Raw genomic sequence first — 56,733 nt, 5'->3', positions numbered from 1 at the left:
TCGAGGGGGATGGTATCGCGTGGCGTGGCGAGGCGCTCTGTCGTGTAAGATTGACGCGTCGCGCGATCCCAATGCCATTTCTGGCGACGGACGCGGCGGACGAGCGTATCGAACGCCGCGAGAAAGGCGCCCATCAGCTCGGTATCCTTGTTTTCCTCGGCTTGCTTGAAGAGGCGCTTCACGATGGGCTGGTGCCCGGGGCAACTCAGCGGGAGATCGAGATAAGCGAAGATCTGCTGTCTCGCCCAGGGACGTGGGTCCTTCTTCCAGCGATCGGCAAAGCTGGCGAGCCACTTCGCGGAGGTGACGCCGCGCAAGGCTTCGAGGAATCTCGCGTCCTGCGACGCGAAACAATCCTCGACCAGAAGCATGGAGCTGCGGCTGTTCTCCGGGGTGGAAGGCATCGACTTCGGCAGGCTGCCGCTACCCGTACGGGAGTGTCAAGCGCATGGCTGTGAATTTGAGCGCCCGTGCGCCCTGAGGTGGCTCATTCTGTGGCAGCGGTCTCTCGCTGTCGACGGATAGGAGAAATAGGAAGAATAGGAGTTATAGGAGTCCCACCATTCCTATTCTTCCTATTTCTCCTATTCCTCCTATCCGCCGACGGTCATGCCCGTCCTATCCCGCGTAGGCGCGCTGCAGCTCTGCGATATCGATCTTGTCCATTTCCATGATGGCGGCGAAGACCCGCCGGCAGGCGGCGCTGTTGTGGTCGAGGAGCAAGGCCGGCACCAGCTTCGGCACCACCTGCCAGGAAAAACCAAATTTGTCTTCCACCCAGCCGCAGCGCTGCGCGGTGGGATCGCCATCGACGCCGAGCTTCTCCCAGTAGTAGTCGATCTCGGCCTGATCCTCGCACATGACCTGCAACGAAACAGCCGGGCTGAACTGGAATTGCGGCCCGCCATTGAGCGCGGTGAAGGGCTGGCCATTCAGCTCGAAGGCCACGGTCAACACTGTCCCCGCTTTCTTCCCGTGGATTTCGTTTCCTTCGTCCGGGTAATAGGTGATGGCGGTGATCTTCGAGTTCTTGAAGATGCCAACGTAGTAGCGGGCGGCTTCTTCGGCCTGGGTGTCAAACCAGAGGCAGGGAACGATGGTCGTAGTCATGATCGGGAATGGCTCGTTGAGGCGGTGGAGGTTAGTTATTCCAATCCGTGACGAACGGAAACCTCCTCTTGGGACATCCGCCCGGTGATTTGCGTTCGCGTTTCCAAAGATTTCGGGGAAAGATCGCTGTATGAAGGCCCTCCCCCGCCGACAATTTCTGCAAACCGCCGCATCTGCGGCGGTGGGCGTGACGCTGGCCAGCGCGGTGCGCGGTGAAGAAACACCGCCGCCAGCCCAGGAAACGTCCTCATCGTTTTCCTTTCCGCTCCTGGGCGATCTGCATTTCGACAAGCTGGAGCATCACGACATGGAGTGGTTGGATCGCAACAAGAAAGGAGACCTCGGTCAGATCAAAAACTACTCGCGGATTACCGCGGAGATCATGCCCAAGCTCTTCGGCGCGGTCCGGGAAACGGTCGCAGATTTGAACCGGGATGCCGCGACCCGGGTCCCCTTCGTTCTCCAGGTCGGCGACCTCGTGGAAGGATTGTGCGGGAGCGAAGAGCGCGCCGTACGGCAGAACCAGGAAGCCCTGGATTTCGTTCGCGGCGCACAGTTGGGAGTGCCCTTCGTCTTTGCCAAGGGCAACCACGATGTGACTGGCGACGGCGCGCCGGAGGCATTTGCGGAGGTATGCCACCGATTTCTCGGCGAGCAGGCCGTGAATTTCACCGGCGACGGGAAACCGAAAACGGCGGCGAACTATACGATCGAGCATGGGAGCGCCCTGTTTTGCTTTTTCGACGCCTACGACACGCAGAGTCTCGCCTCGCTGGAAGCGGCGCTGGCGAAGCGGACCGCACGCCATTGTTTCGTGATCATTCACCCGCCGGTCGTGCCGTACGGGGCGCGGGCGACGTGGAATATTTACGGGGCCGCGCGCGACAAGGCGAAGCGGGAGAAATTGCTCGAGATGCTGGGCCGGCAGAATGCGTTTGTCCTTGGCGGACACATCCACCGGTTCAACACGCTGACCCGCACCACGGCGGGGGGCGGAAGATTTGTGCAACTGGCGGTGAGCAGCGTCATCAACGCAGCCGGCACCAAGGCCAAGGATGCGCTCTCCGGCGTCGGGGATTACAATGGCGATCAGGTACGGGTGGAACCGGCATTTTCGCCGGATACGGAAGCCGCCCGCCGCGCGGTTTACGACGAAGAGCGCCCGCTTGTGACATCATTCGAGTACGCGGACCTGCCGGGGCATGCCGTGGTCGACGTGACGACCGCTCGCGTGACTGCGCGAATCTATGCGGGAGCGAGCCGGGAACTGTGGCGCGCAGTCGATCTCACGGCATTAATGGGATAGCGCACGGAACGCAGATTTTACGAGAATACCACTGGGCAGAAGCGGACCAGTGGAGTATGAGCGGTGCCCCGTTTTCAGTCCGTGCGTCACGTTCTGAGCGAATTTTATTTGTGAGATTCCGTCTGCATCCGAAACAACTCCTCCGGCAAGCATGGCTTCGTTTGCGCCAGTTGCGCGACGCGCCGCATGCGGTCGCCGGAGGGCTGGCCATTGGCGTCTTCTGGGGATTCACGCCGCTGACGGGGCTCAAGACATTGCTGTCCATTTTCACGGCGTGGATAACGCGCTGCAGCAAGATCCCGGCGGTCATCGCCGTGACGCTGCACGACATTTTGATCCCGGTGTGGCCGATCATCCTCCGCTGGGAATACGATCTCGGCTTTTGGATCCTGAATCGGCCGCACCGTTTTCCGCCCAAGCTGGGGATTGGCAAGATTCACATGTCCGAGTTGCTGCAGTGGAAGACGCTCGGCGTGCTGTGGCCGACGTTCGTCGGGTCGGTGGTGATCGGCGTGCCGATCGCACTGGTCACTTACTGGATCGTGAAGTGGGCGCTGGAGCGTTACGAGAGCAAGCATCACCGGCACCTCACGCCGCCGGCTTAGTCGGTTTCCGGGCGCCGCGAGCTTTCGAGGACTTTCCCCTGCACGAGGATGCCGAACAGTGCGAGGGCGAGAAAGGCCACGGACGCCACCTGATGGCTCAGCGCGAACGGGTGGATGATGAGATGCGCGCCGCTAATCGAGGAGAGAATGATCAGCGCCCAATTGAAAACGACATACATGAGGAGCGCGCCGATCACGCCGCCGATGAGAAACGAGACCCACGAACTTTCCGGCGACTGCAATTCCCACGATCGCAGGGCGGTCATCAGGAAATAGCCGCCGGAGAGGAAGCCGGCGATGCCGATGGCCATCTTCTGCACGAAGATGGCGATGATGGCGCCGATCAGACCCAGGATGAGCCCGGCGATGAGCGCCCAGTCCGGCTGATGCGGAAAGAGAACGGTCGCCGCCTCGAGGCCGACGACAAAGCCCACCGCGCCGACGAAGAGCCAGAAGAGTTTGCGGCCGAAGAAGAGCAGGACGAGCCCCACGCCGAGCGCGGCCACGGGTGGGAGTGAGGCCAACTGGTCGGGAAGATGGTGGTGGTGCGCGGACATGATCCTGGCCATGGAGAACGTGGGACCGCTAGAAGGGCAACGTTATTCAGACGCCCGGCCACGAACGGAATTCAAAACCACGGGCTGCCGACAGGTCACCAATCCTCGGGATGAAAACTCAACAAGCGGCGAAGAAGGTGGTGGAGCGGATGACGCTCGGCGTGGTGGTGTTCGCGAACGACTCGGGTCGGGCGCTCGACCGTGACGTGCGTCACCGGAGCCTCCGCGGGGCCGGATCCATCATCGGCAATTTCATCTGGTTGCGTCGCCTGTTCGTAGTCGTCGGCCAACACGATCGTGTTCGGCCGCTTCACAATGACTTTTGTTTGTGCGGTCGCAGGCTGGGAAGCCGGTTTGGCAGCTTCGATGACCACGGGCGCCGGAGTGGTAGCAGGCGCACGCGTTTTGGCGGCGTCTGCTTTTTCGAGATTCTGGAGAAATTGGCGGTCGGCTTCTTCCGTCGAACCGGGCGCGTTGGTCGGCGCGGCGGTCACATGGAGAGCCGGGGGCAGAACCGTCAGGAGGACGAGGGAAAGGATCTGCTTTTTCATGTGCGTTCAGGATTCGAGAGGGCCGGAAAAGACCTTCTCCAATCTGAATCGCACCCCGTTGCGCCGACGGTCGGAAAGGAGCGTCAAGAGAACGCGAAGGGTGTCACCTTACTGAAAACACTTCCACAACTCCTCGGCGAAGAGGCGGTGACCGCGGTCGTCGGGGTGGTTAATCGTGTTGTGCAAGAGTGTGAGATACGGAATCCCTTCCTTGGCGAGATGTTCCCAGCGCGCCGAGGCGTCGGCGAGGCCGACCTGGTGTTTGCTGGCAAATTCGCGCAGGCCGAGCACGTAGGGGCGGTGCTCCGTTTCACGCATCGATTTGAAGCCCATCATGCGCCACATGGTGAAGTGCGGCGTGATGAGGATGACTTCGGCACCGGTCGGTTCGAGACGCTTGAGAATTTCGCTGTAGCTCTCCTCCACTCCCGCGGGATTGAGCCCGGCATCGTTGACGAACTCGATGGTGACGAGGTCGGGCTTCGCGGCCACAACACGATCGAAGCGCGCGGGATTTTCCGCACCGTGCAGGTTCCGGTAGGGATGTTTTTCCGGATCGAGCCACTGGCGGCTGTTCGAACCGCCGGCGCTGATATTCTGCACGTCGATCTTCGCCTGGGGAAAGCGTTCGCGCAGGCCTGCGGCGAAGACGTCGACATAACGCGTCTCGGGTTTGGAAGCGTTGCCACCCGCGGTCACGGAATCACCGAGGCAGACGATGGTCACGGGTTGGCCGGCCTTGAGCTTGGCGAGCGTTTTCGGAATCCGTCCGGGCGTGCTGGCGGTGACGGCTTGCGCGGGCGATTCGAGAATGGGATAAACGTCGTCGTTGGTGATGGTCTTCACGCCGTGGTCGACGAAGACGTGCGCGATGGCGGTGCAACCCGGATCGGCCTCCGGCGGCACGGGCACGCTGATATGCGGCTCGCCTTGCTTCAGAGAGACCTTGCCGCTCGGGTCGACTTGCACGGTATCCAGGCGCCGCAGCGAAACCCGGTAGCTGGCGTAGACGGTATCATTGGCCGTAACCCGGCTCTTCGGACCGAGGCCCACGTGACCCCATTCGGAGTCGACGAGATAATCGTCCCCTTCCTTGAGCAAATCGCCGCCTTTGGTCGCGCGGATCTCGAGCGAACCAGGAACGAAAGACCCAGCGGCGTTGACGTCGCGGGCATTGCAGCCCCGAAGGCGCGTGCCCTTGGCCCAGCCGGCGGGTTTGTCGGTGGAAAGCTTCAGCGCCTCGTCGGTCACCGATTGAACCGGAGCCGGTGCGATGTTGAGCGTCGCGGCTTGCTTGACCGCGACCTTGTGACCGGCGACGTCCGCGTCCCCGGCGGCGACGGTCAGCGTGGTGCCCTGTGCCGCGAAATCCACGGCGTGAAGGGTGGCGATGGAAAGGGACAGGACAGCAGCCGCGAGCAGCAGGGGTTTCATGGAATAACGAATGAGGGAGGCGGGAGAGTAACCGCCGGAATCCGCGCGCCTTAGCCGCGGCTCAAGGCTTTTTGGCGACCGCCGCGTCGAGAGTGCGGATAAATTCCCGGGTCCCCTCGGGCTGCGGCGTGTCGGTGAGTTTCCAGCCATCGACGCCGCGCAGAACAATCACCGGATTGTCCCCCGCAGGACCCATCTGCACGTGATTGAGCTGCACGTTCGAGGCATCGTCGAAAACCATGACGGAGCGAAAATCTTTCGCCGTGGCGCGCAGGGTGACGTTTTCGAAAGTGATGCCTTCCGCGTGCCGCACATAAAAACCCCAGGCCGGCAGTTCGCCGAACATCGAGAACTCCGGGTAGCGGTCTTCCTGCTCGGGCACCGAGGCGAGATTTTCCAGCGGAAGATTCGCGATCTCACGACGACCGCCACCCGCGGTGGTGATCGTGATGTTCTTCAACGAAACATTCGCCACGCGATGACCGGGCAGGCCGGTGATGGACGAAGGAAAAAGATTGTGCGCTCCCCGGACCGCCGGACCGGCCAGTGGATAACCCGCGTCCGGCGCCGTCGCGGGAATCTCCACGGTGACGTTGCTGATGCGCACATCGCGGATGCTGCCGGGACCGGTGTCGCGCTGGCGATTGCCGAGGCGGATGAAAATGGCGCCGCCGGTGTTTTTCGCATCCACATCGGAAACCTCCACGTCCTGCATGGCCGCGCCGTCCACGCTCTCGAGCGCAATCGCGGAGCGAAACGTGTCGTGAATGTGCAACCGATGCGCCTGGATGTGCTTGAACCCGCCGCGCGAACTCGTCCCCAGCTTGAAGGCATTCGCGCTCGAACGTACGGTGCAGTCTTCCACCACGATGTCCGTGCAAGCATGGCGCTCGCCTGATTTCAAACAAATCCCATCGTCCGCACTGTCGATGTCGCAATTGGTGACATGCGCGCGGTGGCAATCAACCAGATCGAGCCCGTCGTTATTCCAATAAGCCGTACTCCGCACCGTCACGTGATCGAGGGTGACATCCTCGCAGGTGAGATAAGTCTGCACCCAACAGGAGGAATTTTTCAGCGTGATGCCTTTCAGCGTCACGCCGTGACACTCGAGCAGTTCGATGAGTTGCGGGCGGTTCTGTTCCGCCGGCCGATGACTGGCCAGCGGATCGACGATCTTCTTTTCCTGCACGAGCCGCATCACATCCGCGGCCAGTGCGGTGCCCTGGCCATCGATCACCCCGTCACCCACGATAGCGATGTTATGCTGCCGGCGAGCTTCGATCAGCGCCAACCAACGGTTCTTGGTGTAGTCCGCTTGCTGGGGACTGCCGAGCAGCGTGGCGCCCTTGTCGATCTGCAATGTCACCCCGCTTTTCAAAATCACCGTGCCGCTGAGGTAAGTGCCCGTGGCGAGACGCACCGTTCCACCAACCTTCGCCGCGGCATCGATCGCGCGTTGCAAGGCGGCGGTGTCCTTTGTTTTGCCATCGCCCACCGCGCCGTATTGCCGGGGATCCAAGGTGGCCGCGGCGAACGCCGAGCAGCCTGCGGCGAGCAGGATCAGCCCGGCGAGGAAGGAAAGAGAGCGCATGGGTGTGCCTATACCCCAACGCCATTCGCGAGGGAATAGCGAGCCTGACCAGCGCTGGCTCGCGCTTTCTGCCCCCACGGTTGACCTGCCGGAGGCAATCGGGCACCGTCCCCAGCATGATGAACCTCCGCCGCTGGCTTACCGTCGTTGTCTTCACCCTCTCCGCAGTGTTGGCGCAGGCGGCGAGCCCCGCCGACGAAGCGGCCGAGGCGATTACCAATGACCTTTTTGCGCAACTGGATCGCGTCATCGATGTGGTGCAGACCGTGAAGGACGAGGATTCCGCCAACAAGGCGGCGGACCAGTTGAAGGTGATCGAGGACAAGCTGCGCAAGATCAACGAACAGATCCGGACCGCGGAGCAGCCGAGCAAAGAGGAGAGCGTCCACATGATGGAGCAGTTGAAGAAGAAGCTGCCGGAATTCCGGACCCGCCTCAACGCGACGAAAGATCAGATTCACGCGGCCGGCCCGGCTGCGGCCGCGACCGTGGGCAAAGCCGTGAACTCGATCTTCCAGACCCTGCAAGCTTTTGGAGAAAACGTGGGGAACCGCCCGCCTCAGCCGGCCACCGGCAAGTAACCAATAGCGGCGGCGCTCAGGGGCGGTTTCCTGGAAAAATCCTGTCCCGCGAGGTGGTGGCCGACACCGCGGGCGCTTCGCACCGGGAGTTTTTGGGTCAGCGACTTGGAAGTCGCCGCTCCCAGTCGCCCGTGCACGACCGCCTCCGAATGCGCAACCGGGAAAGATGGTCCGAATATCGACCGCCGCTGCAACTTACGTCGTCACCACCAGCACCGGGCACGGTGCATTGGCGATGACCGTCGAGACGCTCTCGCCGAAATGCAGGGTCTCACCAGGGCGCGGCTTCGAGCCGAGGACGATGAGTTGATGCCCGCCCTCCACCGCTTCGTTGAGGATGGAGTTTTCCTTCATCGGGCCGGAGAGAATCTTCGTCACCACGTGCACGGATTCGCGATCCGCCAGCGAGACCATGTCCTCGATGATCGCGCGGCCGCTGCGCGGTAACTCTCCGGCGCGATACTGCAGTTCGCTGGTCATCTTGGGCAGCGACACATGCAGAGCAGTAACCGCCGCATTGCAACCTTTGGCAATGGCCACCGCGACCTCCGCACCGAAGCGCGAAAAATCGGCGCCAGTGGTGGGCACGAGAATCCGGCGCAACGGCTCACCGAGTTTCGCGCGATGACTTTCGTGACAGCAAAAAATGGCGATCGCGCCTTTGAAATCACGCACGATCTTTTCCACGCTGGCCGGGAATTTCGAGGAGCCGTCGAGCAGATATCCCCCCACCGCCAGGTAGATGAGTTCGTAGCTGTTCTTCGCTTCGGTCAAAATGCTGTCGGCCATCGGGTCTTCTCCTCCATGGGCGCGCTTTTTCGCCGGCATGAGGGTGATCAAATCCTGAATGCGGAGTTGCTGCGTGTGCGCCGCGTGGGCGGCGGCATCGAGCGGGTCGCGTTCGGGAGGATGCTCCTTCATCTCCTTTTCCTCGCGCACTTCGATTTTGTGCGCAGCGCCACTGGCCGATTCGAGCAGGCGTTTCGACGGCGAAAAGGCTTCTTCCGGGCGGCTATCGGCTTCCCCCGTTTCCATGATGGTCGCCGAGAGATGACGCGAGCCGATCAACCAACCCGCGAGCATTGCGGCAAACTCGCCCGCGGCGCTGCGATCGACCGCGACCAAGGCGCGCTGGAGCCGCGGGATGATGTCTTTTTTTTCCTTATCCTCCGCCTCCATGCGTTTCTTTTCTTCCTCGCGCAAGGGCACGTGCGCCAGCGCCCAGCGCAACAGGGGCGGCATGCAGAGCGTGGTCACGACGGCCATGACCACGATGAGCGTGAAGAGCTTCTGGTCGAGCACGCCCATGCTCAGGCCGACGGTGGCGAGGATCACTTCGGTCGAGCCGCGGGCATTCATCGCGAAGGCCACGGCCAGCGATTCCATGTTGTGCAAGCGGCCCACCAACCCGCCGACATAACAGCCACCGAGCTTGCCCAGGCTGGCGACGGCGATGAGTAAGAGCGCCAGCCCCAGCAAGTGCGGATCGTGCAGCACCTTGAGATCGATGGAGAGACCCGCGACGCCGAAGAAGACCGGCATGAAGAGCGCGACGATGAGGCCGCGCAATTCCTCCTGGATGTGCTTCGTGAGAATCGGGGATTGGCCGATCATGATGCCGGCGACAAACGCTCCCAGCACCGTGTGCACGCCGATCGCATTCGTGATCAGCGCCAGGACGATCATTACCGCGAGGATGAGGCTGATGACCGGCATCTCGATGGTGAAATGGTCGTTCGTCCAGCGAATGAGGCGCGCGATCCAGCGGCGTCCAATGGTGAGGCAGAAAGCGAGGAAGACGATCGTGCCCAGCACGCTGATCAACACCGGACCGAGGACGATCTTGCCCTTCGCCGCCAGACCACCGATCAGCGCGAGGATCGTCCACCCGGCGGTGTCATCGAGAATCGCCGTCGCCATGATGATCTGCCCGAGATTGCGCCGGAGGAAATCGACTTCCTGGAGCACCGCGGCGACGATCTTCACCGAGGAAATGGAAAGCGCCGTGGCAAGGAAGAGCGCGGTAATGAGGCGCCGGTTCGGATCGGGCAGCAGGTCCTGCGGCAGGAATTCACCGAGCAGGAAACCGCACGTAAAAGGGAAGGCAATGCCCGCGATGGAAGTCACGGCCGCGGTGCGCCGCACACGCTTCACGAGGGCGAGGTCCGTCTCCATGCCCGTGACGAGCAGGAGCATGAGCACGCCCAATTCGGAAACCGCGCTGAGCATCTGTCGCTGCGAGGATTGGGTCGGGAAAATGAGCGCGTGCGCCTCCGGCCAGATGGTGCCGAAAACGCTCGGCCCGAGGATGATGCCCGCCAGCAGTTGCCCCATCACAGCCGGCTGCTTGATCCGCTGCATCAGCTCTCCCAGCAACCGCCCGATGACGATGAGCAACGCCACCTGGGCAAAGAAGAAGAGCACGGCGTCGTTGCCGTGAGGAGCCGCCGCGGCCAGGGTTTGCAGTTGGAGGTTGAGCGCTGCCATCAAATGTCAGGGAGCGGGATGTCAGCAGTACTTTCGGCGAATTCCTACAACTTTAATCGTAGATTGTTCCGATGTCGACCGATTGAGGGCACCAAAGACTCGCTCCGGACAGGGCGCAGCACCGCATAAAACTTCCCATCAAGCGGTTGCGGCTCCGAAAAAATCGCCCCTCCCCGCTCTGGTGGACGCTAGAAATTTACGATATTTCTGCTCACCATACGGGCCAGGCGCCGCTTTCCTTTTCATCGCTCGGCTTTGGAGTGGAGACGCGTAACGAATAGCCCCCGGCGCGCCAACCTCAGCATTACCCACATCTTTTCTCGGATTTAGGACCAGGGGTAATACGGCCGTAGCTCACTGGGAGGGGCGACTTCCTAGAAAAAACCCTGCGTCGCGGAGCGACGCCCTCAAAGAGAGGCGCTGCGCGCATCGGTTTTCGGTCAGCGACTAGGAAGTCGCCGCTCCCAGTGGCCCCATCCCCTTCGACGTCTGAACACCGCGCAAAGATGTGGGTAACGCTTAGGCGCCAACGGCGCACTCCATGCCAGCCTGGGCACCACCCCGAAGTATCCGTTTAGCGCGTCGGTTTCAGCCCGGAGGGCTGAGATCAACGCACGAACAGCCCTATTGGATGTCCTGCCTTGCGCCTTATGGCTTCGCCGCGACTTCCGCCTTCGCCTTGTCGAGCACTTCCTTCAGTGACACCTCGGCGCCGCCGCGACGTTTGCTTTCATCGGCGGCCTCCATGAAGGTGTAGAGTTCCAGCGTCTCGTCGGCCGTCACCGGGACCTTGCCGGTGCGGAACATATCCACGATCGCGAAGAGGAGCACATCATAGCCGTCATACGTGCCGATCGCCGCTTCGCCCTTGTCGCCCACGGCCTTGCCGCCGTAGCTCTTGCGGTCCTTGCCATTCTCCTCGCGGAAAATCCCCGTGCGCCCGCCCGACCACGTGCCGGTGACCATGATCTTGCCGTCATCTGTCGTGCCGCGCTTCACCGACTGGCAACCCGTGCCCATCACCGTGTAGAGCGCTTCGCAGCCATGCACACCATACCAGTAGAGATCGGGATGCGTGGGCTCGAGATGCGCGGGGCTGAACGTCTCCGCGCTCTTCACCTGGCCGATGGAACCATTGCGCACCGCCTGCACCGCTTTGCCGAAGCGCAGCGACGACGAGCAGAACAGCGGCGTGTTCGACTTCTTCGCCAGGTCGAGGATGCGGATGGTATCGGCCAGCGAACCGGCGATCGGTTTGTCGATAAAACACGGCTTGTGGGCGGCGAGCACCGGCTTGACCTGCTCGAGATGCACCCGGCCATCGTTCGATTCGAGAAAGACGACGTCAACCTTCTTCACCAGGTCATCGACGGAATCGACGATCTCCACGCCGAGGTCTTTCACCTTGGCGGTGTATTCCGGCACGCGAGTGGTGCTGCTCGGGATATCCTTGCTCCCCTGCGGATACGCGGCGACCACCTTGATGCCCGCCACCTTGGCCGCGTCGTCCGGATTCTTCGGCCCTTTGTTCAGCGTCTGCGTAAAGGCGAGCACGTGCGAGGTATCGAGTCCGATGATGCCGGCACGGAGTGGTTTCGGTTCATCGGCACGCACCGTGGCGGCCAAAGCGAGGGCGAAAACGGGGAGGAGGAACGAAAACTTCATGGCAACGATAATGCAAAACTTCGCTCAAACTTAGCAATAATGATTACCCGCTCTTCTGGAAAGCGATCGCTCCCCAGAACACTCCGGCACCCTCGCTTCCTATCCAATCAACTCCGGAATCGCCCGGCCGTTGTTGACGATGGGCGTGGGGCGACCGTTGAAATCCTTGATCGTGACCTTGTCCGAGTCGATACCGAGGTGACGATAGATCGTGGAGAGGAAATCACCGGGCGAGCAGGCGCGCTCGACGACGTCTTCGCCGCGGGCGTCGCTGGCGCCGACCACGCCACCGGTCTGAATGCCGCCGCCGGCCCAGAGATTGGTGAAAGCGCGCGGCCAGTGATCGCGCCCCGGCTGGACGGTGCCGGTCGGGCCGCTGCATTGTCCGCCGCCAGAGCTCGGCTGGTGGCTGATCTTCGGGGTGCGGCCGAATTCTCCACTGACCACCACGAGCACGCGTTTGTCGAGACCACGCGCATAGACATCCTCGATGAGTGCCGAGACCGCCTGATCGAATGGCCCCATGCGGAAACGCAGCGCGTCGAAGATGTGATGATTCACCGCGTGATCGTCCCAATTCGCCACACGGCCGCACTGCGGGCCGTCGAGGCAACTGGTGATGATCTCGACGCCCGATTCGACGAGCCGGCGCGCCAGGAGCAATTGCTGACCCCAGCGATGGCGCCCGTAACGGTCGCGGGTGCGCGCGTCTTCCTTGTTGAGGTCGAAGGCGTTGCGCGTCTGCGGATTCGTGAGCAGCGTCATGGCCTGCTTTTCGAACTCATCCAGCGCGTGCATTTCGCCCGCGTCATCGAGACTGCGCTCGAGCGTGTCGAGGTTGCGCCGCAGGGCCACGCGATCGCTGAGCCGCGCCGCCTTCGAAGGATCGGACAGGCCGATGTTTGGCACTTCGAAATCCGGCCGGCTCGGGTCGCCGAGGACCGCGAAGGGCGAATACGCCGGGCTCACATAGGCCGGGCCCGCGATGGTGAAGCTGTCGTAATTGACGATCGGATTGACGCCAACGTAGTTCGGGATCGGATTTTTGCGGCCGCCCTTGGTGCGCAGGTAATTCGCCACGGTCATCCAATCGGGCAACACGGGCTTCGGCTTGTCGCGCGAATCGGGATCGCCCGAGAGCATCTGCAGCGAACCGGCCGGGTGTCCGCCGCCGGTGTGGGTCATCGAGCGGACGAGGGTGAATTTATCCGCGATCTTCGCCTGCAGCGGGATGAGCTCGGTGAGCTGCATGCCGGGCACCTTGGAGGAGATCGTCTTGAACGGGCCGCGATATTCGCTGCCGATATCCGGTTTCGGATCGTAGGTATCGAGATGGGAGCATCCCCCGCGCAGCCAGACGAGAATCACCGCGGTGCGTTCCTTGGGAGACTTGGTGGCATTCTCTGCGCGAAGCCGCAGCAAGCCTGGCCAGCTCAAAGTCGCAAATCCCGTGAGCCCGATGCGCATAAATCCGCGACGGCCGATCGGGCCGGAGCACGGAAGAATGGAAGGCGTTTCTGGAAGGGAAGACATGGACGTGCGGGAGCATAGGGATAACCCATTCAGGCCGAGGTCACTAGGGAGAATCCCAGAGATCTTTGCAACGAATCGCACCGCTGACGGTTTATTTTGGCGTCTCCGCCTCATGAAACCCTCCCAGTTCCCATGGCTCGTGGCGATCCTCTTCATCGCTGCGCTCGCGTCCCCTTCCTCGGCTGCGGATCACAAGCCGCCGAACATCCTTTTCATCCTCGCCGATGACCAGAGCTACAAAACCGTCGGGGGCTATCCGGAATCGTGGCCCTGGGTGAAGACGCCGAATATCGATGCGTTGGCGGCGAGTGGCGTGCGTTTCCAAGGGGCGTATCTCGGCTCGTGGTGCATGCCTTCGCGCGCGGCCTTGCTGACCGGGCACTGGCCACACGGCATCGAGTCGATGCGCATGGCGGGGAAATATCCGGACAGCACCTATGATCCGCAGCAGTGCCCGTTCTGGCCGAAGGTATTTCGGGAGCACGGCTACCAGACGGCGCAGATCGGCAAGTGGCACACCGGCGAGGACGCCGGCTGGGGACGCGATTGGGACTACCAGATGGTCTGGAATCGTCCGAAGCATCCGGAAAATGCGGGTGCGTACTATAAGGACGAGATCATCGCGGCGAACGGCGAGGAGCAAACGATCCCGGGCTATCCCGCGGATAACTATAACAAGTGGGCGTGCGATTACATCCGCGGCGCGCATCGTGATCCGCAGAAGCCCTGGTATCTCTGGCTCTGCTACGGGAACATTCACGGGCCTTCCATCCCACCCGCGCGGAACAAGGGAATGTACCAAGACGCCGCCGTGCCGGAGCCGGCGGACATCCTGCCACCGCGACCGGGCAAGCCCGAGTATCTCAACCTGACGCAAGCGTGGGCGCGGACGGAGGATGGACACATCGTCTTCTCCGCGGGCGGTGGCGAAGCCAGCGAAGACGGCAAGGCCGGCAGTGTACAAGGCGCGGGCAAGCCCGGCAAACAGAAGAAGGGATTCGAGGATTGGGTGCGGCAGGTGAACGAATGTGTGCCCGTGGTGGATGACGGCGTCGGCCAGCTGATCGCGGCGCTCCGCGAGACCGGCCAGCTCGAGAATACGCTCGTCGTTTATTCTGCGGACCAGGGTTTTGCCATGGGTGAGCACGGTTGCCGGATGAAGGTCGCCCCTTACGATGCAAATTACCGCTCACCGTTTATCGTTTCCATGCCGGGCACGGTGGCCACGGGCAAAGTGTGTCCGCAGGTGGTGAGCAGTGTGGACCTCATCACGACCTTCTTTGCTTTCGCGGGATTGGAGCAGCCGTGGAAAATGCACGGCCGCGATATCACGCCGCTGCTGCGCGATCCGGCCATGGCCTGGCCGTATCCCTGCCTCTACGAGCATACTGGTGAAACTTATGGCAAGGACGTGGGCAAGATCCTGCGCAACAAGCCGCAGAAAGCTGAGCACCAGCATGTACCGTGGTACGATGCCGTGGTGCAGGATGGCTGGAAATACATCCACTATCTGCGCGCCGGGGAGATTGAGGAACTGTATGATCTGCGAAAGGATCCGGAGGAATTGACCAACCTCGCCGCCACGCCGGAGCAAAAAGAACGGTTGGAAAAGCTCCGTGCGGTGTTGCTCGAGGAATTGCATCGGACGGACGCAAGTTACGCCGACACGCTCGGCCTTGCGCCGGGAAAATAGGAGCAGTTTTCAATGTGACAGCGGCATCCTGCCGTTGGCTTGGGACGATCAGCGGCAGGATGCCGCTGCCATCATGCCCTTCGGCCACGCGGAAAAAAAAGATGGCGGCCCCACTTGCGCGGGACCGCCATCTTGGAAATGCAGGAGTGACCGAGGCCGGGGACGGCGCCGCTGCCGCTTGATGCGCCTTACGGCTTGACCGACTTGAGCACCTTCAGCAATTCAGGGCGCTCTTTCGCGGCTTCGTCTTTCTCGCCATGCACGCAGGCGGCGAAGACATGCTTGCCATCGGTAAAGATGACCACGTCGGCACTGCCGGGATCGTTGTCGTCAGCCTCAGCGCCCTTGCCGATGAGATGCTTGGCGTCATGACCGGCGACCTTGATGTCTTTCGTCTCGCCAGGAACGAATTCCACGAACTCGCTCTTGATGATTTTCGCGGCATTCGGCACGGCCTCGGCCACCGTCTTGGCGCCGGTGACTTCCCACACATAGATCCACCACTTGTTCCCGTGGAGAATGGTGCGGCCGGCTTTCTTGGTAACTTCGGTCTCTTTCGGGACGGTGACTTTCAACGAAGCATCACCCGCGGTGACGGTGATGTCCTTGTCCTCGGCGAAAGCGGCGGAGCCGATAAGGATGAGAGCCAGGGCGGCGATATAGGTACGCATGAGTATGGAGTTGGGTTTGTTTAAGGAGGTATGGGCGAACGTGATGGTTCGCAGGCGGAATATGCTCTGGCTGGCAGAAATTTGACGAATGCTATTTCTGTCGCGCGCTGCCGACACCCCCAAGTTGGGTGTACGACCGAAGGCATTCCATTTGCGCCTCGTTGAGACGAACGGCCGGGCGCGTCTCCGCCAGCAGTTTCAAGCCAGCCTCGATGGAGGTAATACGGCCGGTGGAAAGCAGATAGGCCACAGCAAAGAGACCGCTCCGTCCGTGCCCTTGCGCGCAATGCACGAAGGTCTTTCCCGGTGCCAGGCTGGAGAGAGCTTCCTTCAATCGCTGGAGCGACGGAGCCGTCCCGTCGAGGATGGGAAAAGAGTAATAACCCTGGGCTTTGCGCAGAGCGCGCGGTTCGGCGAATTCCGCGGTCAGGTCTACATAATTCGCAAAACCGCGGGATAACTCGTGGCTCAACAACCGGCGGCCGATGCTCACCTCATGACAGATTTCGTTGATCACCGGCTCGGAATTAGCGAGCCGGTAAAGATGCCAGACCGCGAGGTTTGAGAGATGCATTGGCAGAAAAGCGACCCAGCTCCACCAAGGCAATGTGCCGTCGGATCGCTTTCCGAAGAGTCGGTGAGCCCGGCGCACATGAGCGATTCCGAGCAATAGAAAATTGGCGGCAAGCCAGATCAGCAAAACGCCGCCGACGCCTGCCCACGTGATGCCCAACGTGATTAGCGCTGCGGCCAACGCGAGGAGAACGACGGCGTATGCCATTTCCAAAAGCAGCCAATCAATCCTTCTGCGCCTTGATCCCCAGCGCCTTGATCCGCGAGGCGAGGGTGGTCGGCTTCATGCCGAGCAATTCCGCGGCGCCGCCGGGGCCAAAAATCTTGCCCGCGGTCTGCTGCAGGGCGGCGCTGATGTTTTGCGCTTCCCGCTGTTTGATTTCCGCGCGCGTGACGACACCGGAAGGCGATAAAAGAGGAACATTTTCTGCGGGAGCGGTCGCCGCGGATGGCCCGAAAGCAGCGCCGAGATTCTCGAACTGCAGCGGGCCGCCCTGGCTGAGGATCACCGCACGTTCCATCACGTTTTGCAGTTCGCGCACATTGCCCGGCCACGAATGCGATGAGAGCATTCGTAGCATGGGCGCGGAGATTTTTGGCGCGCGGGCATTGAGGCGGCGCGCGGCCGCTTTGACGAAATGCTCGGCGAGCAGTGGCAGATCTTCGCTGCGCTCACGGAGCGGCGGATTGTCGATCGGGAAAACGCTCAGCCGATAGAAAAGGTCCTGCCGGAAGCGGCCGGCGGCGACTTCCTGTTTCAGGTCGCGATTCGTCGCGGCGATGATGCGCACGTTGACCTTGCGGGTACGGGTGTCGCCCACGCGTTCGATCTCCTGCTCCTGCAACACGCGCAGGAGCTTGGCCTGCATGGTCAGCGGCACCTCGCCGATTTCATCGAGGAAAAGCGTGCCGCCATTGGCCAGTTCGAAACGGCCAGGCTTGTCGCGCATCGCGCCGGTGAAAGCGCCTTTCATGTGGCCGAAAAATTCGCTCTCGAACAACGGCTCGGGCACGGCGCCGCAATTCACTTTCACCATGGGGCGGTCGCGCCGCGGGCTGCGCTCGTGAATGGCGCGGGCGACGAGTTCCTTGCCGGTGCCGCTCTCGCCAGTGATGAGGACCGTGGCATCGGTCGGCGCCACGAGGTCGATCTGTTGCAGGATCTTGCGCACGACGGCGCTGCCGCCGACGATGTCGCCGGAGCCATTCACCGCGCTGACTTCCTCACGCAGGTAAATGTTTTCCTCTTCCAGCCGTTGCTTGAGAAATTCGATCTCTTCGAAGGCATTCGCGTTGGCGATGCTCACCGCGGCGTGGTCGGCGAAGATGCGCAGCCATTCGAAATCCGGCGGCCCGAGCACGGCGCGGTCGAAGATGGCCAGCACACCGAGCGTTTCGCCGCGGAAAACGAGCGGTTGCGCGGCAAAGGTGCGGATGCCTTCGTGGGCGAACCATTCGCGGTCCGCGATCCATTCTTCATCGCCGCGGACGCCGGGCAGGAGCATCGGCTGGCCGCTCGCCGCCACGCGCCCCACTTTGCGCTCGCCGAGCGGGAAGCGGCGGAAGGCGCCATCGATGCGGGTGAAATCTCGATTGAGATCGGAGGAATTGCCGGCGCTGGATACGAGGTGAAGGCAGCGCGATTGGTCAGGGCACTCTTCGCGGAAACGACACGTGGCGCAGAGATCGCCCATCTCGACCAGCCAGATGCGGGCGAGGACGACGTTCTTGCACGCCGCGATGCCGCTGACGACCGACCGGAGCACGTCAGGCAAGGTGCGACCTTCGGCCATGGAGACCATGACGCGTGGAAAATCGACGCAATTCACAAGGCCACGAGCATACGAAGACTCGTAGCGGGCGCAACGAAAAGTCGTTCATTACTAAATATCGTAGTGCACTTTGTCGGGCAAATTAGGGCCTGTTTTTCTCTGTAAATAGGCCCTCCGAGCCGATTGGCACGCCTCCTGTGTATATAAGGGGCAGTCCGAAACCAAACCATCCGCCCCTTTCCATGGAAAACGACCCCGGCCACATCATTCAGATCGTCTTCTTCGCCATCTTCATCGGCACCCTCCTTCTCGGGGGGTATCTGATTGCGAATTTCAACCGCTTCTTTGGGCCTGACCCGAATATCCCCAGCGAGACGGCCAGCGGTCGCGCCTATACCAAGGTGCAGATCATCACCGTCTGGTTGCATGCCGTGGCGATCACCGGGGCGCTGGCTTTTCTTTTGCACTGACATGAATCGTCTCCATCAAGTCGACCCTGCCCAGGCCACAGGCAAAACGCAGGAGCTCTTCGGCGCGGTCGAGGCCCGTCTCGGCAAAGTGCCGAACCTCATGCGGGTCTTCGCTAATTCTCCGGCAGCCCTTGAAGCTTACATGAATTTCAGCAGCGCGCTGATGCGTGGCTCGCTGCCCTTGAAATTGCGTGAATCGATCGCGCTGGCGGTCGGCGAAATCAACGGCTGCGGTTACTGTCTGAGCGCCCACACTTTGAGCGCGGGCAAAGCTGGCCTGAGTAAGGAAGACGTTCTCGCCGCGCGCCGGTCGACCTCGGCGGACGATAAATTCGACGCCGCGCTGAAACTGGCCCGCGCCGTCGCGCTGCAGCGCGGCCACATCGCCGACGCCGATTTGCAGAACGCCCGCAGCGCTGGACTGAACGACGCGGAGATCGTCGAGATCATCCAGCACGTCGCGCTGAACACCCTGACCAATTACACCAACGAAGTCGCCCGCACCGTGTTGGATTTTCCGGAAGTGAAACCCGGCGAACTCGAACCGACGCTCGCGACGGTCTAAGCATCCGCCTCCAACACCTCAACACCAACACCCGCACCCAACAGCCCATGACGCTCCGCTCCGGTGAAACCCAAACGCCGGGGCGGGCGCGTGGCGCATTATGACTGCCGCGGACCAGAAACCAGAAACCTTCGCCATGACTCCCCGCCTGCCGCTCCCACCTTTCACTCTCGAGACTGCCCGGCAAAAAGTGCAGATGGCCGAGGACGCCTGGAACTCTCGCGATCCCGAGCGCGTCGCCGGCGGTTATTCACCCGATACCGAATGGCGCAACCGCGGCGAGTTTCTCCACGGTCGGGAGGAAGTCGTCGCCTTTCTGCGGCGCAAATGGGTGAAGGAGCAGGACTATCGCCTGCGCAAAACGCTGTGGGCTTTCACCGAAAATCGCATCGCCGTGCGCTTCGAGTATGAGTGGCACGACGCCGCGGGCCAGTGGTGGCGCAGCCACGGCAACGAGAATTGGGAATTCGACGCGCAGGGTTACATGGCGCGCCGCTTCGCCAGCATCAACGACCAGCCGATTTCCGAAGCAGAACGAAAGTTCCACTGGGAACGCCGGTGATCTCCGCCCTCGTTTGCGCACCCATGCTGCAAACCCGCGACGGCTATCAACTATCCACTATCAACCATCCACTTCCTCCGCATGGCCGCCAAGTTCATGCAAATGGCCCTCACGCCCGCCGTACAGGCCGCACAGGATCGCTACTTCGGCCGGCACTTCGTCATGGCCGACGCGCCCGAGCGTGATGCCCTGACCGAGGAGGAACTCAGCTTCATCGCCACGCGCGACAGCTTTTATATGGCCACCAACAATGCCGACGGCTGGCCGTACATCCAGCATCGCGGCGGCCCGGCGGGTTTCCTGAAAGTTCTCGGGCCGAACTTGCTCGGCTTCGCCGATTTCAAGGGCAACCGCCAACTCCTCAGCACCGGCAATGTCGAAGGCGACGATCGCGTCGCGCTTTTCCTCATGGATTACCCGGGGCGCGAACGGCTCAAGATTCTCGGCCACGCCCGCGTCCTCGACGCCCGCGAGCATCCCGAACTCGCCGACCAACTCAGCCCCACGCCGGAGCTGCGCCACCGCATCGAACGCCTTTTTCTCGTCCACGCCGTGAGCTACGACTGGAATTGCCCGCAATACATCACCCCGCGCTACACCGAGGCGGAGATCGAACAACGGATCGCACCTCTCAAAGCCCGTCTCGCGGAGTTGGAGGCCCAGGTGGCCGCCAGGGCCGGCTGAAAAAAGTTCACCAAATTGAAACTGGCTGTCCTGGAGCGGCTGGGCCAAACGTCATTGGTTTGTCGGCGCGTGGATTGCCACGAACAAATCCGCGACGCCGACGAATCCAAATCACCAAACCAAACGAAAGGTTCACCACCATGTCCGACACCTCCCTTCAACCCTATCTGTTCTTCGGCGGACGCACCGAGGAAGCCATCGAATTCTATCGCGGCGCACTCCATGCCGAAGTCGTGATGATGATGCGCTATAGCGACAGCCCCGAGCCCAGCCAGATGCCGTTGCCGCCCAACTGGGACAAGAAGATCATGCACGCCAACATCAAATTCGGGAACAATCAGATCCTCATGTCCGACGGCTGTGGCGACGAAAAGAAGTTCGACGGCTTTTCGCTGGCCCTCACGCTTTCGAACGAAGCGGAAGCGAAGCGCATTTACGATGCGCTCAGCGCCGGTGGCGAGCCCAGCATGCCGCTGACCAAGACCTTCTTCTCTCCCGCGTTCGGTATGTTGCGCGACCGCTTCGGCGTGAATTGGATGGTCATGGTCCCCGGCCAGCACGCCTGATCCCACACGAAAGAAAAAATTCACGCGCCCTGTCCGGCACCGTCCGGGCAGGGCGATGCGTTTTCACGGGATGCGCTCCGTGTATCGCCCGCCACAACGCCGGAGGGACGACGAGGCCGCCAAGCGCGAGATTTTAAAACCGCGAATGGACGCCAATAGACGCGAATAGAAAAAAGCCTTCGCCTCCTTCATTCGCGTTCATTGGCGTCCATTCGCGGTTCTTCTTCGTGGCGGCTCTTCGGCGGCGGCTGCGCTGTCGTGGTAAAATTTCGGAACCGGAGGACAACGGAAGGCGCTAGGAAAAATGGAGGTCCACGGTATTCTTGGAGACTCTTCGCCGTTCATTCCCCACTCGCGTCTCCCATGAAACTTCTCCGTCTCACGCTCGCGTTTCTCTCTCTCGCCCTGGTCTCCCTTGCGCCCGCTCACGCGGAGGATGGCCTGCACGATTTGCAAATCGGCGACCCCGCGCCGGATTTTTCGCTGCCGGGCATCGACGGCAAAACGCACACGCTGGCGGAATACAAAGACGCGAAGCTGCTGATGATCGCGTTCATCTCGAATCATTGCCCCTCCTCGCACGCCGCGGAGGGCCGGATGAAGCAACTCATTGCCGAGATGAAGGGCAAGGGGTTCGTCTTCGTCGCCATCAATCCGAACAATCCGAAAGGCCTGAGCCTCGATGAACTCGGCTACTCGAAGTACAACGACAGCTTCGAGGACATGCAGAAATATGCGAAGGATCAGGGCTTCGATTTCCCGTATCTCTACGACGGCGAGACGCAGGCCGTGGCGCACGCCTACGGCTGCCTGGCCACGCCGCACGTCTTCCTCTTCGATGCCGAACACAAGCTGCGCTACAAAGGGCGCTTCGACGATTCGGAATACGCCGATCCCTCGACGGTGAAATCGCCCGACGCGCGCAATGCCGTGGAAGCGCTGCTCGCCGGCAAGGAAGTGCCGGTGGCCGAGACCAAGCCGCACGGTTGCTCGACGAAGTGGAACAGCAAGAGCACGGGCATCGCGCAGAAAATGGAGAAGTGGGACAAGACGCCGGTCGATGTGCAAATGATCGACACCGCGGGCGTCAGCGCCCTGCGCAAAAACGGCTCCGGCCGCGTACGGCTCTTCAATGTCTGGGCCACCTGGTGCGTTCCTTGTGTGCAGGAATTTCCGGAACTCGTCACGACCGCGCGGAAATTCGACCTGCGCAATTTCGAATTCATCACGATCAGCGCCGATGATCCGAAAGATCCGGCGCCGGTGAAAGCCTTCCTCGAGAAGCACGGCGCGGGTCTGTCGGCGCGCGGGAAGAACGCGGTGAAATCCGAAGGCCGGACCACGAACAGCTACGTCTATAATGGCGACAGCACGGACGACATGATGAAAGCGCTGGACCCCGAGTGGCCCGGCGCCATCCCGCACACCGTCCTGGTCGGTGCGAATGGTGAAATCCTCTGGCGTCACAACGGCCCGGTCGATGGCGATGAATTGCGCACCAAGGTGCTGGAGGCCATGGGGCCGTACTACGTGCCCGGCACGCGGTAATTTCGAATCCAAGAGCGGCGCTTCCGTGCGATCCGGGGAGCCGGTCCTCGAAAAGCGGCGCAGCAGCCTAAGCATTACCCACATCTTTGCTCGGTGTTTAGATATCGAAGGGGATGGCGCCACTGGGAGCGGCGACTTCCCAGTCGCTGACCGAAAACCCAATGCGCGCAGCGCCTCTCTTTGAGGGCGTCGCTCCGCGACGCAGGGCGACTGGAAAGTCGCCCCCTCCCAGTGAGCCGCAGCCGATTTTCCCCCTGTCCCTAAACCGAGCAAAGATGTGGGGAATGCTTAGGCGGCAGCCCCGCACCCCAAAACGCAGCCGCGACACATCGCCACACGCAATTCGTGCGGCAATACGCTCTGCGATTTGGCAGAGACTGCCTTACTTTGCCGCCGCCGTTTTGAAATCGGGCTTCGGGCCACCGGAGCCGGGTTGCTCGAGCTCCTCTTTGCACCACTCGAGCCCGCGCAAATAGTTGCCGAGCGTCACCTCCGCATCGCCGCCCTGCTCGGCGATCAAGCCGACCGGCCCATTCCAACCGCTATCGACGATCACCTTCAGCATCCCCAACTCGGAGTCCCCCTGCGACGGCGGCATCAGTTTCCCGCCGCCGTTCTTCACCATGCCAGTGACATTCACGGCCACGACATACGGCTGGATGCGTTTCCAGATCGCCGGGAAATCCGCGATGTCGTCGTGCCCGTGGCTAAAATTGTAGACGATGCCGACATCGTGCACGCCGAGTTTTTTCAGGTGCTCGATGATTGCCACTTCATTGTCCATCACGCCAAACCAGCGGTTGTGATTGTAGAGCTCGACCTTGCAGCCGTACGGCTTGGCCAGCGCTTCGATCTGGCGGATGCGTTCAGTCTCCTGCGCAACACGTGCCTCTTGTTCTTCGGGACTCTTCGTCGGCTCACCGCCCCCCATCACCCACAATTGCGGATGCACGTTGTGGCGCTTGAAGACATCGAGCATTGTCTGGAGCACCGGATCGTGCGGTGCGGTCGGCGACCACCAGGCGGTCAGTTCGATGCCATGCTTCTGCAGCGCCTCGATCTCGGCATCGAAGGTCGGAATATCTTTCGCCCGCCAGTCGTAGACGAAGTGCTGGAAGCTCAATTTTTGCAGCATCTCCGCGCGCTCCTCCGGACCACGATGTTTCGCATCGAACGGCACCACGCACCAAGCGTGCAGATTGCCCGGCGCGAAAAGTTCCGCAGGCGTCGCGGCTTGTGTATGCAGCGGCGCGAGAGCGAGGAGCGACAGGACGAACAGGGGAAACTTGCGCATAACTTCAGCGGATCACCATCGTTTCGAAGGAAGCAATCTACGGCTTCGTCGGCAGTAACTTGGGCAGCAACGCTTGCGCGATGGCTTCGTTGCCGGCGGGATCGGGGTGCACGCCATCCTTGGCCAGGCTCGCCGCGGGCACGACGCCGTAAAGGCTGGTGAAATCGCACTGTGTCTCCTTAGCGAGCGCCTCGAAGGCGGTGCCAAGTTCGCGCAACTTGGCATCACGCTGATCGGCGATCGGCTTGGTTGGACCGAGCGCGTCCTTCCGGATATTCGTCGGGCCGACGAGCAGCACGGCAAGGTCCTTCCCAAAATGGTCGCGCGCTTTGGTAATCATGGCCCGCTCATTCGCCACGGCCTTGGGCACACACTGGTCGGTGATGTCGCGGGAATCGTTGGTCCCGAGCAGGATCACGAGCAGGTCCGCCTTTGGCTGACGCTGCAGCATGGCATCGAATTCCTTCAGCGAATCCGTCGGGCGCCCGCCCTTGCCCTCATTCATCATCTTGAGCTTCCCCTCCGAACGCGCCTCCACGAGACGCAGCCAGAGCTGGGATTGCTGGTCCTTGGGCAATGCGCTGCCAGCGGTGATGGAATCGCCGAAGACGATGACCACCCGCGGATCCACGGCGCGCACCGGGAGCGCTGCCAGGGCGAGGAAGAGAAAAACGAAAAGCGATTTCATGGCGCGGGATGTTCCGGTGTTTTGGCGGGTTTGCCAATGTGCATGAAGTCGCTGGAGACGGTGACCGGCCGATCATCCGACGCGACGACAAACCAATCCGCGCCTTCCGCGGCCTCGGTCGGAAAGCTCACTTCAAAGCGATCATCGGAAAGCTTCGATATCGGCAAAGCCTGCCAGTTGCGCTTCATCCAATCGCCGGGCAGGCTCCAGTAAACCTCCACCTTCGCGATGGGCCGAGGCGAAGCGATGTCGAAGCGCGCGCTCAACGGGTTGTTCTCTTTCTCGACCGTGACGACGGGCAACGGCTGGCCCTTTCCATTGAGATAATAGTCGAAGTAAGGCACCTCCATCGCCAGCCAGTTCGCCTTGCTGCCGCTCGGCGTGGGGAAAGGCTGGAAAGGCGTGGGGACGAAGGGATCCGACGACGCCTTCGGGAAAACCGTGCCACCGGGCAGCGGCACCTTGTGATTGGCATTCGGCGCGAAGAGATGATTTTTCGTTCCCGGAATGGCATCGAGCGTGGCCTGCACGGCGGGCGGCCAGAAAAAGAAATCGTTCGCTGCGCCAGCGGTGAAGAAGACAGCCTTGATACCCGGCGCGCGGCGGCCGGCGTCGAGATCGCGCAGCCAGCGTTCGCGTTCCTCCAGCGGCATCTTCAGCAGCGTCGGCTGCTGCGAAGTGAGTTCGTAAAAGCCGCACCCGAAGATGGCGAAGCCCGCGCGGACCTGATCACCGGCGAGTCCGCACACCATCGTCGTCATATAGCCACCCCAGGAAATGCCGACGACGCCGATGCGTTTGGTATCCACGTCCGGCTGTACGCGGAGCAGGTAGAGCGATTGCATGGCCGAGAGCACGGCATCGAAAAGCAGGCTCGCGGTGGCATCGGGACTGGCGACATAGCGACCTTCCCCGTACTTCATCGTATTCCAACGGCCCTTGGTCTCGGTGAGCTTTTGCGGATTGGCGATGCCGGGCAGATCCGGCGCCACAGCGACATAGCCGCGTTGTCCCCAGGCGATCGCCTTGTCGATTTCTGCGCTGCCGCCACCGCCGTGCAACACGAGCATCCCGGGATGCGGACCAGCCGTCTTCGGCGTGACGATGACCGCGAAGATCTCGGCATTCTCGCGCGAGCGAAAGACGACGCGGCGCACACTCACGCCCTCGGGAGGCGGACTGTTATCGGGCACGTCGCGCAAAATCTCCGGCGGGCGACCGGTGAGATAGGGCGCAAAGGGATCGACGGACGATTCCGCGGCCCGCAAGGGCAACGATAGACAAAGAACGAGCGAGGCGAGGACAACGAAGGCGTGGAAGCGCATAGCGGGAGCGAAGTAACAGAGGCGACGGTCCCTAGGAAACCCACCGATGCGGGGATTCTTATACATGTCGGCGAATCCCTGCTTTCCCCTCGCCCATCCCTCCCCATGAACACTCCCCAGACCTATACCCGTCGTGACGTCCTGAAAACTTCCGGTCTCGCCTTGCTGGCCAGCGGCGGGCTGGTTTCCGCCGCGACGGCACCGCGCAAGCGAGTCATCATCGCAGGTGGGGGCATCGGTGGACTCAGTTGCGCGTACGAATTGATGGAGCGCGGGCACGACGTAACGCTACTCGAAGCCTCACGCCGCACCGGCGGACACGTGAAAACGATTCGCGACCCTCTGCCCGACGGGCTCTACGCCGACGTCGGCGCGGAGCATTTCACCAAGGAGGGTTACGAGCAGTACTGGCGGTACGTGAAGAAATTCAACCTGCCCTATCTTCCATGGAAGCGGCGGGAGAACATGTACCGGAAGATCGACGGGAAATGGTACACCGAGCAGCAACTCGCCGACCGCGCGACAGTGACCAGCTTCGGCTTTAATCAACGCGAGATCGATCACATCCTCGCGCACGGCTGGACGGATTTGAGCACGCTCTACTTCGCGCCGTACCTGGCAAAGTTCACCGACGAGTTTCAGCCTTTCGGCGTGGGACTCGATCATCTCGACCATGTGTTGCTCGGTGACCTGCTGGCCCAGGATGGTGCGTCGGGGGCCGCGATCCGCTTCATCGCCGGCGGCCGGCGCAGCACGCCGGAGAAGCCGCCGACGAGCACCGATACGTCCGCACTGTTCCGCCTGTGGCAGGCTGCCATCGCCAAACTGCGCGGGCAGCCGACCTTCCAGCGCGAGGTCTATCATCTCAAGGGCGGCAACCAACGGCTGCCTGATACCTTCGCCGAGATGCTCGGTGATCGCGTGCACCGGAATTGTCCCGTCACCGCCATCGAGCATGATGCCAAGGGTGTGCGTGTGGAATATGAGGAGGGCGGCGCGACGAAGCAGCTCGCCGCCGATTATCTCGTGATCTCCCTTTCGCCGCTGTTGCTGAACGGCATCAAGGTCACGCCGGATTGGCCGGCGGAAAAAGCCTACGCCATCCAGAACGTGAAGATCGGCATGCAATCGCGGGTGTTGTTGCAGGCGAAGAGCCGCTTTTGGGAAGGCGACGTACCGAGCATCAACCTCGAAACCGGTGACTCGAAAATGGTCCTCGTCTATCGCACCGCAGATGATGTGCCCGGGGAGCGCTGCGTGCTGATGGGCAGCGGCGCACCAGTGGAGACGCCGGAGGAAGCGCTCGCCGCCTTTCGCAAATTCTATCCCGGCAAGGCGAAGGACACGATCGAGCAATGCATCGTCCACCAATGGTGGAAGGAAGAGCCGACGTGTTTCGGTTGCGAGCGCCAGGCTTTTCATCTCGGGGAACTGCACAAGATGTGGCCGCACATCGGGACGCCGGTCGGGCGCATTTATTTCGCCGGTTCCGCCTACGACAACATGCCCCACGGTCAGGATGCCGCGACGCGCACCGCAAATCGCGTGGCCGAGGCCATCCACGCGGCCGCGTAGAGGCTGTGCAATCAGCGGTCGATCCCTTCGCGGATCACTCGGAAGCTCGCGTCGCTGGTCGACTACCATTGCTGTCTGGCCCGGCTCCGCGTAGAGAGGTCGTTGCATGAACGACAAGCTCGATTCGCTTCTCCACAAAATGCAGGAGCTGGAAAAGGAGATGATGCAGGAGCTGCGACGAAAGGAGACGGAATTTCTGTATGAGGTCCGGCAACGGAAGGTCCGGTTCACGGAGGAAGCGCATACCCGGCATCGACGGCTGAGCAAACGGATCCATCGATTCCTGCTGGATTCCACCTTCCTGGTCCTCCTCACCGCACCTATCATTTGGTTCTGTCTGATTCCGATCGCCTTCCTCGATCTCGTGATCACGATTTATCAGGCGTTGTGCTTTGGCATTTACGGGATTCCGAAGGTCCGGCGCGACGACTACATCCTTCTCGATCGCCATCGTCTGGCCTATCTCAACGTGCTCGAAAAGCTGAACTGCGAATACTGCGCCTACGGTAATGGCGTTCTCGCCTACGCGGCCGAGGTAGCCGCCCGCACCGAGCAGTATTGGTGTCCGATCAAGCATGCCCTGCGCGTGAAATCCATCCACAGCCGCTACCGATTCTTTTTCGACTACGGGGACGCCGAGCACTACCGCCAGCAGATCGAGCAGGTGCGCCGCTCCTTCGAGGACATCCCGCAGAAGAGCGATTCCACCACCTTGCCTCCGCTTCCGTAGGACGACCAGCCCGGGCCGATGGCTGGGTAGATCCGGGAAGAAATCTCCTCGTTCGACAAATTTGGCTAATCAGACGCCGTTTGCCCGGTGAAGAGTGTTGGCGCCAAGACCAAGCAAACCGAACCACTCCATCCTGCCCCTCCGTGACATTCCCCCGCTCTTTCCTTCTCTTATCCGTAGTGCTCTGGCCGGTGTCGCTTACCCTGGCCGCCGATGACGCCGCGAAGACCGACCCGCGCTATCCTTTCCGCACCGATTTCGCGAACGCCAATCTGCCGTGGTATCAGCCGAAGCCGCTGGAATTTCCGCCGCACCATTCGGACCGGCGCATCAATGGCGAACTGATCAGCGCGGACTTCATCCATCGCACCGGCCAATTCCGCGTCAGCAAGACGGGTGAGGTCGTGGAATTTTTCATGCCGCCGTACGCCTCGGTCCATTTCCTGAAAGCCGAGGCCGACCTGCGCGATGTGCCGCTCGGCACGGATTTCCTTTTCTTCCTCAACGACGACGGCCACGGGAATTTCACCCGGCTGGCCACGATGCAGGACCAGTTCAGCATCGATGCCGGGCACAGCTTTTCCTACAAGCTCGACGAGGTGAAACTCGGCGAGGGCAAGTTGCTCGCCACCAAGCAGAGCATCCCGAAAAACCAGCCCGACTTGGGCAAGGCCGAGTTGCACGTCAATGCCGCCACGCGCGTGTGGAAGGATGACCAGCAGATCAAGCTCGAAGACCTCAAGCCGGGTGACGAACTGCTCTACGATCTCACAGGCCGTAGCGCGTCGAGCCCCGGCGTGTGCACGGATATCTGGGTCGGCGCCGAGACGCACCAGAAAGTCACCGAGGCGCAAACGGCCAAATTTGCCGAGCGCGTGAAAAAGCTCGGTCTGCCCGGCTGGATCAACAAGACCGAGGGCAACAAAGTCACTGTCACGCTCTTCAGCGACGACGTGCCGACTTTCAAGAAGACCTATGCGGACGATCTCGCCGTCGGCAAGGATGTCGCCCTCTGCGTGGCCAATGAAGAGCTGCGGACGTGGAATCCGCCGGTGGACAAGGAGAAGAGCTCGATCGTGGAAGTGAGCAAGGTGCCGACCGAAAGTTACGGCTGCAGCGGCACGCAGGTCGTCATCCAGGTGGCCTACATGCTCGAAGGCTTCCGTCGCGGTCGCGTGGTGCGGGTCTTCGGCAGCGGCTGGACGATCAAGGATCCGCCTTATGGCCAGGGCCTGATGAATTACGGCTACCGCGGCCCGACGAACTCCGAGATCCAGGAGAACACCGCCAAGGAATATCCGCTGCAGTACCCGTATCGCACCGACTATGGCAACGACACGCTGCCGTGGTTCAAGCTCAAGCCCGGGCAGAAGCCGCCGCAGTATTCCGAGCATCGCGTCCTCGGCGAACTCGTGAAAGTCGACGCCGAAAAACACACCTGCCAGTTCCGCACCGATCGCACCGGCGAGACCGTGGAGTTCACCCTCGTGCCCGGCGGCAGCGTGCAATATCTCAACGCCAACGCCACGCTCGCCGATATCCCCATCGGCACGCGCTGCACCTTCGGCCTCTACCAGGACCACAACGGCGCCTTCAGCCAGGCGTGGACGGTGAGCGATGACTTCAGCCACCTCGCCTCGCAGAACACCACGCTTCGCGTCACGGCACTCAAGCTCGATCAGGGCCGTATCGACGTCGGCTGGCAGCTTACGAAGATGAAGAATTACAACGGCGACATGGAACTCGAGCCCGACCTCGGGCAAAGCATCCTGCTCGTCACGCCCGAGACGCGCGTGTGGAAAGGCGACAAGCAAGTGAAGCTCACCGACCTCGCCGTAGGCGACCTGTTGCTCGTCGATCGCACCAGCGAACAAAGCGGCCAGCCCGCGCACTGCACCGATATCTGGATCGGCGAAGACACGCACAAAGCCGCCACCGAACAGCAGGCCAAAAAACTCGCCACGGCGAAGAAGTAGGGTGCCTGGATCGCTTGCGCCGCCTCTGGAAATGGCTAAGAAATGCCCCTCCCGCGTGTCTTCCCTGCCGTGCATCGTCGCATTCTGTTTTCCCTCCGTTCTGTAGCCGCGTCTGGCCTGGCCCTGTTGTCCGCTGGCCTCTCGTCGGCCCATGCCGCCGCACAGGCCCAGGAAAATCTCGAGAAAATCGTCCGTCCCTTCTTCAAGGAGAACTGCACGAAGTGCCACGGCGAAAAGAAACAGAAGGGCGACCTGCGGGTGGACAACCTGATGATCGATTTCGATTCGCCGAAGATCATGGGGCACTGGGAGGAGATCATGAACCGTATCAACTCCGGCGACATGCCGCCGGATGATGTGGACAAGCGGCCCAAGCCGGAGGACATCGCGCGCGTCTCCGAATACATCGCCGGCCAACTGGTGGAGGCCGATTCCGCCCGGCAATCCTCCGCCGGTGAGCGCGTGGCCCTGCGCCGCCTGACCCGCGAGGAATATGCCAATTCCGTGCACGACCTGCTCGGCGTGAATTTCGACGTCACCGATCCGACCGGCCTGCCGGAAGATCCGGACTGGCACGGCATCCAGCGCATCGGCTCCGTGCTCACCATTTCGCCCGCCCACATCGAGAAGTATCTCGCCGCCGCGGATTCCGTGCTCAGCGAAGCGCTTTCCCTCGGGCCGGCGCCGAAGCGCGAGTTCACGCACATTTCCGCCTTCGACCTGCGCGGCGGCGGCTGGAAGGGGCTCGAAAAGGAATACGAAGCCCGAGGCATCGCCAACCAGGTGCGCGCGGACATCGTGCCGAACAACGGCGCGCTCGACGATCGCACGTTCAACATCAAGACCGGTGGCGAATACATCGTCCGCGTGAAGCTGAGCGGCCTGCGCCCGCCCGGCGGCCGAGCCCCGCGCCTGCGCCTCTACGCCGCGGATATCAGCCGCACGCTTTTCGAGCAGGACATCGACACGCCGGAGGACAAGCCGATCGTCATCGAATTCCGCACGCACCTTCCGCCCGGGCAGCATCCCGTGCACATCGTGAATTCCGTGCCCGGCCCGAATCCCGAGGCCCGCCGCTCGCGGCCCGGCCCGAACACCATCGCCTTCACCAGCCTGCAGTCGCGCATTCCGTGGCAGATGAAATTCACGGACGACGACGGCAAGCCGATCCTGCCCTTCCTGCTCATCGACTACATCGAAGTCGATGGCCCGATCGTGGACTCGTGGCCGACGGCTGCGCACCAGCAGATCTTCTTCGGCGGGGAGAATGCGACCAAGGATTCCGCCTATGCTCGCGAGATCATCCGCCGCTTTACCGAACGCGCCTGGCGCCGGCCGGTGACGAATGACGAACTCGACCGCTACGTGAAGCTCGCCGAAAAGGCCCAGCAACTCGGCGATAACTTCGAGGGCTCGATCAAGACCGCGCTTTCCGCGGTGATGTGCGCGAAGAGTTTCCTCTACATCGAGGAAGGCAAGCCCGTGGCGCCTTCGCCCAAGCTCAACGACTACGAGCTCGCCTCGCGCCTCTCCTATTTCCTCTGGAGCAGCATGCCGGACGATCATCTGCTCGAGCTCGCCCACGCCGGCAAGCTGCATGAGCGCGAGACGCTGCGCGAAGAAGTGCGCCGCATGCTCGCCGATCCGAAAGCCGCGGACTTCGCGTCGTCCTTCCCCCGCCAGTGGCTGCAATTGCGACGCGTGGGCATGTTTCCACCGGACAAAGTGCTCTACCCCGATTACGACGAGTATCTCGAGAAGAGCATGATCAATGAGACAGTCGACTTCTTCGCCGATGTGTTGCACCGCAATGCCAGCCTGCGCGAATTCCTCGATTCCAACTGGACGATGCTCAACGAGCGCCTGGCAAAGTTCTACGGGATCGATGGCGTGGAGGGTGACAATTTCCGGCGCGTGACCCTCAAGCCGGAGGATCATCGCGGCGGTCTGCTCACCCAGGCGGCAGTCCTGAGCCTCACCTCTGACGGCACACGTCATCGCCCGGTGCATCGCGGCGTGTGGGTGCTGGAGTCGATCATCGGCAAGCCGCCGCCACCACCACCGGCGAATGTCCCTGCGCTCTCGACGCCGGATGCCAATTCCCGGAAGACCACGGTGCGCCAGAAACTCGAGGCACATCGTTCGGACGCGAATTGCGCGGCGTGCCATCGGCGCATCGATCCGCTCGGCCTCGCGTTCGATAATTACGACGCCATCGGCCGTTGGCGGACCGTCGAGACCGTGCACGCCGGGACCGGTGAAGATCCGAAGATCGACCCGAGCGGCGAGCTCTACGATGGCCGCACCTTCAAGGATGCCGTCGAGCTGAAGAAGATCCTGCTCGATGACACGGATAAATTCGCCAACGCCTTCACCGAGAAGCTCGCGACCTATGCGCTGCGCCGCGGCACGACCTTCTCCGACCGCGCCGAATTGCGCAAAGTGACCGAGCAAGCCAAGGCAAGCGATTACAAGCTCGCCTCGCTCATCGAAAGCCTGGTGACCAGCGACATTTTCCAAAAGCGCTGAGCGATGGATGCCGATTCTCGGAACTCGTTCCCGAATCGGAGCTGGAGGGAAGCGCTCCGTCGACGGCCGGCTATCGCGCCAGAGGCGGGGTGCTGTAGCGGAGTTCAATACTGTGAAAACGCGGACGCAGTATTGCTTAAACTGCTATAGCTTTAAATTCCCATGAGACGTCTCCCCCAGGCCTCAGTCATCCTCACCCTCTTCCTCTTCTGCGCGCAACTGGCCATCGCCGCGCCGAAGCGGCCAAATATCCTCTTCATCGTCGCCGACGATCTCGGCTACGGCGAACCGGGCTGCTACGGCGGCAAGGACATCCCGACGCCCAACATCGACAAGCTCGTGGCCAGCGGGGTGCGCTTCAGCAGCGGCTATGTCAGCGCGCCTTTCTGCGCCGCCTCGCGCGCGGCGCTGATGACCGGTCGTTATCAAACGCGTTTCGGCTTCGAGTACAATCCCATCGGCGCCAAGAATGCCGACCCGGGGACCGGCCTGCCGGTGAACGAAAAGACCGTCGCCGACCGCCTGCGCGATGTCGGCTACGCCACGGGTCTCGTCGGCAAATGGCACCTCGGCGGCACCGCGCCGTTTCATCCGCAGCGGCGCGGCTTCGACGAGTTCTTCGGCTTCCTCCACGAGGGCCATTTCTATCTCCCTCCGCCCTGGTCCGGCGCGACGACCTGGCTGCGCCGCAAAGCCCTGCCCGATGGCTCACAAGGCCGCTGGACTTCACCCGACGGACACACCGTGTGGAGCACCGATCTCCACGAAAACGAACCCGCCTACGACGCCGATAATCCGCTCCTGCGCAACAGCCAGCCCGTGGAAGAAAAGGCCAATCTGACCGACGCCTTCACCCGCGAGGCTTGTTCCTTCATCGACCGGCATCAGGCGCAGCCGTGGTTCCTGTATCTCGCTTACAACGCGGTCCACAGCCCTTTGCAGGGCGAGGACACGTACATGGAGAAGTTCTCGCACATCGGCGACATCCAGCGCCGGATCTTCGCCGCGGTGCTGGCCCACCTCGACGAAGATATCGGCAAGGTCCGCGCGCAATTGCGCGCGGATGGCCTCGAAGAAAATACGCTTGTCGTCTTCCTCAGCGACAACGGCGGGCCGACGAAAGAACTCACCTCGAGCAACCTCCCGCTGCGCGGCGGCAAGGGCGACCTGTGGGATGGTGGCATTCGCATTCCCTTCGCCGTTTCCTGGAAAGGCCAGATCCCCGCGGGCCACACGATCGATGCTCCCGCCATTTCCATGGATCTGACGGCGACCGCGTTGAAACTCGCCGGGGCGGAGACCGAGCAGGCCAAGCTCGATGGCGTCGACCTCCTCCCGTTGCTTACCGGTAAGACGACAGCCGCACCGCACGACACGCTCTTCTGGCGCGTCGGCCGCAAGAATGCACTCCGGCACGGTGACTGGAAACTGCTCCGCCAGGGCAGCAAGGAATGGCAGCTTTACGATCTCGCGCACGACGTTGGCGAGACGAACAACATGGCCGCGCAAAACGCCGCCCGTGTGACGGAACTCTCCGCGCTGTGGGACAAGTGGAACAGCGAGCAGATCGATCCTCTCTGGAAATGAAAATGCACACTCTTCGAGCGGCGGGCGCCGCCCTGCTGCTCCCGTTATTGTGGACGACCTCTTCCCTCGCGCAGGCTTCCGCGAATAGCTGGCCGCCCACGCTGGATTCCACCAACACCACCACGCAAACCAAGGACGGCCGCACCGTCGAGCGTTATGTACACGGCCCGCGGGAGACGTGGGGTTATCCGGCTGGCGCGAGCGGAGAATGAATCGCGCCGCCAAATGGCGAAACCGGCGTGGGACAACAGAACCATTGTTGCTTTTATCTCGTGGCACCGAAGCATCCGCGCGCGAACGCGCCGCTCTGCGTCGTGCTCCACTCGGCGAATCGCACGGCCTTCGATTACCTCGGATACGGCTGCCTCGGACGCAAAATCCAGGACCGTGAGGATCCGGCCACGGTGATGACGAACTCGCCGGACGATTTCTACTCGCTCTATCTCAGTTCGACGAATGCCGAGTGGTGGGGCTGGAAGCAGATCAAGCCGAACGACCCGAAGCACACCAACGCGCCCACGCCCGCCGAATTGCGCGTGCTCGACACGATCGAGTGGGTGGTGACGAATCACAAAATCGATCGCAACCGCATCTATCTCTGCGGCGTGTCGATGGGCGGTTGCGGCACCCTCGGCATCGGAATGCCACACGGCGACATATTCGCCGCCATTCGCGCCAACGTGCCCGCAGGCACCGATTACGCTTCGAGCCGCATGGGGGGCTTCGGTCCTTCGCCAGCGCCGGATGCGCCGCAGACGGAGCGCGACGCCTGGCTTCTCCGGGCGGCGGCCGCCGGCATGCCCGATCCGCCGGTCATCACCGATTTCTCCTCGCAGACCGACACGTGGTCCGTGACCCAGCCCGCGCTCGTGCAAGCCGCGCAGGCCGGGCATCTGCCGCTGATGCTTTGCTGGGGGCCGTTTGGCCACACCACCTACAGCGTCGCCATCGCGAAGTATCCCACCGGTGAAGTGGCGCTGGCCTATCCGTGGCTCGAAATCCGCAAGAACGAGGCTTACCCGGTTTTCACCCACGCCTCGAGCGATGGGCATTGCCCATGGCTGAATACGCCGGTGGATTACGACAACTCCGGCCAGATGAATGCCTACTTTCGCTGGAAGAGCGAGCGCGACACGCCGGGTGAATTCGACATGCAGCTCTGGATCGCGCATCCCGAAATCACGGGTTCGATCGGCATGCCGGACAAGGCGACCGCCGATGTGACCGTGCGGCGCTGGCAGCAATTCAAGGTCGAGCACGGCAAAAGTTACGCCTGGCAACTTTCGCGCGAGGGTCACGCGTTTGCGTCAGGGAAAGTCCGTCCGGATGCGGCTAATCTGCTGACCATTCCCCAGGCGGCGCTGACCACAGCACCCGCCGAATTGACCCTCAAACCCGAGTAACTATGAACCTCTCCCGCCGCCAGACGCTGAAGACCCTCGGCAGCGCCCTGCTCGGCGCCGCGGCCTCGCACATCGCGCCCTCCGCCTTGGGCGCCGAAACGAAACCGACGCTGCATGTTTATCCCAACTACGGCTGGTTGCGCGGTTTCGGCATCGTGCCTTCGTGGGGTGCGAACGTCGTGGAAGCGTGGCAGCTTTACGATGGCGCACGCTTTCGTGAAGAGGTGGCGCTGGCAAAACAGGTGCATGCCAATTGCATCCGCCTGTGGATCGAATACGCGGCGTGGAAGCTCGATCCGGACAAGATGACGGAGCGGTTTCTCGACGCCGTGGCGGGGATCGCGGAGAAGGGCATGAAGGTCATGCCGTGCCTGTTCAATCACTGGCATGATCGGAAGCTGGATTACCTCGGAACGCCGCTGGCCGGAGATTGGACTCCTCATTTCGAATACGTGAAAACCATCGCGAAGGCACTGGCCAAGGACGATCGCGTGCTCATCTGGGATCTGTGCAATGAACCGGGTTCGCGCGATCGGAGCACGCTGGAATTCCAATGGCTGAGCCAGATCGCGGCCACCGCGCGCGAGTGCGGCGTGCAACAACCGATCACCATCGGCACGATGTCCGGCGTGAACATCACCACCTTCGCGCCGCTGGTGGACGTGTTGAATGGCCATCCTTACGGACATCATCGCAACAATCTCGAAGCGCTGATCACGTCCTTCACCGCGATGAGCAAGGACGAGGGCAAACCATTTCTGGTGAACGAGACTTTCCCCGGCGCGATGGATGATCTCGTGCGCGCGGAGGTCGTGCGGTTTTATTCGGAGATGCTGTCCGCCGCGGGGTTTGGCTGGATGGGCTGGGTCATTCGCGAGGGCAAGGCGATTGCCACCCGGCGCGACTTGCCCGGATGGCAACGGCATCAACGGAGTCGGCTATCACCCGTTCTTCACCAAGGAAGGCAAGCTGCGCGATGGACTGGAATTTCTCACCGAACCGCCCAAGCTGCGACCGCCTTGGGAGAAATCCTGAGAGACTGTGAAATAAAGCGGCAGTGAGATTATTTGGCCCGCGAATCACACAGATGACGCCAATGAAAAATACGCCCATTTGTGTCATTCGCGTAATTCGCGGGCACTTTTTTCACAGTCTCTGAGGGCTCATTTCCTATGAACCGACTGCTCCCCCTCGTCCTCCTCGCCTTGTCGGGCGCGATCGTCTGCGCCGCGGATAATGACGGCGAGTTGCTCTACAATGGCATTCGTCTGCCGCATGATTGGCCACCGCGCGATGACGTGAAGGCGGCCTCGCGCGAGGTGCCGCCGGTGCCTTATCTCGACGCGCCGCCGGCGGTGATCCCGATCGATGTGGGGCGGCAGTTATTCGTCGACGATTTTCTCATCGAAAAGACGACGCTGCACCGCACGTTTCATCACGCGGAAAAGTACGAGGGCAATCCGATCCTCAAGCCGGAGACACCGGAGGAAATCCACGGCGCTTATTCGCACGCCGCCGATGACCCGACAGCCACCGCGTGTCCGTTCGATGACGGGGTCTTCTACGATCCAACCGACCACCTTTTCAAAATGTGGTACATGGGCGGGTTCTGGCGGAACACCTGTCTTGCCACGAGCCGAGATGGCCTGCACTGGACACGGCCGAAGCTCGACGTGCAGGCAGGCACGAATGTCGTGATACCATTTCGGCCGGATTTTTACCGCGATGCTTTTTCGCCGTGGCTGGATTGGACCGCGACAAATCCTGCCGAGCGGTGGAAGGCGTTCATCTACGCGCGCATCGCGGTGCCGGGTGAAGCGAAGCGGCACGGGGCCAGTTATCTCTACACTTCGCCCGATGGCATCCACTGGACGGACACCGCGCAGGTCAAAGCCAACGTCGATGACAACACGACGATTTTCTACAATCCCTTCCGCAAGAAGTGGGTGATGAGTGTGCGACGGCACGTGCCCGAACGCGGCCGCGCGCGGCTCTATTACGAGACGGATACCTTCCCGCAACTTGCGGCGATGAAGACGGACGATCCGGTCTTTTGGTCGGGTGCGGATGAGCTCGATCCGGCCGATCCGCAAATCCCCACGCAGAAAACGACCCAACTCTACTGCCTGAGCCCGATCGCTTACGAAAGCATCCTGCTCGGCGCCTTCGCGATTCACTACGGACCGGAGAATGGCGAATGCCAGAAGGGGAAATTTCCGAAACTGACGGAAATTGAGCTCGGCTACAGCCGCGATGGGTTTCATTTCGCGCGGCCGGATCGCACTTCCTTCATCGCGGCGACGAAACGGGAGGGCGATTGGGATCGCGGCTATGTCCGCCCGATCGGCAGCGTTTGCACGGTCGTCGGCGATCGCCTCTATTTCTACTACAGCGCTTTCTCCGGTGTGGCGCCGGATGGGCAGAAGCATTTCTACGCCGGTGGGAGCACGCATGTCGCCTTTCTGCGCCGGGACGGTTTCGCCTCGATGGACGCGGATGCCCAAGACGGTGAATTGCTAACGCGCCCGATCACCTTTCAAGGCACACATCTTTTCGTCAACGCGGCGGCCGCCAAGGGCGAAGTGCGCGCGGAAATCGTCAACGAAAAAGGTGCAGCGATCGCACCTTTCACCGCCGACAATTGCCAGCCGCTCACCGCAGACAAGACCCTCCAGGCCGTGCACTGGAAAGGCGCCGACGACCTCTCAGCCCTGCGCGGACGCCCGGTGCGAATCCGTTTCCTGCTCAAGGACGCCAGCCTCTACGCATTCTGGGTCAGTCCGGAAGCCACCGGTGCCAGCCATGGCTATGTCGCCGCCGGAGGCCCCGGTTTCACCGGTCCGACGGATACGGTCGGCCAAAGCGCCCAGCCGTAGGCACTCGCGTTAACCATCATTTAAATCGAAACGCAGTTTTTCAGACGACGCCAAAGATTGCCTCTCCCAAGGGGTAATACAGAGAGCCGGGGCGTAAATCCGTCTCGATCCGCACCTCTCACCCCGCAACATCCTGATCATGAGCAACATCATTTCCCAAAAGTGGCTCCTCAATCGCCGTCACTTCCTCCGCGGTCTCGGCGCGACCGTCGCCCTTCCGTTGCTCAATGCGATGATCCCTTCGCGGGCCGGCGCCGCTGTGGCGCTCGATAAGCCGCGGCGCAGTGTTTTCGTCTATATCCCCAACGGCGTAAACGGGATGACCTGGCAGGTGGCGAAATCCGGCCGCGATTACGAGCTTTCCCAATCCCTCGCCCCGCTGGCCAAGCATCGCGGGGACATGACCATTTTCAGCGGCCTGCATCACCCGAACGGCATCGGCCAGGCCCACGTTTGCGCCGATACCTGGCTTACCGGCGCGAAGATCGACGCCCAGAGCGCCCGCAAATACGAAAACACCATTTCCGTCGACCAGATCATGGCTGGGGTCACGGAAAAGCAGACCCGCTTTCCTTCGCTCGAGCTTTCCATTTCCTCGGGCACCGGCCGGCCGCTCAATTCCACTACGCTCGCCTTTTCGCGCGATGGCGTGCCGCTGCCAGCGGAAGACAATCCGCGCCTCGTTTTCAATCGCCTCTTCGGTGAAGAACAGGGCGGCCTCGCCGCGCAACGCGCCCGCCTCGGCAAACGCCGCAGCGTGCTCGACGCCGTGCTGGAGGATGCAAATTCCCTGCGCCGCCAGCTGGGTGACGACGACCGCGGCAAGCTCGACGAGTATCTCCACTCCGTCCGCGACGTGGAGCAGCGCACCGAGCGCCTCGACGCCTGGCTCGATATTCCCAAGCCCACGGTGGACAAGAATCTCGCCGCGCCTTTCCAGCGCGACGTCCCGAAATCCAAGGCCGGCGAATACTGGCGAACGATGTTCGACCTCATCGTCCTCGCGCTGCGCACGGACATGACCCGCGTGGTCACTTACATGAACGGCAGCGAAGGCAATGGCCTCGCCATTCCGGAAATCGGCATCACCCAGGCCCGCCACGGCCTCTCGCATCACAACGGCGACCCCGTGGTGCTCGATCGCCTGGCCAAGAGCGACGCGTTCATCATGGAACAGTTCGCGCATTTCCTCGACGAGCTCGCCGCGGTGAAGGACGGCGATGAGCCGCTCCTCGATCGCACGATGATCCTCTTCGGCAGCGGTATGAGCTACGGCCACAGCCACTGCAATGCGAACCTGCCCATCCTCCTCGCCGGCGGGCGCGGTCTCGGCCTCAAGCACGGCCAGCACATCGATTACAACAAGCCCTTCCTCAAGAACGGCACGTATACCCTGGGCTACGACGAGTGGCGCGAAATCTCCGGCAAGCCGAAAGACGGCAAGGCCCGCCTGAGCAACCTGATGCTCACCATGCTCCAGAAGATGGACATCCACACCGAGAAGTTCGTCGACAGCCTCGGGCCGATCTCGGAGATCGTCTAGCCTGGGCCGGAGGCCACTTCTCCTTCTTAATCTTAATCCTAATCGTAATCTTACTCTCTCCGGCAAGGCCGAGATTAAGATTAGGATTAAGAGTAAGATTAAGAACCCCGCTACGCCGTCTATTTCTCCGCCAGCGCGTGGATCGTGTTGATCACCTCGCTGCGGATCTCCCCGCCATCCGCTGAGCGGATGCCAAACTTGATCGCCATCTGCATCACCGGCTTGATCTCGGGGATCTCCAGGAAGACGGATTTCTTGTCCGCGGAAACGGTCGCGCTCTTCACGGTCAGCGTGTCGTGTTTCTTCTGCGCCATTTGCTGATTGGTGTACTGCATCGCGCCGTCCTTGCCCTGTTCCGTAGGTGTGACTGCGGCGCCCATCGTCGAAATCTCCGGTGAGCCGTAGGCGCTCGACCAGATGTAATTCCACACCTCCACGCCCCAGTTCTGCACGTCGGCCGCGCTGGCGGCGTCGAGTTCGCAGGCGAAATCCAATCGCACACCGCGCTTCGTCGCGTGCAGCCCGATGGGCATCCGCACGGGTGCCGCGGATTGGTAGCGCACCCGCTGAAAACACCCGTTCTTCACCGCCGTCGTCTGCCAGCCCCGCAGGCCGGCGACATAAAGCTGCCCATCCTTCGGATTGAACCGCGCGCGCATGATGCCGCTCTGGAAATTCACCGGGAAACGCACCACGCCGCCTTGCATCACCGTCGCCGGTCGCGGACTGATCGCCGAGGGCACATTCGCGCCGGAGACCTCCTCGCGCAGCACACCGAAAAGCGAGCACGTCCCGTAGCTGGTGTGCAGCAGTTGCCCGCGCCACGGACCCCAGCGGTTGTCATCCGGGACCCACACCTGGCCGCCGCTCGAGTTGTCCACGCGCTTCGGCATCCAGCAAAGCGGCCGGTCATAGTCCGTCGGCAGCGGGTCGCGATGCGCCAGCGGCACCACCCCATAGAAGCCGCCCGGCTTGATCCAATTCAACCGGCAGACCGGCGTCCACGTGCCTTCGTTGTCGCCCGTCGTCAGTTCGCCGTGCGGACCGCACCCGATTCCATTGGGCGCACGGAATCCCGTCGCCACCACATCGAGCTTCGAACCATCCGGCGACACGCGCATGAGCGACCCGTGATGCGCCATGACCTCATCGAAGCCGCGCCCGCCATTTTTCACGGGGCCGGCTTTGGCGAAATAGAAATTCCCCTGCGGATCCGTCTGCAGATCGAAGACAAATTCGTGGAAGCTCTTCGTCACCTTCACGTCGAAGTTGAACGCCTCATAGGAGTCGGCCTCGCCGTCACCATTGAGGTCGCGCAAGTGCCACAGCCCATCGCGGCACGTCACATAGATATCGCCGTTCACGATCTTCAATCCCAGGGCATGGTACAGCCCGCTGGCGAAACGCTTCCACGTCACGTGCCCCAGCGTGTCGTCGATTCCCGAGACGATGAACACATCGCCGTGAAAGGTGCACACCGCCGCGCGGCCATCCGGGAAGAAATCGAATCCCCCGATGAACATCGGCGCGTTCCATGGATTCGGCTCCGGCACCTTGATCGTATCCACCACATAAGCCGAATCCGCCTTCGCCGTCGCAGTATCGCCCTCGGTGACCACCGGCTCCGGCCAATGCGCCGGGCCGCCTTTGAGCAACGCGGGCAGGTTGATGTCCGGCTCGTGGAAAAAGAGCGGCGCGCCACGGCCATCGGGGTCGCGCGCCGGCGCCGTCCAGTAGGCGACCTGGAAGGTGGCCGGCCTGGCATGCGGCGCCACTTCGAGCGCGAGCTGACCGTTGAGCTTCCGCCACATCGAGCCATCGGGATCGCCGGCCGCCCAGATCATCACTTCGCCATGATCGCCATGCACCCACGGCGTCGATTGCATCACGCGCTCCTTGTCTTCCAGCCCTTCGACCGCCCCCTCGGTGCGCTTGTGCGTCGGCACGTCGAACGGATTGTCCGCCTGCGGATTCCCCGCCACGAGGATCTGCATCGGCTGTTTCGTCGGCGGCACATAAAAAGTGCGCGTGAAGTAGGCGCCGCCATTCATCACCTCATCGTAGCCCGGCATCTCCAATACGTCGATCCCACCGATGTTCCATTTCAGGATGGTTTTGCGGCCGTTCACGAAGAACCCCTTGAAACGCGCCTGCCCCGGCGGCAACGGCCCGAACGGCTCCGGCCGCGCATCCTTCCACACCTGCGGCGCTTTCCCAGCGATGAACCCCGGGCCTTCGCCGGTCGTGAAAGACACGTCCCCCAAGGCCGTCGGGTAATCGCCCCGCGACATCAGGTTCATCGGCGTGGTAAACTTGCCCGTCCACACCCCCACCACGCGACAAAGGTCGAGATCATAAGCGATCGCCGCTTCCCCTTGGTCACCGATCTTGATTGCGATTCCCTTGAGCGCCGTCGCCTTCGGTGTTTTGGCGTCCACGCCCTTGCCCACCCCGATCGTACCGAGAATCCACGGCCCGGGCGCCTCGCCGGTCCGCGTGGCCATTTTTTGCGCCGAGAGCGGGAGCGTCAAAGCGATCAAGGCCGTGGCAAAGAGGGAGCGAGTGGAGAGTGGAGATACTGGCATGGCGGGAAAATCGGCGGCCGCAGAATCAATGGAGGGCCACGGCCACCAGATGTTAACGAGCATGCCCGTGAATGCCACCGGCGATTGAAATTCTGTTCGGAAAAAACGAACGCCAACCGCCCTGCGACGCTCCAAAGCCTCCCGCAACCCGTCCTTCCCACTACCCCATCTCTCAAACTTTCGCCGTGCCCATCAATTCCTGTAGCGATTTTCCTCTCGCCAAGCGCACCGGTTTTCCAAACTCTTTGGCGCGGTTTGCCATGAAATACCCCGGTTTCCTACTTACCTTGGTTTTCACTGTGGTCTTCCTCGCTGTCTCCCCGGCGCGAGCGCTCACCGTCGTTATCGATCCGGGCCATGGAGGCATCGATCGTGGTGGCGCTCCCGGTCAGCGGGTACCCGAGAAACCTTATACCCTCGACGTTGGCCTGCGGCTCGCGGCCACTTTGCGCGCGCATGGGTTTCACGTCATCCTCACGCGCGATGGCGATTACTTCGTCGGCCTCCGCCAGCGCTGCGACATCGCCAATGCCCAGAGCAACGCCATCTTTGTCAGCGTCCATTTCAATGGCGCACCGCGCATCGCGGCGGACGGCGTGGAGACCTATTACTACTCGTCGCAGAGCGCCTCGCTCGCCGCAGCCGTGCATCGGCGACTGCTCGCGGCGACTGGCTTGGAAGACCGGCACGTTCGCCGACGCGGGTTTTTCGTCATTCGCCGCACGATCATCCCCTCGATCCTCGTCGAGCCGGGATTTCTGAGTAACCCCCAAGACGCGGACAAGGTCGGCAACTCGGCTGCCTACCGGCAAAAGATCGCCGATGCCATCGCACGCGGGATCATGGATCGCTATCAGTGACCCGCAGTCCAAGGCAGGTCTGCGAATTAGATTGGAAATGAGCCCAAGCCATTCCAATCCAGCGAAGTCGCAGGAGCTCCGGGGAGCGCACGCTCACCCTTCAACCTACCCCCACTATTCCCCTCCGCCTCTTCGGTCTCGAGTGCTGGCGAAGGCGTCTCGCCTTCGCGGACTTTTTCCCACCTCCTTCTCCAAGGCAACGGACAATATCTGTGAGGGCGCAGAAGAAGTTCGTTTCGGCGAGACGCCGAAACCAGCACTCGGGACGAGTGCGCTCCCCAGAGACCTCCTGCCGCGTCTTTACTGCCGACACCACATCTCTGAAACCACTGGAGCATCGCTATGATCCTGACTTCGCGTGAAATGAAAGCGCTGGAGGAACGCGCCTTTGCCGATGGTATCACCGCCGAGGCCCTGATGGAGGAAGCCGGCCGGAAGATCGCCGAAACGGTGCGCCAGTTTTACCCCTTTCCTGGCAAGTGCATCGTCGTCTTCGGCAAAGGCCACAATGGAGGCGATGCCTTGGTCGCCGCCCGGCACCTTGCGGAAGCGGGCTGGACGCTCGAGTGGAAGCCTGCCTTCCCAGAAGACAAATGGGCGCCTTTGACCCGCCAGAATTGGGAGGTCGTGCGCGACATCGCCACCGGACCAGACGGCCGCCATTGCATCCTGTCGAGGCCGGGACCACAGCCGGTGATCATCCTGGACGGCCTGCTCGGGATCGGCGCCGGCGGAGCGTTGCGCCCGCCCATTCTCGACGCCACCCGCGAGATCAATCGCCTCCGCGCCACCAGCAACGCCCGGGTCTTCGCCATCGATCTGCCCACCGGCCTCGATAGCGAAACCGGCGCCGCCGATCCGGACACCGTGATCGCCGACTACACGCTGACTATTTCCTTCGCCAAGCAGCCGTTACTGGCCGATGCCGCCGCTCGCTTCGTTGGCCGACTGGCCGTATTGCCACTGGAAGAACTCAGCAAGCGCGCCTCCGGCGGGAATCCTGACGGCGTGGCCACCGCCGAAGAGCTCCAATCCACGCTCCCCCGGCGCAATTTCGACATGCACAAAGGCCAGTGCGGGCGGGTCGGAATCGTCGCCGGTTCCCGTGGTTTCGTCGGTGCGGCCATCATGTCCGCCGAGGCCTGTGTCCGTGCCGGGGCCGGGCTCATCACCCTCTTCGCCACCGAAAACATCTATCTCATCGTCGTCTCCGCCATCGGCCCCGAGGTGATGGTAAAACCGGTGCAATCCTATCTGGAAGTGCTCGAAGCCAAGACCGACGTCCTCGCCATCGGTCCAGGCTTGGGTAGCGGCCACGCCAGCGAAGTGCGCCAAATCATCGAACAGGCCCCCCAGCCCATGGTCGTGGACGCCGACGCCCTCAATATCCTCTCCGACAGCATCCATCTCTTGGATCGCTGCGCCGGCCCTCGCCTGCTCACCCCGCATCCCGGGGAAATGGCCCGGCTCGATCCCAAGTCCAAAGATCGCAGCCGCCGCGAGACCGTCGAAGCCTTCACCACCCGCTGGCCCCATACCCTCCTGTTGAAAGGTTCCCGCACCCTCATAGGCCAGCGTGACCACCCCTTTTCTTACAACACCACCGGCTCGCCCGGCATGGCCACCGGTGGCATGGGCGATATCCTTACTGGCGTCTGCGCCGCGCTCGCCGGGCAGGGTCTTTCCCTCTACGACGCCGCCCGGGTGGGGGCCTGGCTCTGTGGCCGCGCCGCCGAACTCGCGGTGACGGTAGGCGACGAATCCGAGGAATCCCTGACTCCGACACTGCTATTCCGATACCTTGGCCGGGCTTTCCAAGATCTGCGAGCGGGGAAGGGGTGAAGGCGGAAGGGCAGAACACCCAACATCCAATTAGTCCCACCCAAAAGCCCGCTCGCGCACGTAGCCTGCGCAATTGGATGTTCGATGTTGGGTGTTGGATGTTGGATGTTCCACCTTCCCCTCCCCCGCTTCCCTCTTGTCTAACGTCCCCACATCCGCCAACGTTCCCCCTCCATGACGCAGAAAAATTCAGGCTGTCTCTGGATGCTGGCGGGCTTCGGCCTTTGCCTCGGCTTCCTCACGGTCCTAGCCATCGTCTTCATCGTAGCCAGCGGCAACAGCGTGCGCACCGTCGTCATGCCCAGGGCGCCGCGCTTTGAGGAATCCGTCGTCGTGGACGCCAAGCCGACCAAGGATGGCAAGGTGACCGACTCCAAAATCGCCCTCATTTACCTGCGGGGTGTCATCAGCTCTTCCGAACCGGGTGCCCTCGGCGAATCGATGGTCGACGACCTGAAAATTCAGCTCGAGCAGGCCGCCACCGACGAAAAAGTGAAGGCCGTGGTGCTCTATGTCGATTCCCCCGGTGGTGAGGTCACCGCCTCCGATTCCATTTACGATGCCGTGCGCAAGGTGCGCGAGGGCGGTTACGGAAAGAAGAAACCGGTCGTCGTCTACATGGGCTCGCTCGCGGCTTCGGGCGGTTATTACATCTCCTGCGCCGGCACCTGGCTCATGGCGAATGAAACCACGCTCACCGGCTCCATCGGTGTGATCATGCAATCGCTCAACTACAAGGAGCTTTTCGGCAAGCTCGGGCTGCAGACCGTCACCTTCAAGAGCGGCCAGTTCAAAGACATGCTCAGCGGTTCGCGCGATCTCACCCAGGAAGAGCGCGATTACATCCAGAAGATGGTCATGGACACCTACGGCAAGTTCGTCGGCATCGTGGCCAAGGAGCGCAAGCTCAACGAAGACGAACTTCGCCACGGCCTCGCCGATGGCCGCGTCATCTCCGGCAAGGACGCCCTCGCCGCCAAGCTGATCAACGCCACTGGCGAAGTGGAAGACGCCTACGCCAAGGCCATGGAACTCGGCAACGCACGGGGCGCCACGGTCATTCGCTACGAGTCGCCCTTCAAGCTCGGGAAACTTTTCCGTCTGCTGGGCCAAAGTGAAAAGACCAGCGTTGAGGTGAATCTGGCCAACACCATCCGACCGAAGCTCGAAGCCGGGCGGCTCTATTTCCTGCCGGGCTCTTACGCGCCGTAACCCTTGCCGGTTTCCGCTTCCCCAACGCTTGCGGACTTTCTCGTCGCGGGATTTTTCGTCCTCATCGGCCTGGCGATCTACGGCCGGCAGTTGATCCGGATCATTCGCGAAGGCGGGAAGGTGCTCGTCGACCAATTCGACCTGCCCGAGTTGCTGATGAGCCTGGTCTTCGCCGGGTTCTTCGGCTTCATGGCGCTCGGCGCCGTGCAGCGACACGCGCACGAAGAGACGAAGGTGGATATCAGCGCCGTGCTGCCGAACTCGCTGCTCTTCATCGCGTTCGTCATCGGCATCGGAGGCTTCATGGCCTTCCGCGGCATCCAGCTCCGGCGCGCTTTCGGGCTCGACCGGGTAGGGCCCCTGGCGTTGCTGGGCTGGGCGATCGGCCTGCTGCTTGCGGCCTTTCCCCTCGCCGCAGTCGCCAACGCCATTACCGCGCTCCTTTCGCACGGCGCACTCGAGCCCCAGCCGCTGGTCGATCTCTTCACTAAAATGGCGAAGGAGCACGACTACGCGTCGATGAGCAAAATCCTCGTCTCCGCCGTGCTCATTCAGCCGGCTTGCGAAGAGTTCCTATTTCGCGGATTTTTCTACGGCGTATGGAAACGCTATGTCGGCCCGTGGAGCGCCGGCTTTTTTGCCTGCCTGCTTTTCGCGGCCTTTCACACCAGCCTCGCGGCCTTCGCCGGTCTCTTCGTCCTCGCGGTCTGCCTGAATATCGCCTACGAGCGCACCGGCTCGTTGCTCGTGCCGATCTGCATGCACGCGCTCTTCAATTTCACCAGCCTGCTCGTGCTCTACGCGCAGGTGCAATTCGCTCATTAGAATTGCATGCCTCGCTCCCGGCATAACTCCTCTCCTACGCTCGCCGATTGGGGCGAGGATCGTCTCGTCGCTGCCCTCACGCGCGACCTGCCGCACGGCGCGGAAGTGCTCGTCGGCGCGGGAGACGATTGCGCGGTGATCGGACGCAAGCGTGATGCGCGCTGGCAGCTCTTGAAAACGGATGTCGTCATCGAAGGGATCCATTTCCTGCCGGATGAAGACGCCCGCCGCGTCGGCTGGAAAGCCCTCTGCCGTGCGATCAGCGATATCGCCGCGATGGGCGGAATACCCGCGCACGCCCTCATTACCCTCGCCGCACCGGCAGCGACACCCGTCGACCGCGTGAAAGCCCTCTACGCCGGCCTGCGCAAAGCGGCGCGGAAATATGACGTGGGCATCGTCGGTGGCGAAACATCGCGTTCTCCCGGCCCGCTCTTTCTCAACATCGCGCTCACCGGCTGGGTCGAGCGTCAGCAGTGCGTGCTGCGTTCCGGTGGACGGCCCGGCGATTCCCTCTACGTCACCGGCCGTCTCGGTGGCTCACTGGCCGGCAAGCATCTCGACTTCCAACCCCGCATCGAGGAAGCCCGCTGGCTCGTTTCTCATTTCAAACCGCGCGCCATGATGGACCTGAGCGACGGTCTCGCCGCCGACCTCCCACGCCTCGCCGCTGCCAGCCAATGCGGCTACACCATCGACGAAGCGTGCCTCCCTTTAAATACCGGCTGCACTCCCACTCAAGCGATGAGCGACGGCGAAGACTTCGAACTCCTCTTCGCGTTGCCCGCGCGTTCCGCAACCGCCCTCGAAGCAGCTTGGAAAAAGCGCTTTCCCCGTCTGCCGCTCACGCAAATCGGCCGTCTCATTCCGCATTCCGCAATCCGCACTCCGTATTCCCATGGGTACGATCATTTCGCAGAGCGCTGACGAAACCATCGCCCACGGCCGTGCCCACGCCGCCGCCCTCCGGCGCGGTGACGTCCTCGCCCTGTGTGGCGATCTCGGCGCTGGCAAAACCCATTTCGTGAAAGGCCTCGTCGCCGCACTCGGCGCCACCGCCGGCGTCACCAGCCCCACCTTCACCCTCATCCACGAATACCTCGGCGGCCGTCTCCCGCTCTATCATTTCGATTTCTACCGCCTGGAGGACGAAGACGAGGCGCTCAAGATCGGCCTCGACGAATATCTCAACGGTGACGGCGTGTGTGTCATCGAATGGGGCGACAAATTCCCCGGCCTGCTCCCCGCACACACCCAGTGGCTCCGCTTCACCCACCGCGCCGACGGGGCCCGCGTCATCGAGGAATCCGCATGATCACGCTCGCCATCGACACCTCCACTCCGCACGGCAGCGTCGCGCTGCTCGCCGATGATGCTCTGCTCTTCGACGAGCATTTCATCGGCGACCGCAGCCACAGCGCTTCACTCTTCGTCGCCCTCGAAAAGGTGCGCGCGCAAACCGATCGTGTTGACCAGATCGCCATCGGCCTTGGCCCCGGTTCCTACGCCGGCGTGCGCATCGCCATCGCGGCCGCCCTTGGCCTCCGCCTCGCGCTCGACGCAAAATTGGCCGGCATCCCCTCCGTCGCCGCGCTCGAAACCGACGCACCGACCTATATCGTCATCGGCGACGCGCGCCGTGACTCCTTCTACTTCTCCCGCATCGAAAACGGCGTGTGCGTGGAAGGTCCGCTCCTCGCCACTGAGGAGGAATTGAAACAACGTCTTGGATCCTGCGCCGCGCTCCCCATCTTCGCCACGGAAGCCGTCCTCCCGTTTCCCGCCGCGCAAATCGCCCTGCCCTCCGCCGCTCTGCTGGCCCGTCTCGCCGCAGCCAACCGCGGCATCATCGCCACGGAAAACCTCGAACCCATCTACCTGCGCGAACCCCACATCACGCAGCCCAAGCAGCGCCCGGGCATTCCCCCGCGGTGATGAGGGCGGTCAAAAGCAGAGCAACGCCACGCCACGCGCGACAGCGTTTCCAAAAAAACACGGGTCATCCTGAGCGAAGCGGGGAATCATGGGCGGAGTCGAAGGACCTCCAATTTCCGTGGGTTTTCGCGCGGAGCCATGACGATCTCCGGACAAGAAAGCGCGTTCGACAGCCATGCGGATGAAGAACAACGATATGGGAGGTCGTTCGCCTGCGCTCGGTCGCCACCCCCTCTCTTCGTTCAAGATGACAGGGATTTTTGGGCGCCGTCATCCTTGAGCGCAGTGTCCGGGGGCGAAGGCGGTGGAAAATGGCGCGCAGTCCTGCCCAAGCGCGTGGAAGCTCCGCGCGAAAACCCACAGAAGTCAGAGGTCCTTCGACTCCGCCCATGATTCCCCGCTTCGCTCAGGATGACGTCGTTTTTTTGAAACGCTGTCGCGTAGGCCAGCAATAATTCGCAAACACCACCTACGCCTTCGCTTCAGCCAGCTCCGGACCCTTCCCGATCTTCAGCAACCGCAATGTCCGCAGCGCCTCAGGCTCCTTGTAATGCCGCCGCAATCCGCTATCGGTCAACGCGCTCGCCGGCACGTGAGTGATGAACTCGGCGAAGCTTTTTTCCACGCGATCCCGCTGGAGCTCGACACCCTTTTTCGTCTCCCAAAACTCTTCCTCGATCTTGGCCAGCGAGAGCGCGGCCTCATCGGGTCCGAGATTCTCACGCCGTCCCAGCAGCCAGACCAATTCCGGATCTTCCGGCAGCGCCACGGGAAACGGCACAAACGGCGCCTTCACCTCTTCCTCCTTCACGGAGGGATCGACCTTCACCTTGCTGCTGATGGTGCGATCCGGCAGGACGATTTCCACTGCCACCTGCTTCGTCTCCTCATCGGGCGTGATGGCCACATTCTCCTCGCCGAAGTGCGCGGTAAGCTCGTTCTGCAGGCCAGTGACGGTCTGAGGCTCGAGATCCGGGATCGCGCCTTTCTCGCAGAATTTTTCGAAGGACTCGATGTTCTTCATCAACTGAACCTCCTTCGCCACCTCATTGTAAATCGCCGTCGCCAGGTGCGGATCGTTCGTCGCCTTGGGGAGCACTTTTTGCAGCAGCGCGAGAAGTTGGGCCTCGTTCAGTCCTTTGATTTTCATAGGCAAATGGCGGTCGAATTTTTCGGGGGCGGGTTTGTCACCCATGCGCCGGAAAAGCGCAAGAAATTACCCCGCGTTTTTTCCCGTCCTCTGTTCTCTCCGTCGGCGGCGACAACGGACCGCTTTACGCCGCGGGAACAGGGGCCGGATATTCCACTTCGCCGGTAAGACAAAGGTTGTCACCCAGGCGCGTGTAAGTGGCGTTGCGAATCGTGGCGGCTTCCGCATTCGACCCGACGCCGAGTCCTTTCACGACCACTGCGGGTCCACCGCAGAGCAAAGGAGCGAGATAAAAGTGCGCGCGCTGCACGAGCCGCCGGTCGAAGGCTTCGCCGAGCACTCCGCCACCGCCCTCGATCATCACGCTGGTGATCTGCCGTTTGCCAAGGTCGCGCAAAACGGTGCGCAATGATTTTTCGCGATAGACCAGCGTCCGCTCGCGATGTTCGTCCGTAAAGAGGTGCGCCTCCTTCGGTAATTTCCCACTGCGGGTAATAACGATCCGCCAGGGCTGTCTCGCTCCGCGCACGCCGCGCACGGTGAGCCGGGGATTATCCTGTCGCAATGTCTCAGCGCCGATGAGGATCGCATCGACCTGCGAGCGCAACCGATGCGCATCCTTCCGCGCGACGGCATTCGTGAGCCACTGGCCTTCTCCCGGCGGGCGCGTGATCCGCCCATCAAGGGACATCCCGGCTTTGGCGATGACCAATGGCATCTTCGTCACGATCCAGTGATTGAACGCCGCGTTCAGCGCGCGGCATTCCGCTTCCAGCACATCGGTGGTGACAGCAATCCCCGTGTCGCGGAGCAGCTTCACTCCACGCCCGGCGTGGGAGGGATTCGGATCGATCGTCCCAATCACCACGCGCCGGAAGCCAGCGGCGATGATCGCTTCCACACACGGTGGCGTGCGTCCATGCGTCGAGCATGGTTCCAGCGTGACGTAGATCGTCGCGCCCCTGGCCAGCGCCGGCTTCGGCAAAGCGCGCAAGGCTTCGATCTCCGCATGCGGCAATCCGGCGCGGTGATGATACCCACGCGCGATGATCTTCCCTGCGCGCACAATGACTGCGCCCACCGCCGGATTGGGGCTGGTCTGGCCCAGTCCCCGGCGTGCTTCGGCCAGAGCCGCTCGCATGAATTCTTCGTCTTGCATCTCCTCGTTAATAAACCTTGCGCAACCGCCTTTGAACCCGGAACTTCACGCCGTGTCACTCAGCCTCCGGGAGAAGCAGCGCCTCTACCATAGCCTGGCGCAACTCGTCCGCCAGGGCATCCCCTTCCCCGCCGCGCTGAATAAACTCGCGCCGGGCGCCCGGGGCGATACCCGCCGGCTGATCGAAGCGGCGCGCAAATCCCTGGCCTCGGGCCACACGGTCGGCGAGGCCTTCACCGCGATGCCATCGGTCGTCTCTTCGCTGGAGAGCGCCGTGGTCAGCGCCGTCGAGAAAAGCGGGCAACTCGATCGCGGATTGCGCGATCTCTCCGAATACTTCGCGGCGCTCGATAAAGCCCGGCGGGACTTTGTGATGCGCTGCGCTTATCCCGTATTCATGCTGCACTTCGGTATTCTGCTGCTGAACGCGCCGACGCTTTTCACCCAGAGTGCCGCCGCCTATGGCCGCCAGGTGGGCACGGCTTTCCTGTTCGTCTACGCCTGTGTCGCCGTCATCGCGTTCGCGGCGCCGCTGCTGCGCGATGCGGGCGCCGTCAGCGCGGGCATCGATCGGCTCCTGATCCTATTTCCGATTCTCGGGCAGATTCGCCGTTCGTTTGCTCTCTCGCGCTTCTGCACCGTCTACGGTTTGCAACTCGACGCGGGGATCAATGTCATCGATTCCGTGATCACGGCCGGTCGCTCCAGTCGCAGTGGACTGGTGCGCTCGGCAGTGGATTCGGCGGTGCCGAATATTCGCGGCGGTTCCCAAGTGGGTCCGTTGCTGGCGGCCAGTGGCGCATTCCCGAGCGATATGGCGCAGGCGTTGATCGTCGGCGAAGAAACTGGCTCGCTCGACGACGAGTTGCAGCGGCTCAGCATGGAGTTCCGGGACCGGGCGCTCGTGGCCCTGGCCGCATTCACCGAGTGGCTGCCGAGGCTGATTTACATCGGTGTTGTGCTGTATATGGGGTGGAAGATTGTCAGCTTCTACCAAGGGTACTACGGACAGATCGAGAAGATGCTCCAGTAGCGCCAAATCGGCGCTGTCGCGTGCGTTATCTCACGGCCGTTGCTGAGTCAATATGACTCTTTTCGGCGAGCGGATTGCGTTTCGAAATCGTGGTACAAATCCCACATCTGTAGCGATTTATGGATAAAAATTGCGGCAGGAAAAGCGGTGGCACTGTCCAAGCTCGACAAGGAAACTGAAGAAACCAAAAACCAACTTCACCAATTCCAACCTATGAGCATTATCCGTTACCAATTCCCGCAAGTACCCAACTGGTCCTCGTCCGATCGTCTGGCTTCCCTGCGCGACGAAGTGAACCGTTTGTTCGACTTCTCGTGGCCGAGCCGCGATAGCGGCCTGTTCAGCGGCTGGTCCCCGGCGCTGGATGTCTTCGATGACAAGGACAACCTGGTCGTCAAAGTCGAGTTGCCAGGTCTGAACAAGGACGAGATCAACATCTCTCTCGACAAGGGCGTCCTCACTGTCTCGGGCGAACGCAAGCAGGAGCACGAGTCGAAAGAGGGCGAGTCCTTCCGCAGCGAACGCTACTTCGGCAAGTTCCACCGCAGCGTGACCCTCCCCGCCACGGTGGACAGCACCAAGGTCAGCGCCTCCTACAAGGACGGAATCCTCACGGTCGACCTGCCGAAAGCCGAGGAAGCCAAGCCGAAGCAGATCGCGGTCAACGTCGCCTGATCAACCAACGCTCACTTCCAGCCTCCGGTGGGTTCGCCATGGCCCGCCGGAGCAAGTTGCAAAACCTCAAACCAATTCACCTTTCAGAAAATCTATGAACGCCACTTTGAACAAACCCACTTCCTCCACCGACGTCGCCCAGAATGGCGCGAACCGGGTCAACTATGTCACCCCGCTGGCCAACATCCTCGAGTCGAAGGACGGCTACGTCCTCGAAGCCGAGATGCCCGGCGTGAATAAGGACGGCCTCGAGGTTATCGTGGAAAACGGCGAACTCACCATCGTCGGCCGCCGCGCGGTGGCCGAGAACCGCGGCCGCGAAGTCTATCGCGAATCCCGTGCCTTCGATTACCGCCGGGCCTTCGAACTCGATCCCTCGATCGACACCACGAAGATCACCGCGAAGATCGATCAAGGCGTCCTGACGCTCCATCTGCCGAAGGCGGAAGCTGTCAAGCCGCGCAAGATCACCGTCGGCTAACCTCGGACCTCATTTGGTTTCGGTAACCCACGCCCCCGTGGCAGCGCACCACGGGGGCGTGCTTTTTTCTTCGTAGCGTAATGGCAGTCGTCTCGATTTCGCGTGGCGTCGAGACTTGCCGAACGCGCGATTTCCGCGCCTTTTAAACGCGTGTCGTTTCATTGGTCCATCGCCTGGTTTGGCTATCTCCTTACCTTGGGAGCGATCCCGCACATTCTCCTGCGCAACAAGCCGCCCGTCTCGACGCTCGCCTGGATTTGGGCGGTCATTCTTTTTCCCTACGTCGGAACGCTTTTCTATTTCGTCTTCGGCACCGAACGCATAGAGCGCAAGAAGCTGCGCGCCCGCCGTGAGATGGCCGCCTCGGGTGCCCGCTCCGAACGGCGTGTGACCGCTTTCACCCGCACGTTGCTCGACGAGTTGCCCGATCCGGAGCGCGCTGCGGTTGAACTGCTCAACAACATCAACGAGCTCGCCGTTTCCTCCGTCCAGTCCACGCGCCTCCTGGTCGGCGGAGCGCAATTCTTCTCCGCGCTCGGTCAGCGGATTGACGAAGCGCGCGAGCATGTGCACATCGAGTTCTTCATCTGGCGCGATGACGCTCGCGGCCGTGAGCTCCGCGAACATCTCATCGCCGCCGCGAAGCGCGGCGTGGAGGTCCGCGTGCTCGTCGATCAAATCGGCAGCTTCGGCCTGCGCCGCTCTTTTTTCGATCCGCTCTGCGAAGCGGGCGGGAAGTTTGCCTGGTTCCGCACCGCGCATCCTTTGCGCAATCGCTGGACCTTCCACCTCCGCAACCATCGCAAGCTGCAGATCATCGACGGCCGCATCGCTTTCGTCGGCGGCATGAATATGGCCCGCGAATACGCCGGCGAAGATCCGGAGGTCGGCCCGTGGCGGGACGTGCAGATCGAGCTCACCGGCGGCGTGGCCAAACGCTTGCAGATGACTTTTGCCGACGACTGGTTTTTCGTCACCGAGGAGAAGCTGCTCGAAAAGCACTACTATCCCCAGCCGGTCGTGCCGCAGAAATACCTCGTGCAATCGATGCCCGACGGGCCCGACTCCCCGGACGACCCCATCCAGATGTCGATGGTCTACCTGCTCAACTCCGCGCGACACCGGGTGTGGCTCACTGCCGGATATTTCGTGCCGAAGGAGCCCCTGCTCACCGCACTGGAACTGGCCGCCGCGCGCGGCGTCGATGTGCGCCTCCTCGTCTCGGAGAAGTCGGACCACCCCTTGCTCGTCAACGTCGGCCGCTCTTACTACGAGGAACTGCTCCGCTTCGGCGTGAAGATCTACGAATACGATAAGGGCATCAACCACGCGAAAGTGACGCTGATCGATGACAAATGGCTCATGGTCGGCTCGGCGAATTTCGACATCCGTTCCATGCGCTTGAATTTCGAGCTGAACGTCGCCGTGCGTGACCCCGAGCGCGCCGCGGAACTCGAGGCGGTCCTCGCGCATGATTTCGATCTCGATTCACGGCCCATCGTGCTCGAGGAGTTTCTCGTGCGCCCGTGGTCGCAGCGGTTGAAGGAGAGCCTGTTGCGGCCGCTGGCGCCGCTGCTGTAATCGCGATGGCGGGGCAGCGCTGCAGATGAACACCCGCTGCTCCGGGAAGACGGGTCGCTATGCCCCACAATTCGGCGGCCGCCGTGGGTTTTGCGGCGGGGTGTCGTTTGATTGGTGACGTGAGAGCATTAAGCAGTGTTTACGAATTCGAAAGGACGAGCCACGGGCGCTTGCGTTCTCTAGTGCGGCGGTGCTCCCTAAGCATTAACCCACATCTTTGCTCGGCGTTTGGACGTCGATACGAATAGCGCCTTGGGATCGGCGACTTTCCAGTCGCCGACCGAGACTTACGCGCGGAGCGCCATCTTTGGGGCGTCGCTCCGCGACGCAGGGCGACTGGAAAGTCGCCCCTCCCAGTGAGCCGCAGTCGAATTCACCGCTGTCTCTACTGACCAAAGCTGTGGGTAATGCCGCGCGGTCCTCGACTAACTCCAATAGACGTAAATGTCCACCCGGTGCTTGGTATCATCCACCGTGACTTCCGCCCACTCCGCGCCTTCACCGGGCTCGATCTGAAAGTGACGGATTCCCGTGGACGGAGAGGTCGCGTGGACGTCGAGAGTGCCGGGCGATTGTTGCAACCACCGCTCGATGTCAGCCGGCGGAGCGGTGAAGGTGACTCGAAAGGCGCGAGTGAAAGGACCGCCGCTGGTCGTGATGTCCAAATGTTTCGCGGAGCCGGGAAACGGGGCCAGCCGTCCCCAAGCGAGAGCACAGGCAATGGCCGAGGGACGATTGAGCCAGGAGTTCGGTGAAAGGACGGTGTAAGCGGCCGCCGCAACTAACCCAAGTTCGACAGTTACGAAGTTAGTTGGGTTGATTTTGAAGGGCTTACGTTGATTAAAGGCGGTTTTTCTCCACTACATTTTCGATGATTTTCGGACGCGTGGGCAGTTTCAGGCCCAAGTGAGCCAGCAGATCGGCGGCCAGCGGTTCGGGTTTGCTGACTAGGCGCAGCCGGGTTTCGCCGCGGTCACGGACGTTGAACAAGAGGTCCATGGAATGAATGGTGCCGAGTTCCTGCACCACTTGCCGAGCGGTGTCTCCCATGGCCTTGGCTTTGAGCCAGAGTTCCAAGGTGCGCCACATGACCAGCGCCAGGAAGCAGACCAGGATGTGGGCCTGCACCCCGATCTTCTTTTTGATGAAAGACTGGGCGCAGTCCCAAGTCGCTCTTGCTGGTCCGAAAGGCGTCTTCGACTTCCGTCAGTTGGATATACCAACGCCAAAGCTTGCCGGGATCTTCTTCGGTGCAGTTGGTGCGCAGCAGATAGGCGCCATGGGCGGCTTGCGCCCATTCGGTTTTGCTCGGGTCTTCGCTGACGCGCAGTCCGACCGCGCG

At 62.0% G+C, this 56,733-nt stretch carries 52 protein-coding genes (1 of these 52 only partly in view); 32 read left to right on the top strand and 20 right to left on the bottom strand.

Going from position 1 to position 56,733, the window contains the following annotated elements; genetic code table 11:
* Together CFE428DRAFT_RS18020 and CFE428DRAFT_RS18015 are read right to left on the bottom strand one after the other, a co-directional pair.
* A protein-coding gene (locus CFE428DRAFT_RS18020; RefSeq protein ID WP_006981056.1) for a hypothetical protein crosses the window boundary here: on the bottom strand, window positions 1–404 show its beginning. It extends 1,375 nt beyond the left edge of the window; 404 of the gene's 1,779 nt are visible here — the first part of the coding sequence; the start codon lies at window positions 402–404; its stop codon lies beyond the left edge, outside the window.
* A 214-nt stretch (window positions 405–618) separates the two neighbouring features.
* Window positions 619–1,110, bottom strand: coding sequence for a VOC family protein (locus tag CFE428DRAFT_RS18015; RefSeq protein WP_006981055.1), 492 nt, complete (start codon window positions 1,108–1,110; stop codon window positions 619–621).
* A gap of 130 nt (window positions 1,111–1,240) precedes the next feature.
* Between CFE428DRAFT_RS18015 and CFE428DRAFT_RS37510 the strand changes: the two genes are divergently transcribed.
* On the top strand, window positions 1,241–2,416 hold the full coding sequence (locus CFE428DRAFT_RS37510; protein WP_006981054.1) for a metallophosphoesterase family protein: 1,176 nt from the start codon (window positions 1,241–1,243) through the stop codon (window positions 2,414–2,416).
* A gap of 110 nt (window positions 2,417–2,526) precedes the next feature.
* The gene (locus CFE428DRAFT_RS37505) at window positions 2,527–3,021 is read left to right on the top strand and encodes a DUF2062 domain-containing protein (RefSeq protein WP_049975678.1); all 495 of its coding nucleotides are present in this window, start codon (window positions 2,527–2,529) and stop codon (window positions 3,019–3,021) included.
* Here the strand turns inward: CFE428DRAFT_RS37505 and CFE428DRAFT_RS18000 are convergent.
* From CFE428DRAFT_RS18000 to CFE428DRAFT_RS17985, 4 genes are all read right to left on the bottom strand, one after another.
* On the bottom strand, window positions 3,018–3,545 hold the full coding sequence (locus tag CFE428DRAFT_RS18000; protein ID WP_157447566.1) for a TM7S3/TM198-like domain-containing protein: 528 nt from the start codon (window positions 3,543–3,545) through the stop codon (window positions 3,018–3,020). The genes CFE428DRAFT_RS37505 and CFE428DRAFT_RS18000 overlap by 4 nt on opposite strands.
* Before the next feature lie 128 nt (window positions 3,546–3,673).
* Window positions 3,674–4,129, bottom strand: coding sequence for a hypothetical protein (locus CFE428DRAFT_RS17995; RefSeq protein ID WP_006981051.1), 456 nt, complete (start codon window positions 4,127–4,129; stop codon window positions 3,674–3,676).
* Between the two features lie 108 nt (window positions 4,130–4,237).
* Window positions 4,238–5,563 carry an SGNH/GDSL hydrolase family protein gene (locus CFE428DRAFT_RS17990; RefSeq protein ID WP_006981050.1) on the bottom strand — a complete coding sequence of 442 codons (1,326 nt, stop codon included), beginning with the start codon at window positions 5,561–5,563 and terminating at the stop codon, window positions 4,238–4,240.
* Window positions 5,564–5,624: 61 nt separating this feature from the next.
* Window positions 5,625–7,157 (bottom strand): glycoside hydrolase family 28 protein, encoded by a 1,533-nt coding sequence (locus CFE428DRAFT_RS17985; protein ID WP_006981049.1) that lies wholly within the window; start codon window positions 7,155–7,157, stop codon window positions 5,625–5,627.
* Between the two features lie 116 nt (window positions 7,158–7,273).
* On the opposite strand from CFE428DRAFT_RS17985, the gene CFE428DRAFT_RS17980 reads away from it, so the two are divergent.
* Window positions 7,274–7,738 carry a hypothetical protein gene (locus CFE428DRAFT_RS17980; protein ID WP_006981048.1) on the top strand — a complete coding sequence of 155 codons (465 nt, stop codon included), beginning with the start codon at window positions 7,274–7,276 and terminating at the stop codon, window positions 7,736–7,738.
* A 195-nt stretch (window positions 7,739–7,933) separates the two neighbouring features.
* Here CFE428DRAFT_RS17980 and CFE428DRAFT_RS17975 read toward each other — a convergent pair whose 3' ends face one another.
* The 3 genes from CFE428DRAFT_RS17975 to CFE428DRAFT_RS17965 form a co-directional block, all read right to left on the bottom strand.
* Window positions 7,934–10,225 (bottom strand): cation:proton antiporter domain-containing protein, encoded by a 2,292-nt coding sequence (locus CFE428DRAFT_RS17975; RefSeq protein ID WP_006981047.1) that lies wholly within the window; start codon window positions 10,223–10,225, stop codon window positions 7,934–7,936.
* Between the two features lie 648 nt (window positions 10,226–10,873).
* On the bottom strand, window positions 10,874–11,890 hold the full coding sequence (locus tag CFE428DRAFT_RS17970) for a Gfo/Idh/MocA family protein (RefSeq protein ID WP_006981046.1): 1,017 nt from the start codon (window positions 11,888–11,890) through the stop codon (window positions 10,874–10,876).
* A gap of 99 nt (window positions 11,891–11,989) precedes the next feature.
* Window positions 11,990–13,423, bottom strand: coding sequence for a DUF1501 domain-containing protein (locus CFE428DRAFT_RS17965; protein WP_042725267.1), 1,434 nt, complete (start codon window positions 13,421–13,423; stop codon window positions 11,990–11,992).
* Between the two features lie 112 nt (window positions 13,424–13,535).
* On the opposite strand from CFE428DRAFT_RS17965, the gene CFE428DRAFT_RS17960 reads away from it, so the two are divergent.
* On the top strand, window positions 13,536–15,116 hold the full coding sequence (locus CFE428DRAFT_RS17960) for a sulfatase-like hydrolase/transferase (RefSeq protein ID WP_006981044.1): 1,581 nt from the start codon (window positions 13,536–13,538) through the stop codon (window positions 15,114–15,116).
* A gap of 188 nt (window positions 15,117–15,304) precedes the next feature.
* Here the strand turns inward: CFE428DRAFT_RS17960 and CFE428DRAFT_RS17955 are convergent, their stop codons facing one another.
* The 3 genes from CFE428DRAFT_RS17955 to CFE428DRAFT_RS17945 all read right to left on the bottom strand — a co-directional run bounded on the left by CFE428DRAFT_RS17955 (window position 15,305) and on the right by CFE428DRAFT_RS17945 (window position 18,162).
* Entirely contained in the window at window positions 15,305–15,787 is a 483-nt protein-coding gene (locus CFE428DRAFT_RS17955; RefSeq protein ID WP_006981043.1) for a hypothetical protein, read from the bottom strand.
* Between the two features lie 91 nt (window positions 15,788–15,878).
* The gene (locus CFE428DRAFT_RS17950; protein WP_006981042.1) at window positions 15,879–16,568 is read right to left on the bottom strand and encodes a dual specificity protein phosphatase family protein; all 690 of its coding nucleotides are present in this window, start codon (window positions 16,566–16,568) and stop codon (window positions 15,879–15,881) included.
* Between the two features lie 16 nt (window positions 16,569–16,584).
* The gene (locus tag CFE428DRAFT_RS17945) at window positions 16,585–18,162 is read right to left on the bottom strand and encodes a sigma-54-dependent Fis family transcriptional regulator (protein WP_006981041.1); all 1,578 of its coding nucleotides are present in this window, start codon (window positions 18,160–18,162) and stop codon (window positions 16,585–16,587) included.
* A 212-nt stretch (window positions 18,163–18,374) separates the two neighbouring features.
* Between CFE428DRAFT_RS17945 and CFE428DRAFT_RS17940 the strand changes: the two genes are divergently transcribed.
* From CFE428DRAFT_RS17940 to CFE428DRAFT_RS17915, 6 genes are all read left to right on the top strand, one after another.
* Window positions 18,375–18,602: a hypothetical protein gene (locus CFE428DRAFT_RS17940; RefSeq protein ID WP_006981040.1), complete on the top strand. Its 228-nt coding sequence runs from the start codon at window positions 18,375–18,377 to the stop codon at window positions 18,600–18,602.
* Window position 18,603: 1 nt separating this feature from the next.
* Complete coding sequence (locus CFE428DRAFT_RS17935; RefSeq protein WP_006981039.1) at window positions 18,604–19,167, top strand: carboxymuconolactone decarboxylase family protein; 564 nt, start codon at window positions 18,604–18,606, stop codon at window positions 19,165–19,167.
* A 136-nt stretch (window positions 19,168–19,303) separates the two neighbouring features.
* On the top strand, window positions 19,304–19,729 hold the full coding sequence (locus CFE428DRAFT_RS17930) for a nuclear transport factor 2 family protein (RefSeq protein WP_042725295.1): 426 nt from the start codon (window positions 19,304–19,306) through the stop codon (window positions 19,727–19,729).
* A gap of 81 nt (window positions 19,730–19,810) precedes the next feature.
* Window positions 19,811–20,413, top strand: a complete 603-nt coding sequence (locus CFE428DRAFT_RS17925) for a pyridoxamine 5'-phosphate oxidase family protein (protein ID WP_006981037.1) — start codon at window positions 19,811–19,813, stop codon at window positions 20,411–20,413.
* 140 nt (window positions 20,414–20,553) lie between these two features.
* Window positions 20,554–20,979 carry a VOC family protein gene (locus CFE428DRAFT_RS17920; protein WP_006981036.1) on the top strand — a complete coding sequence of 142 codons (426 nt, stop codon included), beginning with the start codon at window positions 20,554–20,556 and terminating at the stop codon, window positions 20,977–20,979.
* Window positions 20,980–21,342: 363 nt separating this feature from the next.
* Window positions 21,343–22,527: a redoxin family protein gene (locus CFE428DRAFT_RS17915; RefSeq protein WP_006981035.1), complete on the top strand. Its 1,185-nt coding sequence runs from the start codon at window positions 21,343–21,345 to the stop codon at window positions 22,525–22,527.
* 382 nt (window positions 22,528–22,909) lie between these two features.
* Here CFE428DRAFT_RS17915 and CFE428DRAFT_RS17910 read toward each other — a convergent pair whose 3' ends face one another.
* From CFE428DRAFT_RS17910 to CFE428DRAFT_RS17900, 3 genes are read right to left on the bottom strand one after another with little or no spacing between them, the layout of a single operon-like run.
* Window positions 22,910–23,821, bottom strand: coding sequence for a sugar phosphate isomerase/epimerase family protein (locus tag CFE428DRAFT_RS17910; protein ID WP_006981034.1), 912 nt, complete (start codon window positions 23,819–23,821; stop codon window positions 22,910–22,912).
* 37 nt (window positions 23,822–23,858) lie between these two features.
* Window positions 23,859–24,509: an SGNH/GDSL hydrolase family protein gene (locus tag CFE428DRAFT_RS17905; RefSeq protein WP_006981033.1), complete on the bottom strand. Its 651-nt coding sequence runs from the start codon at window positions 24,507–24,509 to the stop codon at window positions 23,859–23,861.
* The gene (locus CFE428DRAFT_RS17900; protein WP_042725266.1) at window positions 24,506–25,834 is read right to left on the bottom strand and encodes an alpha/beta hydrolase family protein; all 1,329 of its coding nucleotides are present in this window, start codon (window positions 25,832–25,834) and stop codon (window positions 24,506–24,508) included. Before CFE428DRAFT_RS17900 ends, CFE428DRAFT_RS17905 begins: the two co-directional genes overlap by 4 nt.
* A 105-nt stretch (window positions 25,835–25,939) precedes the next feature.
* Here CFE428DRAFT_RS17900 and CFE428DRAFT_RS17895 point away from each other — a divergent pair, with 105 nt between their 5' ends.
* From CFE428DRAFT_RS17895 to CFE428DRAFT_RS17850, 10 genes are all read left to right on the top strand, one after another.
* On the top strand, window positions 25,940–27,409 hold the full coding sequence (locus CFE428DRAFT_RS17895; protein WP_006981031.1) for a flavin monoamine oxidase family protein: 1,470 nt from the start codon (window positions 25,940–25,942) through the stop codon (window positions 27,407–27,409).
* 106 nt (window positions 27,410–27,515) lie between these two features.
* On the top strand, window positions 27,516–28,139 hold the full coding sequence (locus CFE428DRAFT_RS17890) for a hypothetical protein (protein ID WP_006981030.1): 624 nt from the start codon (window positions 27,516–27,518) through the stop codon (window positions 28,137–28,139).
* A gap of 143 nt (window positions 28,140–28,282) precedes the next feature.
* Complete coding sequence (locus tag CFE428DRAFT_RS17885; protein ID WP_202797459.1) at window positions 28,283–30,115, top strand: hypothetical protein; 1,833 nt, start codon at window positions 28,283–28,285, stop codon at window positions 30,113–30,115.
* Window positions 30,116–30,157: 42 nt separating this feature from the next.
* A complete protein-coding gene (locus CFE428DRAFT_RS17880; protein WP_006981028.1) occupies window positions 30,158–32,644 on the top strand; it encodes a DUF1592 domain-containing protein in 2,487 nt (828 codons plus the stop codon).
* Window positions 32,645–32,806: 162 nt separating this feature from the next.
* On the top strand, window positions 32,807–34,231 hold the full coding sequence (locus tag CFE428DRAFT_RS17875; protein WP_006981027.1) for a sulfatase-like hydrolase/transferase: 1,425 nt from the start codon (window positions 32,807–32,809) through the stop codon (window positions 34,229–34,231).
* 2 nt (window positions 34,232–34,233) lie between these two features.
* A complete protein-coding gene (locus tag CFE428DRAFT_RS17870) occupies window positions 34,234–34,443 on the top strand; it encodes a hypothetical protein (RefSeq protein WP_131989729.1) in 210 nt (69 codons plus the stop codon).
* A gap of 60 nt (window positions 34,444–34,503) precedes the next feature.
* On the top strand, window positions 34,504–35,634 hold the full coding sequence (locus CFE428DRAFT_RS17865; protein ID WP_042725265.1) for a PHB depolymerase family esterase: 1,131 nt from the start codon (window positions 34,504–34,506) through the stop codon (window positions 35,632–35,634).
* 2 nt (window positions 35,635–35,636) lie between these two features.
* On the top strand, window positions 35,637–36,695 hold the full coding sequence (locus CFE428DRAFT_RS17860; protein ID WP_006981024.1) for a cellulase family glycosylhydrolase: 1,059 nt from the start codon (window positions 35,637–35,639) through the stop codon (window positions 36,693–36,695).
* A gap of 111 nt (window positions 36,696–36,806) precedes the next feature.
* Entirely contained in the window at window positions 36,807–38,510 is a 1,704-nt protein-coding gene (locus CFE428DRAFT_RS17855; RefSeq protein ID WP_006981023.1) for a glycoside hydrolase family 32 protein, read from the top strand.
* 139 nt (window positions 38,511–38,649) lie between these two features.
* Window positions 38,650–40,053, top strand: a complete 1,404-nt coding sequence (locus tag CFE428DRAFT_RS17850; RefSeq protein WP_006981022.1) for a DUF1552 domain-containing protein — start codon at window positions 38,650–38,652, stop codon at window positions 40,051–40,053.
* 119 nt (window positions 40,054–40,172) lie between these two features.
* Here the strand turns inward: CFE428DRAFT_RS17850 and CFE428DRAFT_RS17845 are convergent, their stop codons facing one another.
* Window positions 40,173–42,638: a DUF6797 domain-containing protein gene (locus CFE428DRAFT_RS17845; RefSeq protein WP_131989732.1), complete on the bottom strand. Its 2,466-nt coding sequence runs from the start codon at window positions 42,636–42,638 to the stop codon at window positions 40,173–40,175.
* Between the two features lie 260 nt (window positions 42,639–42,898).
* Between CFE428DRAFT_RS17845 and CFE428DRAFT_RS17840 the strand changes: the two genes are divergently transcribed.
* The 7 genes from CFE428DRAFT_RS17840 to tsaB all read left to right on the top strand — a co-directional run bounded on the left by CFE428DRAFT_RS17840 (window position 42,899) and on the right by tsaB (window position 49,312).
* On the top strand, window positions 42,899–43,498 hold the full coding sequence (locus tag CFE428DRAFT_RS17840; RefSeq protein ID WP_157447565.1) for an N-acetylmuramoyl-L-alanine amidase family protein: 600 nt from the start codon (window positions 42,899–42,901) through the stop codon (window positions 43,496–43,498).
* 342 nt (window positions 43,499–43,840) lie between these two features.
* Window positions 43,841–45,340 carry a bifunctional ADP-dependent NAD(P)H-hydrate dehydratase/NAD(P)H-hydrate epimerase gene (locus CFE428DRAFT_RS17835; protein WP_006981019.1) on the top strand — a complete coding sequence of 500 codons (1,500 nt, stop codon included), beginning with the start codon at window positions 43,841–43,843 and terminating at the stop codon, window positions 45,338–45,340.
* A gap of 174 nt (window positions 45,341–45,514) precedes the next feature.
* Window positions 45,515–46,552, top strand: coding sequence for a signal peptide peptidase SppA (gene sppA, locus CFE428DRAFT_RS17830; protein WP_006981018.1), 1,038 nt, complete (start codon window positions 45,515–45,517; stop codon window positions 46,550–46,552).
* Between the two features lie 3 nt (window positions 46,553–46,555).
* A complete protein-coding gene (locus CFE428DRAFT_RS17825) occupies window positions 46,556–47,377 on the top strand; it encodes a CPBP family intramembrane glutamic endopeptidase (protein WP_006981017.1) in 822 nt (273 codons plus the stop codon).
* A gap of 6 nt (window positions 47,378–47,383) precedes the next feature.
* Window positions 47,384–48,304: a thiamine-phosphate kinase gene (locus tag CFE428DRAFT_RS17820; RefSeq protein WP_006981016.1), complete on the top strand. Its 921-nt coding sequence runs from the start codon at window positions 47,384–47,386 to the stop codon at window positions 48,302–48,304.
* Entirely contained in the window at window positions 48,276–48,692 is a 417-nt protein-coding gene (gene tsaE / locus CFE428DRAFT_RS17815) for a tRNA (adenosine(37)-N6)-threonylcarbamoyltransferase complex ATPase subunit type 1 TsaE (RefSeq protein ID WP_006981015.1), read from the top strand. The genes CFE428DRAFT_RS17820 and tsaE overlap by 29 nt, the downstream gene beginning before the upstream one ends.
* Window positions 48,689–49,312 carry a tRNA (adenosine(37)-N6)-threonylcarbamoyltransferase complex dimerization subunit type 1 TsaB gene (tsaB, locus tag CFE428DRAFT_RS17810; protein ID WP_006981014.1) on the top strand — a complete coding sequence of 208 codons (624 nt, stop codon included), beginning with the start codon at window positions 48,689–48,691 and terminating at the stop codon, window positions 49,310–49,312. Before tsaE ends, tsaB begins: the two co-directional genes overlap by 4 nt.
* Window positions 49,313–49,781: 469 nt before the next feature.
* Here the strand turns inward: tsaB and CFE428DRAFT_RS17805 are convergent, their stop codons facing one another.
* Both CFE428DRAFT_RS17805 and ribD read right to left on the bottom strand, forming a co-directional pair.
* Window positions 49,782–50,462 carry a hypothetical protein gene (locus tag CFE428DRAFT_RS17805; RefSeq protein WP_131989733.1) on the bottom strand — a complete coding sequence of 227 codons (681 nt, stop codon included), beginning with the start codon at window positions 50,460–50,462 and terminating at the stop codon, window positions 49,782–49,784.
* A gap of 124 nt (window positions 50,463–50,586) precedes the next feature.
* The gene (ribD, locus tag CFE428DRAFT_RS17800; protein WP_006981012.1) at window positions 50,587–51,621 is read right to left on the bottom strand and encodes a bifunctional diaminohydroxyphosphoribosylaminopyrimidine deaminase/5-amino-6-(5-phosphoribosylamino)uracil reductase RibD; all 1,035 of its coding nucleotides are present in this window, start codon (window positions 51,619–51,621) and stop codon (window positions 50,587–50,589) included.
* A gap of 52 nt (window positions 51,622–51,673) precedes the next feature.
* Here ribD and CFE428DRAFT_RS17795 point away from each other — a divergent pair, with 52 nt between their 5' ends.
* From CFE428DRAFT_RS17795 to cls, 4 genes are all read left to right on the top strand, one after another.
* The gene (locus CFE428DRAFT_RS17795) at window positions 51,674–52,654 is read left to right on the top strand and encodes a type II secretion system F family protein (protein WP_006981011.1); all 981 of its coding nucleotides are present in this window, start codon (window positions 51,674–51,676) and stop codon (window positions 52,652–52,654) included.
* Window positions 52,655–52,867: 213 nt separating this feature from the next.
* Window positions 52,868–53,329, top strand: a complete 462-nt coding sequence (locus CFE428DRAFT_RS17790) for an Hsp20/alpha crystallin family protein (RefSeq protein ID WP_042725288.1) — start codon at window positions 52,868–52,870, stop codon at window positions 53,327–53,329.
* 94 nt (window positions 53,330–53,423) lie between these two features.
* On the top strand, window positions 53,424–53,810 hold the full coding sequence (locus tag CFE428DRAFT_RS17785; RefSeq protein ID WP_006981009.1) for an Hsp20/alpha crystallin family protein: 387 nt from the start codon (window positions 53,424–53,426) through the stop codon (window positions 53,808–53,810).
* Between the two features lie 150 nt (window positions 53,811–53,960).
* Complete coding sequence (gene cls, locus CFE428DRAFT_RS17780) at window positions 53,961–55,391, top strand: cardiolipin synthase (RefSeq protein WP_006981008.1); 1,431 nt, start codon at window positions 53,961–53,963, stop codon at window positions 55,389–55,391.
* Window positions 55,392–55,816: 425 nt separating this feature from the next.
* Here the strand turns inward: cls and CFE428DRAFT_RS17775 are convergent, their stop codons facing one another.
* Complete coding sequence (locus tag CFE428DRAFT_RS17775) at window positions 55,817–56,056, bottom strand: hypothetical protein (RefSeq protein WP_006981007.1); 240 nt, start codon at window positions 56,054–56,056, stop codon at window positions 55,817–55,819.
* Between the two features lie 175 nt (window positions 56,057–56,231).
* On the bottom strand, window positions 56,232–56,519 hold the full coding sequence (locus CFE428DRAFT_RS37500) for a hypothetical protein (protein ID WP_006981006.1): 288 nt from the start codon (window positions 56,517–56,519) through the stop codon (window positions 56,232–56,234).
* A 16-nt stretch (window positions 56,520–56,535) separates the two neighbouring features.
* Here CFE428DRAFT_RS37500 and CFE428DRAFT_RS39920 point away from each other — a divergent pair.
* Window positions 56,536–56,733: hypothetical protein (locus tag CFE428DRAFT_RS39920; protein ID WP_237705521.1), on the top strand; the 198-nt coding region annotated here is incomplete at its 3' end.

Origin of the sequence: Chthoniobacter flavus Ellin428 (genome assembly GCF_000173075.1) — a bacterium.
GTDB classification, from domain to species: domain Bacteria; phylum Verrucomicrobiota; class Verrucomicrobiia; order Chthoniobacterales; family Chthoniobacteraceae; genus Chthoniobacter; species Chthoniobacter flavus.
This window is presented reverse-complemented; position numbering and strand designations above follow the sequence as displayed.

Excerpts from the sequence above, each read along its gene's own strand:
- CFE428DRAFT_RS18015 (WP_006981055.1), bottom strand. The coding sequence starts at position 1,110 with ATGACTACGACCATCGTTCCCTGCCTCTGGTTTGACACCCAGGCCGAA.
- CFE428DRAFT_RS37510 (WP_006981054.1), top strand. The coding sequence starts at position 1,241 with ATGAAGGCCCTCCCCCGCCGACAATTTCTGCAAACCGCCGCATCTGCG.
- CFE428DRAFT_RS17995 (WP_006981051.1), bottom strand. The coding sequence starts at position 4,129 with ATGAAAAAGCAGATCCTTTCCCTCGTCCTCCTGACGGTTCTGCCCCCG.
- CFE428DRAFT_RS17990 (WP_006981050.1), bottom strand. The coding sequence starts at position 5,563 with ATGAAACCCCTGCTGCTCGCGGCTGCTGTCCTGTCCCTTTCCATCGCC.
- CFE428DRAFT_RS17985 (WP_006981049.1), bottom strand. The coding sequence starts at position 7,157 with ATGCGCTCTCTTTCCTTCCTCGCCGGGCTGATCCTGCTCGCCGCAGGC.
- CFE428DRAFT_RS17980 (WP_006981048.1), top strand. The coding sequence starts at position 7,274 with ATGATGAACCTCCGCCGCTGGCTTACCGTCGTTGTCTTCACCCTCTCC.
- CFE428DRAFT_RS17975 (WP_006981047.1), bottom strand. The coding sequence starts at position 10,225 with ATGGCAGCGCTCAACCTCCAACTGCAAACCCTGGCCGCGGCGGCTCCT.
- CFE428DRAFT_RS17970 (WP_006981046.1), bottom strand. The coding sequence starts at position 11,890 with ATGAAGTTTTCGTTCCTCCTCCCCGTTTTCGCCCTCGCTTTGGCCGCC.
- CFE428DRAFT_RS17965 (WP_042725267.1), bottom strand. The coding sequence starts at position 13,423 with ATGTCTTCCCTTCCAGAAACGCCTTCCATTCTTCCGTGCTCCGGCCCG.
- CFE428DRAFT_RS17960 (WP_006981044.1), top strand. The coding sequence starts at position 13,536 with ATGAAACCCTCCCAGTTCCCATGGCTCGTGGCGATCCTCTTCATCGCT.
- CFE428DRAFT_RS17955 (WP_006981043.1), bottom strand. The coding sequence starts at position 15,787 with ATGCGTACCTATATCGCCGCCCTGGCTCTCATCCTTATCGGCTCCGCC.
- CFE428DRAFT_RS17950 (WP_006981042.1), bottom strand. The coding sequence starts at position 16,568 with ATGGCATACGCCGTCGTTCTCCTCGCGTTGGCCGCAGCGCTAATCACG.
- CFE428DRAFT_RS17945 (WP_006981041.1), bottom strand. The coding sequence starts at position 18,162 with ATGGTCTCCATGGCCGAAGGTCGCACCTTGCCTGACGTGCTCCGGTCG.
- CFE428DRAFT_RS17940 (WP_006981040.1), top strand. The coding sequence starts at position 18,375 with ATGGAAAACGACCCCGGCCACATCATTCAGATCGTCTTCTTCGCCATC.
- CFE428DRAFT_RS17935 (WP_006981039.1), top strand. The coding sequence starts at position 18,604 with ATGAATCGTCTCCATCAAGTCGACCCTGCCCAGGCCACAGGCAAAACG.
- CFE428DRAFT_RS17930 (WP_042725295.1), top strand. The coding sequence starts at position 19,304 with ATGACTCCCCGCCTGCCGCTCCCACCTTTCACTCTCGAGACTGCCCGG.
- CFE428DRAFT_RS17925 (WP_006981037.1), top strand. The coding sequence starts at position 19,811 with ATGGCCGCCAAGTTCATGCAAATGGCCCTCACGCCCGCCGTACAGGCC.
- CFE428DRAFT_RS17920 (WP_006981036.1), top strand. The coding sequence starts at position 20,554 with ATGTCCGACACCTCCCTTCAACCCTATCTGTTCTTCGGCGGACGCACC.
- CFE428DRAFT_RS17915 (WP_006981035.1), top strand. The coding sequence starts at position 21,343 with ATGAAACTTCTCCGTCTCACGCTCGCGTTTCTCTCTCTCGCCCTGGTC.
- CFE428DRAFT_RS17910 (WP_006981034.1), bottom strand. The coding sequence starts at position 23,821 with ATGCGCAAGTTTCCCCTGTTCGTCCTGTCGCTCCTCGCTCTCGCGCCG.
- CFE428DRAFT_RS17905 (WP_006981033.1), bottom strand. The coding sequence starts at position 24,509 with ATGAAATCGCTTTTCGTTTTTCTCTTCCTCGCCCTGGCAGCGCTCCCG.
- CFE428DRAFT_RS17900 (WP_042725266.1), bottom strand. The coding sequence starts at position 25,834 with ATGCGCTTCCACGCCTTCGTTGTCCTCGCCTCGCTCGTTCTTTGTCTA.
- CFE428DRAFT_RS17895 (WP_006981031.1), top strand. The coding sequence starts at position 25,940 with ATGAACACTCCCCAGACCTATACCCGTCGTGACGTCCTGAAAACTTCC.
- CFE428DRAFT_RS17890 (WP_006981030.1), top strand. The coding sequence starts at position 27,516 with ATGAACGACAAGCTCGATTCGCTTCTCCACAAAATGCAGGAGCTGGAA.
- CFE428DRAFT_RS17880 (WP_006981028.1), top strand. The coding sequence starts at position 30,158 with ATGCCCCTCCCGCGTGTCTTCCCTGCCGTGCATCGTCGCATTCTGTTT.
- CFE428DRAFT_RS17875 (WP_006981027.1), top strand. The coding sequence starts at position 32,807 with ATGAGACGTCTCCCCCAGGCCTCAGTCATCCTCACCCTCTTCCTCTTC.
- CFE428DRAFT_RS17870 (WP_131989729.1), top strand. The coding sequence starts at position 34,234 with ATGCACACTCTTCGAGCGGCGGGCGCCGCCCTGCTGCTCCCGTTATTG.
- CFE428DRAFT_RS17860 (WP_006981024.1), top strand. The coding sequence starts at position 35,637 with ATGAACCTCTCCCGCCGCCAGACGCTGAAGACCCTCGGCAGCGCCCTG.
- CFE428DRAFT_RS17855 (WP_006981023.1), top strand. The coding sequence starts at position 36,807 with ATGAACCGACTGCTCCCCCTCGTCCTCCTCGCCTTGTCGGGCGCGATC.
- CFE428DRAFT_RS17850 (WP_006981022.1), top strand. The coding sequence starts at position 38,650 with ATGAGCAACATCATTTCCCAAAAGTGGCTCCTCAATCGCCGTCACTTC.
- CFE428DRAFT_RS17845 (WP_131989732.1), bottom strand. The coding sequence starts at position 42,638 with ATGCCAGTATCTCCACTCTCCACTCGCTCCCTCTTTGCCACGGCCTTG.
- CFE428DRAFT_RS17840 (WP_157447565.1), top strand. The coding sequence starts at position 42,899 with ATGAAATACCCCGGTTTCCTACTTACCTTGGTTTTCACTGTGGTCTTC.
- CFE428DRAFT_RS17835 (WP_006981019.1), top strand. The coding sequence starts at position 43,841 with ATGATCCTGACTTCGCGTGAAATGAAAGCGCTGGAGGAACGCGCCTTT.
- sppA (WP_006981018.1), top strand. The coding sequence starts at position 45,515 with ATGACGCAGAAAAATTCAGGCTGTCTCTGGATGCTGGCGGGCTTCGGC.
- CFE428DRAFT_RS17820 (WP_006981016.1), top strand. The coding sequence starts at position 47,384 with ATGCCTCGCTCCCGGCATAACTCCTCTCCTACGCTCGCCGATTGGGGC.
- tsaE (WP_006981015.1), top strand. The coding sequence starts at position 48,276 with ATGGGTACGATCATTTCGCAGAGCGCTGACGAAACCATCGCCCACGGC.
- tsaB (WP_006981014.1), top strand. The coding sequence starts at position 48,689 with ATGATCACGCTCGCCATCGACACCTCCACTCCGCACGGCAGCGTCGCG.
- CFE428DRAFT_RS17805 (WP_131989733.1), bottom strand. The coding sequence starts at position 50,462 with ATGAAAATCAAAGGACTGAACGAGGCCCAACTTCTCGCGCTGCTGCAA.
- ribD (WP_006981012.1), bottom strand. The coding sequence starts at position 51,621 with ATGCAAGACGAAGAATTCATGCGAGCGGCTCTGGCCGAAGCACGCCGG.
- CFE428DRAFT_RS17790 (WP_042725288.1), top strand. The coding sequence starts at position 52,868 with ATGAGCATTATCCGTTACCAATTCCCGCAAGTACCCAACTGGTCCTCG.
- CFE428DRAFT_RS17785 (WP_006981009.1), top strand. The coding sequence starts at position 53,424 with ATGAACGCCACTTTGAACAAACCCACTTCCTCCACCGACGTCGCCCAG.